This window comes from Streptomyces sp. NPDC049915, assembly GCF_040656475.1.
Taxonomy (GTDB): Bacteria; Actinomycetota; Actinomycetes; order Streptomycetales; family Streptomycetaceae; genus Streptomyces.
Genome location: NZ_JBFAMH010000005.1, coordinates 449,800 through 495,065, shown reverse-complemented (window position 1 = coordinate 495,065; position 45,266 = coordinate 449,800). Strand labels below are relative to the sequence as shown.

Here is a 45,266-nt window from a genome sequence, read left to right as displayed (position 1 = left end):
CCTCCCCCCGCGCTTGGTTAAACCCCCCACCCCCCCCCCCGCACCTGCTGCGGGCCCGCCCGCCCCCCCCCCCGCAGCGGCCGGCCGGCCCGGTCCCCCGTGCTTCCCCCCGGCAGGATCCCGGTGCTTCCCCCGTCCGGGATCCTGTGGTGCTTCCCCCGTTCCCCGGTATGGAGAGCACCGAGGCCGCCGTCTGATACACCCTCGCGGAAAAAAGTTCCCCCCGGCGCCGGAGGCCGGGGGGAACGCGGGGCGAGGGTGGGCTCAGCCGGTGAAACCGGCCGTGATGGAGGTGAACTGCCAGTTCGTCTGGCTGGTCCCGGAGCAGTTCTCGGCCACGCCGCCGCCCGGGCAGGGACGGTCACGGTTGACCGACCAGAAGGCCAGCCGGGCGATGTGGTGGGAGTTGGCCCAGTCGCGGATCTGGGTCCAGATCTGCGGCGTGGTGTTCTCCTGCTGGTCCGACAGCCCGTTCATGCCGGAGATGCCGATGTGGGAGTAGGCGGTGGCGTCGTCCCACCCGAAGGTGGACTTCAGCTTGGCCTTCAGACCCTCGGCCGCGTTCACGGTGTTGCCGTACATGTCCGAGCCGCCGCCGAAGTCGAACGGCATGATGGTGAAGACGTCGATGTCGGCGCCCAGCGACTTGGCCTGCTCGATGAGCCGGTTGCCGTAGTACGTCGGGCCGGTGGTCGAGGTCCCGAAGGTCACGATGGTCTTCAGACCGGGGTTGTTCGCCTTGACCGTCTTCAGCGCGGTGAGGATCTTCGCCTGGACGGCCTCGTTCTCGAACTCGTCGGTGTTCTCGATGTCCATGTCGATCGCCTTCAGGCCATAGGCGTCGATCACCTTCTGGATCGCCCCGGCGAGCGCGCTCGCGGAGGAGCAGTTGGCGCCGAGCTTGCTGCCCTGCCAGCCGCCGAACGACGGGACGATGTCACCGCCGGCCGAGCGGATCGCGTTGATGGCGGACTGGTCGGCCCCGCCGGTCAGCGCCCGCTGCCCGTCCCAGGCGGGGGTGCAGCCGCCCGAGTCCAGGACGAACGCCATCGTGAACCACTTCACGCCGGTCGCGCTCATCACCGTCGTCGGGCTCGGCGGGTCGCCCCAGCCCTCGTACAGGTACGGCGCGGCCTGCTTGAAGCCGCCGCCTCCGCTGCCGGTGCCGGCGTCGGTGGTGACCGTGACGGCGTTGGAGGCGCCGGAGACGTTCCCGGCCGCGTCGCGCGCCTTCACGGTGAAGGTGTAACCGGTGCTCGCGGAAAGGCCGCTGACCGTGGCGCTGGTCCCGGAGGCGCTCGCCACCTTGCTCGCGCCGCTGTAGACGTCGTAGCCGGTGACGCCGACGTTGTCGCTGGAGGCGTTCCACTTCAGCGACACGCTGGACGAGGTCTTGCCGGTGGAGGTGAGGCCGGAGGGCGCCGTCGGCGCCTGGGTGTCCGAGCCGCCTCCGCCGCCGCCCGGCCCGTCGAGGCTGATGTCGTCGGCGTAGTAGGTGCCCTGTGCGTACCACCCGTGGACGTAGATGGTGGCGCTGGTCTGGGAGGCACCGGTGGTGAAGGACACCGACAGCGGGGTGTACGCCGACGGCGACGACGTCCACGTCGAGGCGCCGCCGTCGACGCCCAGGTAGACGTAGGAGCCGCGCACCCAACTCTGCAGCGAGTACGTGGTGTTGGGCTGGACGGACACGGTCTGGCTGCACTTGGCGATGTCGCTCGACGTGACCGCGCCGGCGAGGGCCTTGCCGCCGCTGTGCACCGGGGAGGAGACGACCGAGCCGAGGTTGCCGGTGCAGGACCAGGGGGAGAGGGAGCCGGATTCGAAGCCGGCGTTGCCGAGGATGTTGGCCGCCTGCGCCGTACCGGGCAGGGCGATGGCCCCGGTCAGCGCGAGGGCGCCGGAGCCGAGCAGAGCGAGGAGGCGACGCACGGGGCGTCTGGGGGCTGTGGAGCGCACGCGATCTCCCTGAAGGAATGGGGGTGTTCGGGAGTGCACGGATGTGCGGGGGTGGTGCGCGCACCAATTTGGTATGGACCAATCCGCCCGTCAAGGTTCTGGACAGAATTGGTCCATACCGGTGAGGGAACGTGTCGCTCCGGCTGCCTCCGGTCTGTGCCGGGGCGGGCCTACAGAGGCACTGCCTCGCCCACCCGGGCGCCGACGGAGTCGACCCGTTGCGCCGGCAGCGTGACCGACCGCAGCGCCCGCAACCCGGCCACCACCGTGTAGTCCGGCCCCAGGAACGGCGGTTCGATCACCCCGAGGTCCTCGCCCAGCGCCAGCCTCACCGCCGCCCACGGCACGTTCACCCCGCACAGCGACAGCTGGTGCAGCCCTCCGGCGGGCCGCGTGTTGACATCCATCAGCACCGGCCGGTCACCGAACATACGGAACTGCACATTGGACAGGTGGTGCAGCCCGAAGCCCTCCGCGATACGCCGGGCGGGCTCCAGCCACTGCTCGTGCAGTGTGAAGCCCCGGCGGCGGCCGTTCTTGGTGCGGCCGACAGCGAGCCGGAGGCGGTTGTCGGGACCGGTGAGACAGTCCACCGACACCTCCGGCTGCTCCAGCCGCGGCATCACCAGCCAGTCCACCGGCTCCTCGGCCCGCCGCAGCGCGTCCACCACCAGGTCGAGGTTCACATACGGGCTCGGGAAGCCGCTGAGCTGGAAGAGCGAGAAGGGGGCGCGGCTGACCACCCGGAAGCCGACCCCGCCGGCCCCGGACGCCGGCTTGAAGCACGCCTGGTGCCCGGCCGCCTCCAGCTCCTCGACGGCGGTGACGAATTCGTCGGGGCCCTGCACCCGCCACCACGGCGGCACCGGCACCCCGATCGCCTGCACGGCCTCGTAGGCGACCACCTTGTCCTGGAAGACGGCGACGGCCTCCGGCGTCGGCGCGAGCAGCGCCGTGCCCGCCGCGGTGAACTCCGCGTGGTGCGCGGCGATCGCCGCCTGGTGCAGCCGGGGCACGAACACGTCGATGCCGCGCCGCCGGCACTGGTCGAGGGCGTACTCGACGTACGCCGCCGACGACAGACCCTCCGGCTCGAGTTCGGCGGTGTCCGCGGCGGCCAGCACCGGCGAGTCGGGGTCGCCGTGGGTGGCGTGGATCGCGACGGCCCGGTCGTCGGGATTTCGCCGCAGCTGATCCATGAAGAACACGTTCTCCGCGTACGTGCGGTTGAGCCAGACGCGTACGCAAGAGACCATGCAGGCCGCCTTCCGGGTCGAGCGGGCAGGGCTCGGCGGCCCGTGCCCGGGCAGGAGTGAGGGAGGGACACCGAACCGCCCTGCGTTCAGGGAGCCTCGGCGGTGGTGTCGGGGGGATCATACGGCTTTCCCGGGGCCCCGCGTGCAACGCGTGTGTTACGGCTTCCGGGGCAGGTCCGGCCGCGATCGGGCGACCGGCGGACAGCTGTCCGAGGTCGGCTTGTCCGCCGCGTACGGATGTGTTCTGGTGGTGGCGTTCGGCTGACGAAGGGGGAAGACGCGTGACATCGGGAGCCCGGGGCGACGGCCGGCTGCTCGCCATCAGCGACCTGCACATCGGCTACCCGGAGAACCGTGCGCTGGTGGAGGAGATGCGCCCGGAGACCGACGACGACTGGCTCCTGGTGGCCGGAGACGTCTCGGAGACCGTGGCCGACGTCCGCTGGGCCCTGAAGACCCTCGCGAGCCGCTTCAGCCAGGTGGTGTGGGCGCCGGGCAACCACGAGTTGTGGAGCCATCCGAGCGACCCGGTCGCGCTGCGCGGCGTCGCCCGCTACGAACACCTCGTCGGCGTCTGCCGCGACCTCGGCGTCCTCACCCCGGAGGACCCCTACGCCGTATGGGAGGGTCAGGGCGGCCCGGTGGCCGTCGCTCCGCTCTTCCTGCTGTACGACTACTCCTTCCTGCCGGCGGGCTGCGCCACCAAGGAGGAGGGCCTGGCCTACGCGCACCGGACCGGGGTCGTCTGCACCGACGAGAACCTGCTGCACCCCGACCCCTACCCGACCCGGGAGGACTGGTGCCGGGCCCGCGTGGCGGAGACCGAGCGGCGGCTGGCCGAGCTGCCCGACGGTCTGCCCATGGTGCTCGTCAACCACTACCCGTTGCACCGTCACCCGACCGAGGTGCTCTGGTACCCGGAGTTCGCCATGTGGTGCGGCACCGCGCTCACCACCGACTGGCACCGCCGCTTCGATGTCGCCGCCATGGTCTACGGCCACCTCCACATCCCGCGCACCACCCACCAGGACGGCGTCCGCTTCGAGGAGGTCTCGGTGGGCTACCCGCGCGAATGGCGCAAGCGGCCCCAGCCACCGGGACGACCGCGCCGCATCCTCCCCGCGCAGGCGGGCCGGCCGTGATCGAGGAACTCCTGCCGTCCTGCGTCGTCACCGTCGAGACCTACGACCTCGACGGCGCCGACGAGGCACTGCTGCACCCCGAGGAGGCGGCCGTCGTGGCGCGGGCGGTGCCCAAGCGGCGCCGCGAGTTCGCCGCCGTACGGGCGTGCGCCCGGCGCGCGATGGACAAGCTCGGCGTGGAGCCGCAGCCCCTTCTGCCCGGGGAACGCGGCGCGCCGCGCTGGCCCCGTGGGGTGACCGGCAGCATGACGCACTGCGAGGGCTATGCCGCAGCCGCGCTCGTCGCCGCGGCGGACCTGGCCTCGCTCGGCATCGACGCGGAACCGCACGGGCCGCTGCCCGACGGGGTGTTGCCCACCGTGTCGCTGCCCTCGGAGCGGCGGCGCCTGGCGGAGCTGGCCGTGGCGCTGCCCGGGCTGCACGCGGACCGGCTGCTGTTCAGCGCCAAGGAGTCCGTCTACAAGGCGTGGTTCCCGCTGACCCGCCGGTGGCTGGACTTCATGGAGGCGGACATCGACCTCCGTCCCGACCCCGGCGGCGGCCCGCACGGCACCCTGCGCGCCGAACTCCTCGTCCCCGGCCCGTCGGTGAGCGGCCGCGTCGTACAGCACTTCGAGGGCCGCTGGACGGCCGGCCGCGGCCTGCTCGCCACGGCCGTGACCGTGCCGCACGCGTGAGGCTCCGCCGCGCCGGAGGGGTGCGGCAGCGCGCCGGGACCGCCGGTCGGCACCCCCGCGGTGCGGTGTCACGGTGTGCGGCACCGCTGACGGCTGTGCCGCCCCTCGGCCGGGTCAGGGGTACCAGCCGCGCAGCAGGTGGAAGAACGCCTCCTCGTTGCCCGAAAGGCCCGCCTCGGCGAGCGCCTGTTCGGCCTCCGCCAGGACCGCGGGCGGGACCGGCGGCGGGCCGGGCACCCCGGCAGGGCCCGCGCCGTCGTCGTGGACGGCCCGGACGGTGTGCAGCAACCGCAGGTAGGCCTGAACGGCGGTGCGCTCGCGGTCGGTCAGTACGGTGGTCGGCATCGGCCCTCCCCGTGTCGGCGTGAGGGGACCCAGCTTGCCGTCCCCCACTGACAACCGGACTCAGCCGCTCCGATAACCCCGGGAGAGACGCCTCCTGGGTCCTGTCGTTCGGATCAGGCCGGCTGTGAGGTGCGGTGCGTTGCGGTCGACCCGAGCGGGGTCTGGTGCGTGCAGCTGCAAGGCGGAGGAGGGCGCCAACGCGGTGGGGGCCCCATCCCCCCTGCTCGAAGAGCTCGGGGGAGTGCGTGCCAGAGCCCGCGACGCCGGGATGATCCAAACGACAGGGCCTAGCCCTGCGGGCCCCGATAGCCGAGTGACGCCTCGATGCGGCCCGCCAGCCGGTCCCGCTGTACCGGGGCGCGCAGTGCCGAACCCGCCAGCCAGGTGCGGCACCGGCTGGCCAACAGCATGCCGAAGGCCTCCGCCTCCCGCTCGTCGGCCTCGTCGAAACGGGTGCGCGCGGCCACCGAACGGACCGTCGCCTGCAGATCGACGCCGTCGCCCAGCAGCCGTGCGCCGACCGACGCGCCGTCGACGGGGTGACCGCGGTGACCGGCCTGCATGTGCCACAGCTCGTGCCCGAGGATCACCAACTGGTGATCGGGCGCGGTGCGTTCCTCCAGCACGACCAGGTCCTGGTCGGCCATGTCGAGCCACAGCCCGCTGGCCGTCCCGGGCGGGAACGCGGCGGTGCGCAACCGCACGGGGCGGCCCCGGCGCCGGCCCATCGCGGCGCACAGCGCGGTGTACAGCTCGACCGGCGCGGCCGGTGCCGGCAGGTCGAGTTCGGTGACCAGCGCGCCGCACAGGCGGCGCATGTCCCTGGCGATGCCCACGGTCCTCCCCCGGTTCACGACTCGGGCCGCTTGACGCTCTCCAGAAGCATGTCCAGCCATTCGGCGACCTTGTCGCGGTGCTGGTCGGTGGGCAGTTGGGCGGCCCGCCAGGCGATGCCGCGCACACCGTGGTCCTGCAGCAGCCGTTCCAAGGGGTCCTCGGCGGCCGCGGCAGCCGCCCGCTCCCGGTCGGCGAGCCGCTGCAGCAGGTCCTGCTCGGTGCGCTGCAGCGCGCCCGCAAGCGCCTCCGGGTCCTCCGCGGTCAGAAAGCCGGCGTGCACCCGGAAGAAGCGCTGCAGGGCGTCGCAGTGCTCCATGGTGGGGCGCCGGTCGCCGTTGATCAGCGCGCCCGCCTGCTGCCGCGACATGCCCGCGCCGTCGGCGATCTCCTGCTGGGTGTAGCGGCGGCCGTTGGGCTTGAGCCGGGTGCGGCGCAGCAGGTCCAGGCGTTGCAGGAATCGCGCCTGGACGTCCGGCTCACCCGCCGGACGGCCGCTGAGCAGGGCCTTGACCACGGGCTCGGGGACACCGCAGGCCACGGAGAGGCGGGTGGTGTCGAACACCTCGGAATGCGGCACGCCGAGCCGGTCGGCGAGTGCGGTGACCCGGGTGACGACGGCGGACAGCACAGCGGACGGAGTGGCGTCCGGAACCTCGAAGCCATCCGTCACCGACAGGTCTCCCACGTCTCTCACAGCCCTCTCACAGGCGTGTCGTGCCGCACCGGCAGTCGTGAACTGCCCGGAGATTATCCGCTGGTTCGAACTTCCATCCAGGTCTCGCCACAACTGTGGCCAATTTCAGCCGTCAACGAGCGTGGAATGCCACGATAGTTGACACGGCAAGTGTCCGGGCACGAGGATCGAGGCGCCGCGTGAAAGGCCGCAGAGTCATAAGGGGTGACCTCCCGATGGCATATCAGGCAGGTGGGCAGCGGCCGGCGCCGCGGCCCGTCCCCGACTCTCCCGAGGCCCAGGCCTATCTCCAGGACTGCGCCACGCTGATGGCTGCGCTCTCGCTGCCGTCCCTGGTGGTGGACCATCGCTGGGACGTGGTGCTGGCCAACGCCGCTTATCAGTCACTTTTCCGGGCGGTCGCCCCGCATCCGACGGCGATGCCCGGCGACAACTTCCTGCGTTTCGTGCTCTTCCACCCGGACGCGGGTGCCGTCCTCGGTGACCACGAGACGAGCTGGTGCCTGCCGATGCTGGCGCAGTTCCGCAGCGCCCTGGAGCGGCACGCGCACGATCCGGTGCTGCAGGCGGTGCGTCGGGACATCGCCCAGGACCCGATCATGGAGGCCGCGTTCCGTCAGGGGCTACCGCACTGGATGCGCGCGGTGGGGGAGGAGGGCCTGCGGCAGGACGGCGCGGTGCGGCCCCTGCTGCACCCCGATCCGCGCCGGGGCGCCACCGAGTGCCGGCTGATCGACGAGACGACCCCGATGCTGCGCGAGATGGGCTGCACCCGGCTGACCCTGGTCCTGCGCGAGCCCCGCCGCACGGCCCCGCCCCCACGCGGCCGCCGCCGAGCCCGCTCGGCGGCCCACCTCACGGTGGTCCCCACCCTCGGCCCCTGACCGGACACCGCCGGCGTTCAGGTCGCCGACGGCGCCCGGCCCGCCGGGGGAGGGGACGGCCACGGGGGCCGTCCGGCGGTGGAACACGTGCACTCCGGCCGGGGTTCGACACGTACCCCCCGGCCGGGGCTCGTCCCTCGGCGCTGCCCTGTGCCGGACGGCACGGGGTGCCGTCCGGCGATGCAGCGGCCCGGGCCCGAGCCCGAGCCCGCACCGGCATCCCGCGCCGGGCGCGGTGCCGCACGCGCCGCCGCCCGGCTGCCCCCGCCGCGGGTCGCGCCACGGCCCAGCGCCGCGCGCCCCCGCCCGGCTCACCACGTCGCGCCAGGCGCCGTAAGCGTCAGTCGTCCGGCAGGGCCAGGGCCAGGGTCAGCAGTAGGGGTACCTCGCCGCAGGGCAGCAGGTGGAGGCCCGGTAGTGCGAGTTCGCGGCCGTGTTCCAGTGCGGCCGCGAAGTCCGGGCCCTTGGTGAGGGAGCCGGCCAGGTGGGTGGGGTCGGCGGAGGCGGCGACGCGGCCGCGGGCGTTGACCAGGCGGGCCGGTACCGGCAGGGCGCGCAGCAGGGGCAGGACCGCCGCCTCGAAGTGCCGCAGGTAGACGTCCGCCGCGGCCACGCCGACGAAGCGGCCCGCGACCGTGACCGGCGCGGACAGCGTGAGGCTGTACTCGTCCGAGCAGAGATAGTCGACGTACGGCCCGGCCGCCCCGCGGCGCCCGGTGTCGCGGGGCAGCGCGAACCAGTCCCAGTGCGTGTAGTCCGAGTACGCCGACTGCTCGGGGTCCAGGTCCGGCAGCAGCGGCCGTACGTCTCCCTCGGGCCCGCACTGCCACCATTCCAGCCATGCGGGTACGTCCGCCAGCAGCCCCGGCGCCGCGACGAAGCCGATGCCCGAGACCAACTCCTGCCGACGCAGCCGTAGATGGAGGGCGGGCCGCAGCGCGGCCAGGTCCGCGCTGGTGGGTCTGCGGCCGGCCGCGGCCACCGTGGTCAGCAGGGCCCCCGTCTCGTCGGCGGTCGCGGCGACCGCCGCGAACACCGCCTCCAGGGTGCCGCCCACGAGGTGTGCCACCCGCCGTGCGGCGCCGAGGTCCGGCGCGGGCGGAGCGGTCGCGACGAGGCCGGGGCTCGAGCTCATGACGCCCTCCAGCAGCCGGGGCCGTGACAGGCCTACAGGGCGAGCCGTACGGCGATCAGCCGTGCCGTCGACTCCCGTACGCACCGCTCGGCCAGTGCGCCGGCCGAGTCGTGGGCCCCATCTTGCACCGCCGAGATCACGGCGCGGTGTCGGTCCGCGACTTCTTCACGACATGTGCCCGCGTCGTCACCGAGCACCAGGCACAGCAGTGCCCCGATCTCCGTCTGCAGCGCGACCTGCTCGCGCGTGAGCCGCGCGGACTGCGCCGCGGCGGCCAGCTCCACATGGAAGCGGCCGTACATCCGGGCGCGGGCGGCCGCGTCCTCGGCGGCGGTGAACTCCTCCACCGTGCGCCGCAGCTGCGTCAGGTCCTCCGGCTCGGTGCGCTGCGCCGCGAGCCGCGCCGCCGCCCCCGACAGCGCCGCCCAGTGGTCGCCGAGATCGCGCAGCTCCTCGGTGCTCCAGCCGCGCAGCCGGGTCCGCAGGCGTTCCTCGGCGGGCACCGCCGGCAGGGAGACGAAGCTTCCGCCGCCCCGGCCGCGCCGGGTGGTGACCAGGCCCTGCTGGCGCAGTGCCATCAGCGCCTCCCGCAGGGTCACGGTGGACACACCGAGCTGCCCGGCCAGCTCGCTCTCGCCGGGCAGTTGCTCTCCGTCGGCGAGCAGGCCGAGCTCTATGGCGTCGCCGAGCCGGCGGACGACCGTCTCCACCCGTGCCCGGCTGTCGAGGGGCGCGAAGACGGCCGCGCGGGCGCCCCCGGCGATCTGCTGCTGATTCACGGCCACCACCTTGTGCGTTGACTCAAGCTTTACCCTAAGGGGGCCTTGAGATTTGAACTATGACTTCATATGTTTTCGCTCCATCGGTCAACGCTCGAAGGCGTCAGAAAGGTTCCCGCCCATGGAGGGGATTGCTGAAGGAAGGGCCGGCGGGACCCGGGGGGAGCCGGCCATCGGGACGGCCGTCCGGCTGCGGGACCTGCGGAAGTCGTTCGGTGACACGACCGCCGTGGCCGGGGTCGACCTGGACATCCGCGACGGCGAGTTCTTCTCGATGCTCGGCCCGTCCGGCTCGGGCAAGACGACGGTCCTGCGCATGATCGCCGGGTTCGAGACCCCCACCGCGGGCCGGATCGAACTCGCCGGACAGGAGGTGACGCGCCGCGCGCCCTTCGAACGCGATGTGCACACCGTCTTCCAGGACTACGCCCTCTTCCCGCACATGACGGTCGAACAGAACGTCGCCTACCCCCTGAGGATCCGCAAGGTCCCCAAGCCCGAGCGCCTGGTCCGCGCCCGCAAGGCCCTCGCCGAGGTCCGCCTGGAGGGCTACGGCAAGCGCCGCCCCGCCCAGCTCTCCGGCGGCCAGCGCCAGCGCGTCGCCCTCGCCCGCGCCCTCGTCGGCCGCCCCCGGGTGCTGCTGCTCGACGAGCCGCTCGGCGCCCTCGACCTGCGCCTGCGCGAGCAGATGCAGGTCGAGCTCAAGGCGCTCCAGCGCGAGGTCGGCATCACCTTCGTCTTCGTCACCCACGACCAGGAGGAGGCCCTGACGATGAGCGACCGCATCGCTGTCTTCCACCAGGGCCGCATCGAACAGGTCGGCACCCCCGCCGAGATCTACGAACGCCCCGCGACCCCGTTCGTCGCCTCCTTCGTCGGCACCTCCAACCTGCTGGACGGCGAGTCGGCCCACCGCATCGTCGGCGCCCCGGGCACCTACAGCATCCGCCCCGAGAAAATCCGCGTCCTGAAGGAGGCCGACGGCGCCGACGAGCCGGAGCACTCCTCGGCCACCGGCACCGTCGCAGAGGTCGTCTACCTCGGCGACGCCACCCGCTTCCTCGTCGACCTCGACGCCGGCGGCCGCCTCACCGCCCTCCAGCAGAACCTCGAGACCTCCTCCGAGGACGTCGCCGCCTACCGCGGCACCCGGGTCCGCCTCCAGTGGCACCGCCGCCACGCCGTCCACGTCCCCCACTGACCTCCCAGGAGTACGTCGTGCGCTTCACCCCCGCATGGAAGGCCGCGGCCGCCGCCGCGGTGCTGCTCGCCGCCACCGCCTGCGGCTCCTCCGACACCAAGGCAGGCGCGGGCGGCCTCAACCCGCCCGACCTCAAGGCCCCCGCCAAGCTCGGCGCGCCGGAGGGCCAGGTCAACCTGATCGCCTGGGCCGGCTATGTCGAGGACGGCTCCAACGACCCCAAGGTGAACTGGGTCGGCGACTTCGAGAAGCAGACCGGCTGCCAGGTCCACTCCAAGGTCGCCGCAAGCTCCGACGAGATGGTCAAGCTGATGAAGACCGGCGAGTACGACGCCGTCTCCGCCTCCGGCGACGCCTCGCTGCGCCTCATCGCCTCCGGCGACGCGGCCCCCGTCAACACCGCTCTCGTCCCGAACTACAAGGACATCTTCAGCGGTCTGAAGAACGGCGCCTGGAACTCCGTCGACGGGAAGATGTACGGCATCCCGCACGGCCGCGGCGCCAACCTGCTGATGTACAACACCCAGAAGGTCAGCCCCGCCCCCACCTCCTGGTCCGCCGTCTTCGACGACGCCGCGAAGTACAAGGGCCACGTCACCGCGTACGACTCGCCGATCTACATCGCCGACGCGGCTCTGTATCTGAAGGCCACCAAGCCGGAACTGAAGATCGAGAACCCGTACGCGCTGGACCAGAAGCAGTTCGACGCGGCCGTCGACCTGCTGAAGAAGCAGAACGCGAACGTGGGCGAGTACTGGAGCGACTACCTCAAGGAGGTCTCCGCCTTCAAGAGCGGTGACTCCGTCGTCGGCACCACCTGGCAGGTGATCGCCAACCTCACGGCCGACGAGGGCGCCAAGGTCAAGGCGTTCGTCCCCAAGGAGGGCTCCACCGGCTGGTCCGACACCTGGATGGTCTCCGCCAAGGCCAAGCACCCCACCTGCGCCTACAAGTGGCTCGACTGGATCGTCTCACCGAAGGTCAACGCCCAGGTCGCCGAGTACTTCGGCGAGGCCCCGGCCAACTCCAAGGCGTGCGCCGTCACCAGCGACAAGAACTTCTGCACGGTCTACCACGCCGCCGACGAGGGCTACTGGAAGAACATCGCCTTCTGGAACACCCCCATCGAGCAGTGCCTGGACGGCCGCACCGACGTGAAGTGCGTGCCGTACGCCAAGTGGGTCCAGGCCTGGACCGAGATCAAGGGCTGACGCCATGACCGCCGTCACCCCCGAGACCGCCGGACGCGACCGTGTCCGGCGGCTCGCCGGGGCGCTGCACCGGCGCCCCCGCCTGCGTCTGTCCCTGCTGCTGACCGCGCCGCTGCTGTGGCTGGCCGTGCTCTACCTCGGCTCGCTCACCGTGCTGTTCGTCTCCGCCTTCTGGACGACGGACTCCTTCACCTCCCAGGTCGTCAAGGTCTTCTCGACCGACAACTTCCAGGAACTGCTGACCACCCCGGTCTTCCGTCAGGTGATCGTGCGCAGCATCGGCGTCGCCCTCGCCGTCACCGTCTGCTGCGCGGTGATCGCCTTCCCGCTCGCCTTCTACACCGCCCGCGTCGCGCGGCCGAAGTGGCGGCCGCTGCTGGTGGTCGCGATCCTCACCCCGCTGTGGGCGAGCTACCTGGTCAAGGTGTACGCCTGGCGGCTGATCCTGTCCGAGGGCGGCCTCGCCGACTGGATGCTCAGGCCCTTCGGCCTGGCCGGACCCGGGTTCGGACTGCCGGCGACGGTACTGACTCTGACCTATCTCTGGCTGCCGTACATGATCCTGCCGGTCCACACCGCGCTGGAGCAGTTGCCCGGCGGGCTGCTGGACGCCTCCGCCGACCTCGGGGCCCGGCCCTGGCGGACCTTCCGGTCCGTGGTGCTGCCGATGGTGCTGCCGGGCGTGGCCGCCGGCTCCGTCTTCACCTTCTCGCTCAGCCTCGGCGACTACATCACCGTGCAGATCGTCGGCGGGAAGACCCAGCTGATCGGCAACCTCGTGTACTCCAACATCGAACTCAACCTGCCCATGGCCGCGGCCCTCGGCACGGTCCCGGTCGTCGTCATCGTGCTGTACCTGCTGGCCATGCGCCGCACGGGTGCGCTCAGCAGCCTGTAGAGGAGGTGCCCGACTCGTGCAACTGTCCCGTCCCGCGCGCATCGCGCTGCGCGTCGCCGCCGGGCTCGGCTTCGCGGTGATCTACGTGCCGCTGCTGCTGGTCCTGGTCAACTCCCTCAACCCCGACCGCAGCGCGAGCTGGCCGCCGCCCGGCCTGACCCTGCACTGGTGGTCGGTCGCCTGGGAGAACTCCGGGGCTCGCGCGGCCCTGTGGGTGTCGGTCAAGGCCGGCCTCGGGGCGACCGCGATCGCCCTGGTGCTGGGCACGCTGATCGCCTTCGCCGTCGCCCGGTACCGCTTCTTCGGCCGCGACGCGCTGTCCTTCGTGGTCGTCCTGCCGATCGCGCTGCCCGGCATCGTCACCGGCATCGCGCTCAACTCCGCCTTCGGCACGGTGCTTCAGCCGCTCGGCGTGGGCCTCGGCCTGTTCACCGTCGTCGTCGGGCACGCCACCTTCTGCATCGTCGTGGTGTTCAACAACGTGGTGGCGCGTCTGAGGCGCACCGCGCGGTCGTACGAGGAGGCCGCGGCCGACCTCGGCGCGCACACCTTCCGGGCCTTCGCCGACGTCACCTTCCCGCTGGTGCGCACCGCGCTGCTGGCGGGCGGGCTGCTGGCGTTCGCGCTGTCCTTCGACGAGATCGTGGTGACGACGTTCACCGCCGGGCCCGGCGTACAGACCCTGCCGCTGTGGATCTACGAGAACATGACCCGCCCGCAGCAGGCCCCGGTGGTGAACGTGGTGGCGGCGGTCCTGGTCCTGCTCTCCGTCGTCCCGATCTACGTCGCCCAGCGGCTGTCCGCGGACACGGCGACCGGCAGCCGGGTGTGACACCCCCCGTCAGCGGTCGAGTTCCCGGTGGGCGGTCTCCGGCAGCCGCAGGTACACCAGCGAGGACAGCAGGCACAGCACGGCGACGTACCAGGGGAAGAGGCCCGCCTGTCCCCACTGCTTGAACAGCGTGCCGACGTACGGCGCGGTGCCGCCGAAGAGGGCGACCGTGAGGGAGTAGGGGAAGCCGATGCCGGCCGCGCGCACCCGGGGCGGGAACACCTCGGCGTTGACCGCGGCGCTGATCGACGTGAAGCCGGTCAGCAGGACCATGCCCGCCAGCTGCACGAGCAGCAGCACCGTGAAGGAGTCGCGCAGCGCGTGCAGCAGCGGCACGCACGGCAGCGCGAAGCCCAGCCCGAAGAACAGCAGCAGCGGGCGGCGGCCCAGCCGGTCGGAGAGCAGCCCGCCGAGCGGCTGCAGCAGGGCGAAGAACGCCAGCGAGATCGTCCCGGCGAGCAGCGCGTCGGACTTCGTGACGCCCGTGTTGAGTTCGGCGTACGTGGGCAGGTACGACGTCCAGGTGTAGTAGGCGAGGGTGCCGCCGGCGGTGATGCCGGCGATGCGCAGTGACTCGCGCGGGTGGCGGCGCATCGCCTCGAACAGACCGGGCCGCGGGGCCCGTTGCAGTGCGGCGCTGCGGGTCTCCTCGGCGCCGCGCCGGATCCAGAACCCGACCAGGCTGAACAGACCGCCGAGCCAGAAGGGCACGCGCCAGCCCCAGCCGTCCATCGAGGGCTCGGCGAGTGTGTCCACGAGCAGCGTCGCGATCCCGGAGGCGACGAGCTGCCCCGCGGTGGTGGAGACGTACTGGAAGCTGGAGAACAGCCCGCGCCGGCCCGGCCCGGCCGACTCCACCAGGAAGGTGGTCGAGGCGGCGAACTCGCCGCCCACCGACAGCCCCTGCAGCAGCCGGGCCGCGACCAGCACCACCGGCGCCAGGAGTCCGGCCGAGGCATAGGTCGGGGTGAGGCCGACCAGCAGGCTGCTGCCGCCCATCAGCAGGATGGTGACCGTCAGCGCGGCCCGGCGTCCGCGCCGGTCGGCGATCGCGCCCATGACCAGGCCGCCCACGGGCCGCATGAAGAAGCCGACGGCGAACACGGCGAACGTCGACAGCAGTGGCACCAGTGAGTTCCCCGCGCCCTTGGGGAAGACCGCCCGCGCGAGGTAGGTCGCCAGAAACGTGTAGGCGTACCAGTCGTACCACTCGACGGCATTGCCCACTGATGCCGCAAGAAGCTGCCGTACGGGGCGTTTTGTCCTGGTCGGTACCGTCGTCTGCGTCCCTGTCATGATCGCGACCTCCCCGTGTGGCCGGTTCCGCACACCTGCCGTAGCGATGAGTTCACATGAGTGCCACCAGACCCTTCCCTGACGTTTGATGCTCTTGGAACACTCGCTCCGCGCACATTGCGTCATTCAGCGGCGAGTTGCCGTCGCCAGACGAGAGGTCTGTCCCCCCATGTCCGATGTGAACCGGCGTCGATTCCTCCAACTCGCGGGCGCCACCACGGCGTTCACCGCGCTGTCCGCCAGCATCCAGCGGGCCGCCGCCCTCCCGGCGAACCACCGCACGGCCTCCGTCGAGGACGTCGAGCACATCGTCGTCCTCATGCAGGAGAACCGGTCCTTCGACCACTACTTCGGCACCCTCAGAGGCGTCCGCGGCTTCGGCGACCCCCGCCCGGCCACCACCCGGCCCGGCGCCAAGTCCGTCTGGTACCAGTCCGACGGCACCAAGGACATCCTCCCCTTCCACCCCGACGCCTACGACCTGGGCATGGCGTTCCTCCAGGACCTCCCGCACGGCTGGAACGACGGGCACGCCGCCTTCAATGGAGGCAAGTACGACAAGTGGGTGCCCTCCAAGGGCTCCACGACGATGGCGTACCTGAACCGCGACGACATCCCGTTCCACTACGCGCTCGCCGACGCCTTCACGATCTGCGACGCGTACCACTGCTCCTTCATCGGCTCCACCGACCCCAACCGCTACTACATGTGGAGCGGCTACGTCGGCAACGACGGCTCCGGCGGCGGGCCCGTCCTCGGCAACGACGAGAAGGGGTACGGCTGGACGACGTACCCCGAACGCCTGGAGAAGGCCGGGGTGTCCTGGAAGATCTACCAGGACGTCGGCGACGGCCTCGACGCGAACGGCAGCTGGGGCTGGATCTCGGACGCCTACCGGGGCAACTACGGCGACAACTCGCTGCTGTACTTCAACCAGTACCGGGGCGCCGCGCCCGGCGACCCGCTGTACGACAAGGCCCGTACGGGCACCGACTACCGCAAGGGCGAGGGCTACTTCGACCGGCTGAAGGCCGACGTGGCGGCCGGGAAGCTGCCCCAGGTGTCGTGGATCGTCGCCCCCGAGGCGTTCACCGAGCACCCGAACTGGCCGGCCAACTACGGCGCCTGGTACGTCGCCCAGGTGCTGGACGCGCTCACCTCCAACCCGGAGGTGTGGGCGAAGACCGCGCTGTTCATCACCTACGACGAGAACGACGGCTTCTTCGACCACCTGATACCGCCGTTCCCGCCCGGCTCCGCCGCCCAGGGCAAGTCGACCGTCGACGCCTCCCTCGACGTGTTCAAGGGCGACGCGAGCCACGTCGCCGGCCCCTACGGGCTCGGCCAGCGGGTGCCCATGCTGGTGGTCTCGCCCTGGAGCAAGGGCGGCTACGTCTGCTCCGAGACGCTGGACCACACCTCCATCATCCGGTTCATCGAGAACCGCTTCGGCGTGCGCGAGCCGAACATCTCGCCCTGGCGGCGGGCCGTCTGCGGCGATCTGACCTCCGCCTTCGACTTCTCCCGCCCGGACACCCGGCCGGTCGCGCTGCCCGACACGGCCGGCTACGAGCCGCCGGACCGCCTGCGCCACCCTGACTACAAGCCCACGCCGCCGGCCACCGGGGCGCTGCCCAAGCAGGAGCGGGGCCTGCGGCCCGCCCGCCCCCTGCGGTACAACCCGGCCGTGGACGGGTCGGTCGACGCGGCGGCCGGGAAGTTCACCCTCACCTTCGCCTCCGGAGCCGCCGCCGGCGCGGCCTTCCTCGTCACCTCCGGCAACCGCACCGACGGCCCCTGGACCTACACCACCGAGGCCGGGAAGTCCGTTGCGGACACCTGGAACTCGGTGTACTCGAGCGGTTGCTACGACCTGGCCGTGCACGGCCCGAACGGCTTCCTGCGCGCCTTCAAGGGCCGCAACAAGGTCACCGGTCCCGAGGTCACGGCCCGGCCGAGCGGGGACAACCTGGAGCTGACCTTCACCAACTCCGGCTCCGGCACCGCACGTCTGACCGTGACCGACGGCTACGGCGGGGCCAAGCGGTCCGTGAGCGTGCGGCCGGGCGCCACCGTGAAGCAGCTCGTCGACCTCACGGCGAGCCGGCGCTGGTACGACCTGACCGTGACGGCCGACGGCGACGCGGCCTATCTGCGGCGGTTCGCCGGACATGTCGAGAACGGGCTTCCGGGGGTCAGCGACCCGGCCATCGCGACCGTCTGACGGACGCTCGGACGACGGGTGCCCGCCGCCTTCGAGCCCTGTGGCGGCGGGCGTCCGGACGCCGGTTGCTTTCCGGCCGGTGCGCGATAGTGTGCCCCGGTGACCACGCAATCGAACACACCTGCAGGGTGGTACCCCGACCCGCACGGGGCGCAGCAGACCCTGCGGTACTGGGACGGTACCCAGTGGACCGAGCACACCCACGCCGACCAGCAGGGCCGGCCCCAGGCTCAGGGCCACCACCCCCAGGCTCAGGTACAGGCCCCGGCCGTCCCGCAGGTGCCGGCGCAGCAGGCCGGCCCCGACCCGCGCGTCCAGCGTCAGGTCCAGCAGCAGGCCGGTGTCGCCGCGGGCGGCGCCGGTGGCGGGACCCTGTTCTCCGAGCCGGTCCTGGTGGTGAACCAGAAGGCCAAGCTGATCGAGCTGACCAACGAGTACAAGGTCATGGACCAGCACGGCCGGGAGATCGGTGCGGTCGTCCAGGTCGGTCAGAGCATCCTGCGCAAGATCGTGCGGTTCCTCTACAGCATCGACCAGTTCATGAAGGTCAAGCTGGAGATCCGCGACGCCTACGGCCAGCCGGTGCTGCTGCTGACCCGCCCGGGCAAGATCTTCAAGTCCCGGGTGATCGTCGAGCGCCCGGACGGCACGCCGGTCGGTGAGATCGTCCAGCAGAACGTCTTCGGGAAGATCAACTTCGCGATGATGGTGAACGGCCAGAAGGTCGGCGCCATCAAGGCGGAGAACTGGCGCGCGTGGAACTTCGCGATCGTCGACCACGCGGACAACGAGGTGGCCCGGATCACGAAGACCTGGGAAGGCCTCGCCAAGACGATGTTCACGACGGCGGACAACTACGTCCTGCAGATCCACTACCAGCTGCCGGACCCGCTGCTCACCCTCGTCGTCGCGACGGCCCTGACCGTCGACACGGCGCTGAAGCAGGACTCCCGCGGGCTCGGCTGAGGCCGGTCGTCACCGTCTCACCGCCACGTCCCCGCCGCGGTTTCCCTGCCGCGGTTTCCCTGACTCACAGCACGCTCAGGTGCCCCGGTTCGCTCGTCGGCCGGGGCACCGCCGCGTTCGGGTCCAGGGCGAGGACGGCCGCCACCGGGTGCTCGTCGTCGTGGACCGCCGGTGCCGGTGCCGGTGCCGGCACCGGTGAGGGCGCGGGTGCCGGGGTCCCGGCCGGTTGCGGGGTCGCCCGGGACAGCAGCAGCACACCCCACGCCGCGCACCCCGCGCCCGCGAGCGCGAGCAGGATGCCGAGCACCCCGCCCTGGAGCCGCTCGCCCAGCAGGGACACACCGATCACCGCGGCGGCCACCGGGTTCGCCAGCGTCACCACCGCCAGCGGAGCGCCGAGGCCGCCCCGGTAGGCGGTCTGCGACAGCAGCAGACCACCCGTCGCGAAGGCCGCGACCAGCACCGCCACCCCGATCACCTGCACGCTCAGCAGCGGGACCGAGCGGTCCGTCGCGGCCACCGTCACGGTCTGGGTGAGCGCGGAGGCGACACCCGAGGCCAGCCCGGACGCCGTCGCGTGCCTGAGGCCCGGCCGGGCGCCCGGCCGGGACAGCGCCCCGATCAGCGCCGCCGTCGCCCCCGCGACCGCCAGCGCCTCCGGAACGCTCAGCACGTCGTCCGGCGCGGGACCGGACGCGGTGACGAGGATCGCGCCGAGCCCGAGGAGTGTGAACCCGGTGCCCCGCCACTCGATCGCGCTGACCCGGCGCCCCGCCATCCGCGCCCCCAGCGGTACCGCCGCCACCAGGGTCAGCGCCCCGAGCGGCTGTACGACGGTGAGCGGACCGTACTTCAGCGCGACGACGTGCAGCAGCGCGGCGCCGGCGTTCAGTCCGACCGACGACCACCAGGCGCCGCTGCCCAGCATGCGCATCAGCCCGGCGCCGGAGGACCGGGACGCCAGCCGTTCCTGGGCGACGGCCGCGGTGGCGTAGGCGGCGGCGGAGAACAGCGAGAGCACCACGGCGATCAGGGCGGCGTTCATCGGGCCGCCCCCACGAGCTCGCGCTCCTCGGTGGGCAGCAACTGCTCGCGCCCCCGCCCGGCGGTCGTCGCCGTGCGGTGCGGCAGATGGATCACCGCGAGGGCGGCACCGAGCAGCGCCGTCGCGACGATCGCGTCCACCCAGTAGTGGTTGGCCGTGCCGACGATCACCAGCAGCGTCAGTGCCGGGTGCAGCAGCCACAGCCAGCGCCACCGGGAGCGGGTCGCGGCGATCAGGCCGATCGCGACCATCAGGGCCCAGCCGAAGTGCAGCGACGGCATCGCCGCGAACTGGTTCGACAGGTGGTCGGTCTGCGGCGGCCCGTACACCGAGGGGCCGTACACCCGCGCGGTGTCGATCAGCCCGGTCTCGGCGAGCATCCGCGGCGGGGCCAGCGGGAACGTGAGATGCAGCACCAGCGCGGCGGCGGTGAGCACGGCCAGCACCCGGCGGGCCCAGACGTAGTGGGCCGGGCGGCGCAGGTACAGCCAGATCAGGAAGGCCGCCGTGACGGGGAAGTGCACGGTCGCGTAGTAGGTGTTCGCGACGTGGATCAGCGTGTCGCCGTGCAGCAGCAGCGACTGCACCGCGCCCTCGCCCGGCAGCCGGAGGGTCCGCTCGAGGCCCCAGACGTGGTGGGCGTCGCGGAAGGCCTCCCCGGTGTGGCCGGTGGCCAACTGGCGGCCGAACTTGTAGACGAGGAAGAGACCGGCGACGAGCAGCAGCTCGCGCAGGAGCGGCGGCCGCGCCGTGCGCGCGGCTATGTCCCCCGGCTCGGCCTGCCCGGGCTCGGCTTCTTCCGGCTCTGCTTCTTCAGGCTCGGTGCGGGCGTTCATCCCCCGGCCCCTTCACTGACGGTGGTGCGGTGGTTCTCATCGATACGACAGCGTACCGATACGCCAGTGTACCGATACGGTGGAGTACCGGTACACTGGCGTATCGATTGAGGTGCGACACACTGGAAGTCAGCGCCCCACGGAACCAGCGAGGTGAAGCCCCGATGACGTCGCAGGCCGCGGACGGACCGGAGACGGCCGCCGCATCGCGCCGCTCCAAGCTCACGCCCGAGCGCGAGCAGGAGTTCTTCGACGCCGTCCTCGAGCAGATCCGCTCGTGCGGGTACGACGCCGTCACCATGGAGGGCATCGCCGCCAGCACCCGGTGCAGCAAGTCCACGCTGTACCGGCAGTGGAAGACCAAGCCGCAGTTCGTGGCGGCCGCGCTGCGCTCCAACCGGGCGTGCCGGTTCGCCGGCATCGACACCGGTTCGGTCGCCGGGGACCTGCGCGAGGCGGCCCGGCAGGCCGGCGCCTGGTCCGGGCCGGACACCAGCCTGCTCCAGGCCCTCGGACACGCGGTGATGCAGGACGAGGAGCTGCGCAAGGCCCTGCGCGAGGCGCTCGTCGAGCCGGAGATGGGGGCGCTGCGCGCGATCCTGCGCCGCGGCGTCGAACGCGGCGAGATCGCCGCGGACCACCCGGCGCTGGAGTTCGTCCCGGTCCAGCTCTACGGCGTCCTGCGGGTGCGGCCCGTCATCGACGGGCAGTACGCGGACTCCGACTACCTGGTCCGGTTCGTGGAGGCCGTGGTGCTGCCGGCACTCGGCCTCACCTGAAGACTCAGGCCGCCGTCCATGGGATGACTGGACGGTGACCTGACAGCGCCGCACCGTGGGGACGGGGGCGGCGCGCACCCCCCGGCCGGGTGGGACCCTTCTTGAGCGGAGGGGGTCCCACCCGGCCGTCGTCCGTCCTGGGCCGACGGGTCAGACGCTCTGCCCGCTGCCTCCGCCGGCGGCCTGCTTGATCCCCTGGGTGATCCGGTCGATGACCGACACCTGCTGGTCGGCGTCCACGCCGAACCGGACCAGGAGGATCATCCGGGGGTTGGCCGGGGAGGGGAACGCCAGGGACTCGACGTAACCGTCGGCGCCCTTGCTGGTGACCGCCTTCCAGCGGACCAGATAGCCCTTCTGCCCGGCCACGGTGACCGCCCGGGAGGCGAGCACCTGGTGGGAGGTGATCGCGCCGTAGGTGTCACCGCCGTAGGACTTCTTCGCGTTCTTCGCGATGTCCGCCTTGGCCACCTCCTCCGGGGTGGTGCCCCGGACCCCCAGCATCGCCGCCGGTGCCGCGTACGCGCCGCCCTTGGTGCAGGTCTGCGAGGTGTGACCGGGGCACGGGTAGGAGGAGTCGGAGGTCACCGCGGCACCGGTGCCGTACTCCTGGCCGTACCAGCCGTCCGGGATGGGCAGGCTGATGCCGCCGGCCGCGTCGGTCACCGAACCGCTGTCGATCTTCGGCGGCTCGCTCTGCCCCGGGGACGGCGCCTGCCCGCCGTCACCGCCCTCACCGCGCGCGCCCGGGCCGCCGTTACGGCCGTCGGGCCCCGGCGCCTGCTGCGCGTCGGTGCGACGGCTGCTGCCGCCACCGCCGTCGGTCAGGGCGTAGACCCCGACACCGATGCTCGCCAGTACGGCGACGGCCGCGGCGACGGCGATACCGATCCGCAGCCCACGCCGCCCACGCCGGGCGGGCGGCTGCCCGGGGTATCCGTGGCACGCCGGATACCCCGGATACCCGGGGTGGGCCGGCGTCGCCGGTCCGTCGGCCGGGGGACCCCAGGCGGCGGCCGTCCCCGGGCGCGTCCGGTCCGTCCACGCCCCGCCGTCCCACCAGCGCTCGGTGGCGGGACCGTCACTGCTTTGCCCGGGGTCGGGATACCACCCGGGAGGAGTCACCTGCGTCATGCCCCCACCGTATGAGCCCACCCTGAAAGCAGGATGAGAACCCCCACCGCGGACTCCCCGTCGCAGCCGCCGGCCGAGTCGTCCGCGGCTCCCGCACCCGGGGAGTCGCCCCGTCGCCCGCTGCCACCGCGGTCGGCCCATCCGTCAGGGCGTTCGCGGACTGCCCCCGCCATCCCTCCCGTCAAACTCCGGCCGACCCCGCGTCAATTCAAGGCCCGCGGCCCTCCGTTGACGGTGTCGTCGCACCCCGCAGGCCCGGCCGTCGTCTCCCATACCCCCTTTCACTCTCCACGGCAACACCTGCGGTCGCGGAGCACCGTCCGGTGGCCGAGGGGGCTAGGCTCGACGTCGGTACGTCGTTCGGGCGACTTGGGGAGGTAGCGGGATGACGGAGGTACGGCCCACGACGGCCGCCTCGGCCCCCCTGTGGGAGCGCGATCAGGAACTCGCCGTCGTCGCACGGGCGGTGGACGACCTGTGCGCGGACCGGATGACCTCCGGCACCCTGCTGGTGTTCCGGGGCGAGGCCGGCCTGGGCAAGACCGCGCTGCTGGCCGAGACCCGCCGGATCGCCGAGGCCCGCGGCTGCACGGTCTGGTCGGCCCGCGGCGGCGAAACCCTGCGTTCCGTCCCCTTCAACGTCGTACGGCAGTTGCTGCAGCCCGCCCTGGTCCCGATGCTGCCGGAGGAGGCCCGCGAGTACCTCGGCGACTGGTACGGCATAGCAGGCCCCGCCCTCGGCATAGCGGAACCCGGGGAGGGCCACGCCGACCCGCAGGGCGTGTGCGACGGCCTCGTGGCCGCCGTACGACGCCTCGCCACCCGGGACTGGCCGCTGGTGCTGCTCATCGACGACGCCCACTGGGCCGACCAGGAGACGCTGCGCTGGCTCGCCGCGTTCACCGAGCGCCTCGACGACCTGCCCGTCCTCGTGGTCGTCGCCCGCCGGCCCGGCGAGATCGCGGGCGAGAGCGCCCGCCTGCTGGAGGCCGTCGCCGCTGCCGGACGGCCCGCCACCGTCCTCAGCGCCCTCACCCCCGACGCCGTCGCCGGCCTCACCCGCGCCGCGCTCGGCGCGCACGCCGACGCCCCCTTCTGCCGCGAGGTGTGGGCCGTCACCGGCGGCAACCCGTACGAGACCGTCGAGCTCCTCGCCAAGGTCCGCGACAGCGAACTTCTGCCGGCCGAGTCCTCCGCCGCCGAACTGCGCGACCTCAACCGCTCCGCCCGCGGCGGCGGTCTCGTCGCCCGCCTCGAACAACTCGGCATAGACGCCACCCGGTTCGCCTGGGCCGCCGCCATCCTCGGCGACGCCATCACCGTCGACCTGGTCTCCCGCCTCGCCACCATGCAGCGCGAGGACGCCGTCCGCTGCGCCGAACTCCTCAAGAACGCGCGCATCCTCACCGCACCCGACCCGGCCGCCGGCCCCGCGCGGGACGGCGCCCTGGAGTTCGTCCACCCGCTGATCGCGACCGCCGTCTACAACTCCATCCCCGACGCCCTGCGCCGCGCCATGCACGGCATCGCCGCCGAGTTCGTCACCGACCTCGGCCTCGGCGCCGCGGCCGCCTCCCGCCATCTGCTCCAGGTCCACCCGGACGACGACGAGGAACTCGTCGACCAACTGCGCGAGGCCGCCCGCGAACACCTCGCCGTCGGTGCCCCCGACGCCGCCCGGCGCTGCCTGGAACGCGCCCTGGAGGAGCCGCCGCTGCCCGAGGTGCGGGCGCGCGTGCTGTTCGAACTCGGCTGCGCCACCCTGCTCACCGCCCCCGCGAAGACCATCGGCCACCTGCGCCAGGCCCTCGCCCTGCCGGGCCTCGGCGAGGACGTCCGCGTGGATGCCGTCGTGCGCCTCTCGCAGGCCCTGCTCCACAACGACCAACTGGAGGAGGCCGTCCGCACCGTCGAGACCGAAGCCGCCCGGCTGCCGCACGGACCGGCGAGGCTGCGCCTTCAGGCCGTGCAGTTCATGTGGGAGGGCATCCACGCCGGTGAGGCGCCGACCCCGGGCCGCTCCGAACGGCTCGCCCAGCTCGCGCGCACCTGCACCGGTCGCGACAACTCCGAGCGGGCCCTGCTCATCCTGCGCGGTTTCGACGCCATGAGCCGCGGCGAGAACGCCGAGGAGGTCGTCGAGGTGTGCGACCGCGCCCTCGTCAACGGCCGCCTCGCCCCCGGCCTCGGCTGGACAGACACCCAGTGGGGCCTCGAACTGCCGATGATGCTGGCGAGCGCCTACGCCTACACCGACCGCCTCGACCGCGCCGAGGCCCTCTTCACCGGAGCCCTCCGCGCCTACGAGTCCGCCGGCTGGAGCGGCGGCCACCTCGCCCTCGCCCACGCCTACGTCGGCTTGGGGCACCGCAGGCGCGGCCGGCTGCGGGAGGCCGAGGAGTCCCTGCGCGAGGCGCTGCGGCTCGCCGAACGCGTCGGCCGCGGCCTGCCCCTGTACTGGTCGGCGACCTGCAACCTGGTCGACACCCTCCTCGCCCGCGGCCATGTCGAGGAGGCCTGGTCGATCGCCGAGCAGTACGGCTTCGCGCCGCCGTATCCGTCCACCATCGTGCTGCCCGACCCGCGCTCCCTGCGCGGCCGGCTCCTGCTGGCCGTCGGCCGCACCAAGGACGGCATCAACGAACTGGAGGCCGCGGAGAAGGCGGCCGGCGCGCGCGGCCACCACAACCCGGTGATGGTTCCCTGGGCCGCCGACCTGGCCCGCGCGCTGGCCACCGAGGACCCCGCCCGTGCCGCCCGGCTCGCCGCGGACGCCCGCACGCGCGCCGAGCGCTTCGGTACCGACACCGCCATCGGGGAGGCGCTGCGCTGCGCGGCCGCCCTGGAGACCGGCCGTCGCGCGGTCGACCTGGCCGCGCAGGCGGTGACGTATCTGGCGGCCTCGCCCGCGCAGTACGAGCACGCCGCCGCGCGGATCGAGTACGGCATCCTGGCCCGCTCCTGCGGCGCGGACGGGCTGGCCGCGCGGGCGACACAGGCACTGGAGACGGTCCGCGGGCTGAGCGGTGTCAGCTGATGAGCGGTGCGCCGCCGCATGACACCCGCAGCCTGCCCCTCACGCCGTGAGCCACTCCTCCGTCACATCGTGAGCAGCTGCTCCGTCACCGCGGCCAGCCGCTCCCGCACCCGCGGGTCGTACGCCGCCTCGTGCGCCCGTGCCGGACGCGTCCCGTCGAAGTAGCCGCCCGTGCCCGCCGCCCCGCTCTCCAGGTCCCCGGTCGCCAGGGCGAGCACGCCGGGCGCGCCGTCCGCGACGGAGTTCCACGGCGAGACGCCCGCTTCGCGGACCATCGCGGTGTCCATGTAGGTGGCGGGGTGCAGCACGTTCACCGCCACGCCCGTGCCGGCCAGCTCCTCGGCGAGGGCGAAGGTGTGCGCGGCCAGCGCGAACTTGCTGCGGCAGTACGCCGACATCCCGTCGTAGCGGCGCGTCATCTCGGGGTCGTCGGGGTCGAGGGGTTCCTGCCCGCCCGAGCCGACGTTGACGATCCGGGCGGGGGTGTTCTGCCGCAGCACCGGCAGCAGGGCGCGGGTCAGCGCGACCGGCGCCAGATAGTTGACCGCGAGGCGCAGCTCGTGGCCGTCGGTGCTCACCTCCCGTCCGCCGCCCGGCGATCCGGCACCCACGCCCGCGTTGTTGATCAGCACGTCGAGGTCCGGACGGGCGGCGGCGACCCGCGCGCCCAGCTCCCGCACCTGCGCCAGCGAGGCCAGATCGGCGACGAAGCCGTCGGCGTCGCCCTCCGTGCGCAGCTCCTCGACCAGCCGCTCGGTGCGGCCCGCATCACGCCCGTGCGCGAGGACGCGGTGCCCGGCGCGCACCAGCTCGAAGGCGACGTACCGCCCGAGACCCGAGGTCGCCCCGGTGATCAGAACAGTGGACATGCCCCCACTGTAGGCCCACCGCGCACCCCCCTGGGAGATGCGGCGGAGCCTACGACCGGCAGGGACACCCTCAGCCGGCCCGCGCGCGGCGCCCTCAGTCCTCCTCCTGCGCGAGCACGCGCTGGGCCGCCGCGAACGCCGAGTTCGCCGCCGGCACCCCGCAGTACACGGCCGTCTGCAACAGCGCCGCGCCGATCTCCTCAGCGGTGAGCCCGTTGCGCCGCGCCGCCCGTACGTGCATCGCCAGCTCGTCGTAGTGGCCGTGCGCCACCAGCGCGGTCATGGTGATCAGGCTGCGCTCGCGACGGGACAGCGTCGGGTCGGTCCAGATCTCGCCCCACGCGTAGCGGGAGATGAAGTCCTGGAACCGCGCCGTGAACGGCGTCTGCCGCTCCTGCGCCCGGTCCACGTGCGCGTCGCCGAGCACCTCACGCCGTACGGCCATGCCGAGCCGGGCCCCGCCGCCGAGGTGTGCGCGCAGCGCGGTGAGCACCGCCCGCGGGCACTGTGCGGGCGCCAGGTGCGAGGCGCCGGGCAGCTCCACCAGCGTGGAGCCCGGCACCGCGTCCGCGATCTGACGCAGATGCGCGGGCGGCGTCGCCGGGTCCTCCCGGCCGGCGACCAGCAGCGTCGGTACAAGGATCCCGCCGAGCCGGTCGGTGAGGTCGAAGGCGGCGAGCGCGTCGCAGCAGGCGGCGTAGGCCTGCGGGTCGGCCTCCCGGTGGTCGCGCACCAGGCGCGGGACGGTGAATCCCTGGGTGAACCAGCGGGCGTCCGCGCTCTCCACCAGCCAGTCGAGCCCCTCGCGCCGCACCCGCTCGGCCCGCTCCTGCCAGGGGCTCGCCCCGTTGAAGTGCGCGGAGGAGCAGATCACGGCCAGGGAGGAGAGCCGCTCCGGGTGGTGCACGGCGAGGTGCAGCCCGACCGCGCCGCCCAGCGACACCCCGGCGTACGCGAACCGGTCGACGCCTAGGGAGTCGGCCAGCGCCAGTACCAGGCCGGCCAGGTCGCCGACGGTGGCGCCCGGACCGATCAGATCGGCCGCCGACCCGCCGTGCCCCGGCAGGTCCCAGCGCACCACGCGGTGCCCGATCGACAACTCGGGCGCGATGGCGTCCCACAGGGCGTACGACGTGCCGAGCGAGGGTCCCAGCAGCAGCGGGGGAGCGGTGGCGGGCCCTTCGATGAGGTGGTTGAGGAGTGTGTCGGTCAACGTCGCTCCAGCGCACGGTCGGTGAGGGCTCCGGCGGAGCCGGTGTAACGGGCGGGGGCGGTCAGCTCGTCCAGGTCGACGTCCTTCAACCGCGGCTCGTGGGCGAGGAGTTCGCCGAGCGGGCGGCCCTCTTCGGCGGCTCTCCGGGCGAGCGCGGTGAGCAGCTCTGTGGCGCGGGCGCGGCCGAGCAGCGGGGCCAGTTCCGCCGACAGCCGTTCGGAGACGATCAGACCGTGGGTGAGGTCCAGATGGGCGCGCATGGCATCCGGGGCGACCCGCAGGTTCTCGGCCAGTTCGGCCGCGTCCCGGGCCGCGCCGCCCACCAGGCGCAGCAGGTCCCGCAGCGGCTCCCACTCCGCGTGCCAGGCCCCGGCCGGCCGCTCGTCCTCGGCGGCCAACGCCCCGTACAGGGTGGCCGCGAGCTGCGGGGCACGCCGGGCGGCGGACGCGATCAGCGTGGCGCGCACCGGGTTCGCCTTGTGCGGCATGGCCGACGAGCCGCCCCCGCTGCCCTCCGCCACCTCGGCGATCTCGGTGCGGGACAGGGTGAGCACGTCCGCGGCCGCCTTGCCCAGCGCCCCGGCCGTGAAGGCCAGGCACCCGGCGAGATCGGCGACCGGCGTGCGCAGGGTGTGCCACGGCAGCAGCGGCGCACACAGGCCCAGTTCGCGCGCGTACTGCACGGGCAGCGCGGTCGCGTCCTCGGCGCCGTATGCCGTGAAGGCGGCCAACGTACCCGCCGCCCCGCCGAGTTGGGCGGGCAGCGCGTCCCGTACGGCCGTCACGCGGTCCCGCGCGTCGAGCACCAGCGACCGCCAGCCGGCCGCCTTCAGCCCGAACGTCGTCGGTACGGCGTGCTGGGTGAGCGTCCGCCCCGGCATCGGCGTGTCGCGGTGCTCCGCCGCGAGCCGGGCCAGCGCCCGCTCGGTGCGGGTCAGGTCGGCGAGGACGAGGCCGAGGGTGCGAGCGGCGACCAGCATCGCCGCGGTGTCCATGATGTCCTGGCTGGTCGCGCCCCGGTGGACATAGGGGCCGTACTCCTCGCCGACCGCCTTCGTCAGGTCCGCGACCAGCGGGATCACCGGATTGCCGCCGCCGCGGGCCCGCGCGGCCAGCGAGGCGATGTCGAAGGCGCCCTGGTCGGCGGCCGCGTCGGTCACCGCGGCCGCGGCCTCGCGCGGGGCGAGCCCGAGGGTGGCCTGGGCGCGGGTCAGAGCGGCCTCGGCGTCGAGCAGGGCGCGCAGGAAGGCGGCGTCGTTCGCCGCCGCGGCCGCCGGGGAGCCGGCCCAGCCGGGGGCGAGCAGGCCGGTGTCCGTTGCCTCGGATGTCACTGGAACTCCAGGAAGACCGTCTCGCCTTCGCCCTGAAGGCGGATGTCGAAACGGTACGTCCCGTTGCCCTCGTCCTCGGCGATCAGCGTGTCGCGCCGGTCGCCCACCTGGGCGAGCAGCGGGTCGGCGGCGAGCGCCGCGTCGTCGCCGGGCAGGTAGATCCGCGTGAACAGATGCACCAGCAGACCCCGGGCGAACACGCACGCACTCAGACAGGACGCGCTGCGCCCGCGCGCGCCGGGACGCAGTGTGCGCGCGTACCAGTGGCCGTTCGCGTCCGTCTGCATCCGGCCCCAGCCGGTGAACTCCACGCCGTTGCGGCCGAGATGGCCGCCGGTCGCCGGATCGCGCCGGAGAGAGCCGTCCACCTGCGGGATGTTCCCGTCCGGGTCCGCACCCCACAGCTCCACGAAGGCGTCCGGCAGCGGCTTGCCCTCGCCGTCGAGGACGTATCCGTGCACGGTGACGGTGTCCGGGTGGCCGAGCGGGGCGATCTCCTCGCCGCCGCGGAAGGGCAGCGCGTAGCCGTAGAAGGGGCCGACCGTGTGCGACGGCGTGGGCAGCACGGTCTCCGGCCGGCTCGTGTCGATCTTCGTCATGTCGCCTCAGCGTCCTTCTTCGATCCAGGTGGCGGTCGGGCCGTCCAGCACGATGTCCCAGCGGTAGCCGAGGGAGAATTCCGGCACCGACAGCGCGTGGTCGTAGGTCGCGACCAGCCGCTGCCGGGCGGCGTCGTCCGTCACGGACTGCAGGATCGGGTCGTACGGGAAGAGCGGGTCGTTGGGGAAGTACATCTGCGTGACGAGCCGTTGGGTGAACGCCGTGCCGAAGAGCGAGAAGTGGATGTGCGCCGGACGCCAGGCGTTGACGTGGTTGCGCCACGGGTAGGGGCCGGGCTGGATCGTCGTGAAGTGGTAGCTGCCCTCGTCGTCGGTGAGGGTGCGGCCCACGCCGGTGAAGTTCGGGTCGAGCGGCGCGTCGTGCTGTTCGCGCTGGTGGGCGTAGCGGCCGGCCGAGTTGGCCTGCCAGATCTCGATCAGCTGGCCGCGCAGCGGGCGTCCGCCGCGGTCGAGCAGCCGCCCGGAGACGGTGATGCGCTCGCCGACCGGCTCACCGGTGTGCTGCCGGGTGAGGTCGTTGTCGGTCTCCGTGATGTCGCGCTCGCCGAAGGCGGGGGAGGACAGCTCCACCAGCTCGGGGTCCTTGGTGACGTCGATGGTGACCGGCGGCTGCTTCGGGTGACGCAGGACGGAGGACCGGTAGGGGGCGTAGTCGCGCCGCGGGTGGTGCTCCACGGGTGCGCCGTCGGCGAGCCGCTTCTCGTACGCGGCGTGCTCGGCCGCGATCTCCTGGTCGATGTCGTGCTGGGTGAGAGTCATGTCAGTCCCCGGGATGGTGGGATCTTCTGGCGTTCGAGGAGGAGGGCGAGGCCCTGGCCGACACCGATGCAGAGGGTGGCGACGCCGACTCCGCTGCCCTTGCGGGCGAGTCGGTGGGCGAGGGTGCCGGCGAGGCGTGCGCCGGAGGCGCCGAGCGGGTGGCCCAGGGCGATGGCGCCGCCCTGCGGGTTGAGCACGGCCGGGTCGAACTCCGGCCATTCGGCGAGACAGCCGAGGACCTGCGCGGCGAAGGCCTCGTCGAGTTCGAGGACGTCCAGGTCGGCATGGGTTCTGCCGGCTCTGTCCAGGGCCCGGTTGACCGCTTCGACGGGAGCGAGGCCGGAGTACTGGGGATCGATGCCGCAGACGCCGGTGGCGGAGATCCGGGCCGGCGGCTCCCGGCCGGTGGCTTTCAGGCCTTCCCCGTCGGTGAGGAGGAGGGCGGCGGCGCCGTCGTTGAGCGGGGAGGCGTTGCCGGCCGTCACCGTGCCGTCGTCCCGGAACGACGGCTTCAGCTTGGCCATCGCCTCCAGGGAGGCGGTGGGGCGTACGCATTCGTCGGCGGCGAAGGGAACCGGGTCGCCCTTGCGCTGCGGGACGGGGACGGGGGTGATCTCGGCGTCGAAGAGACCCGCCGCCCGGGCTTCGGCGGCCTTGTGGTGGCTGTGCAGGGCGTACTCGTCCTGCTGCTCACGGGTGATCTTGTGCTTGTCGGCGATGAGTTCGGCCGACTCACCCAGGGGAACGGTCCACTGCGGGTCCATCCTCGGGTTGACCATCCGCCAGCCGAGCGTGGTCGAGTACAGCTCGGTGTGCGCGGCCGGGAAGGGCTTGTCGCTCTTGGGCAGGACGTAGGGGGCGCGGGTCATGGACTCCACGCCGCGGGCCACGGCGATGCGGGCGTCACCGACGGCGGTGGCGCGGGCGGCCTGGACGACGGCCTCGAGGCCGGAGGCGCACAGGCGGTTGACGGTGACGCCGGGGACGGTGGTGGGCAGTCCGGCGAGCAGTGCGGCCATGCGGGCGACGTCGCGGTTCTCCTCGCCGGCGCCGTTGGCGTTGCCGAGGTAGACGTCGTCGATGCGGGTCGGGTCCAGCTGCGGGGTGCGGGCCAGGAGTTCGCGCAGGGCGTGCGCGGCCAGGTCGTCCGGGCGGACACCGGCCAGGGCGCCGTTGTACTTGCCGAACGGGGTGCGTACGGCGTCGACGATGTAAACCGGCTTCACAGCGCATTCTCCGGAACGGTGAGCGGGGCGTCGGTGTTGGCGGTGATCTCGTCGACACTCACGCCGGGCGCGGTCTCGACGAGGACGAGTCCGTCGACGGTGACGTCCAGGACGCCGAGATCGGTGATGACGCGGTTCACGCACGCCCTGCCCGTGAGCGGAAGCGTGCACTGCTCGAGGATCTTCGTGCTGCCGTCCTTGGCGGTGTGGCTCATGACCACGATCACCGTGCGCGCCCCGTGCACCAGGTCCATCGCGCCGCCGATCCCGGTGACGAGCTTGCCCGGGACGGCCCAGTTGGCCAGGTCGCCGCCGGCGGAGACCTGCATGGCGCCGAGCACGGCGACATCGATGTGGCCGCCGCGGATCATCGCGAACGACAGCGCGGAGTCGAAGAAGGAGGCTCCGGGCAGGACGGTCACGGTCTCCTTGCCCGCGTTGATCAGGTCCGGGTCGACCTGGTCCTCGGCGGGGTAGGGGCCGGTGCCCAGGATGCCGTTCTCGGATTCGAGGACGACCTCCACACCCGGCGGGAGGTGGTTCGGGATCAGGGTGGGCAGGCCGATGCCGAGATTCACGTACTGCCCGTCCTTCAGCTCCCGCGCCGCGCGGGCGGCCATCTCCTGACGCGTCCAGGCCATCAGCTGCTCACCGTCCGCTGCTCGATCTTCTTGTCCGCCACCTGCTGTGCGGTCAGCGCCACGACCCGCTGCACGAAGATGCCGGGCAGGTGCACCGCGTCGGGGTCGAGAGCGCCGGGTTCGACGAGTTCCTCGACCTCGGCGACGGTGATCCGTCCCGCCATGGCGGCCAGCGGGTTGAAGTTCCGGGTGGACTTGTTGAACACCAGGTTCCCGTGCCGGTCGCCCTTCGCCGCCCGTACCAGCGCGAAGTCGGTGCGGATGCCGCGCTCCAGCACGTACGCGGTGCCGTCGAACTCGCGGACCTCCTTCGGCGGCGAGGCCAGCGCGACCGCGCCGGAGCCGTCGTAGCGCCAGGGCAGGCCACCCTCGGCGACCTGCGTGCCCACGCCGGCCGGCGTGTAGAAGGCGGGGATGCCGGCCCCGCCCGCGCGCAGCCGCTCCGCGAGCGTGCCCTGCGGGATCAGCTCCACCTCCAGCTCGCCCGCCAGATACTGCCGGGCGAACTCCCTGTTCCCGCCGATGTAGGAGCCGGTCACCCGGGCGATCCGTCCCGCGGCCAGCAGCACCGCGAGACCCGTCTCCATGGCACCGCAGTTGTTCGACACCACGCTCAGGCCGCTGACCCCGCGCTCGTACAGCGCCTGGATCAGCACGTTCGGCACACCGCTCAGTCCGAACCCGCCGACCGCGAGCGACGCACCGTCCGGCACGTCACCCACCGCCTCCAGGGCCGAGGCGACCACCTTGTCCATCCGGGTAGCCCTCCCATTTAGTCAGCGTACTGAGTAATTCAGCGAGGTGATCCACACGCTGCCACCGGACGATTGAACCGTCAAGACCTGCTCTTCCTCGGACGGGCCGCCGAAGACAGGAGGAGTGTGTCCGGGTATCGTTCAGTGCACCAACGAAAACGACCACGGGAGCGCACATGGCCGCGGTGGACCTCTCGACGCACCCCGGGCACCTCGCCCGGCGGCTCCAGCAGGCCCACTACCTGCTCTGGAACACCATGGTCTCGGAGGAGATCACCTCACCGCAGTTCGCGGTGCTCAACGCGCTCGTCGGCGAGCCGGGGCTCGACCAGCGCACGGTGGGGGAGCGGGTGGGCCTCGACCGCTCCACGATCGCCGAGGTGATCAGCCGGCTCGGCCGCCGCGGTCTGATCGACAAGGTGCGCGACCCGCAGGACGGCCGCCGCTCCCTGCTCCGTCCGACCGACGAGGGCCTGCGCACCCACCGCAAGCTGACCGTCCGCACGGCGCGGATGAACCAGGTCTTCCTCGCGCCCCTGTCCGCCGAGGAGCAGACCCGGTTCCTGGACCTGATCCGCCGCGTCGCCGACGCGGCGGAGGGGCTGCGCAACCCCGCGGAGCCGATCGCCGCCTCGCGGAGCTGACCGGCGCGGGGTGCAGGGCTGGCGGGCGAGGCGTCGCGGAGCTGACCGGTGAGGCCTCGCAGAGCCGGCCGGCGAGGGGAGGTGCCGGGGCGTACCGGTCAGGCGGCCTTGGCGAGGACCACCCAGACCTGGCCCTGGGCGAAGGTCATCGGCTTCCCGTCGTTCGTCTCGAAGCGCGTGCCCTCCGTGGCCGTGGGGCGCTTCCAGGTGGCCCGGTAGGCCCGCCCGTCCCGCATCACCGTCGCCGCCCCCGCGCCGACCGTCTCCGTGTACGGCGTGGCGTGGCCGAGGAAGTCGTGGAATCGGGACGGGTGCACCTTGACGTACTGCACGACGACCGTCGCCGGTGCCATCGGTCCCGCGTCGGTCGTCACGGCGGGCGTGCCGTCCATGGCGACCAGGTAGCGGTGCCGGCCCGGGGACCAGGTGAACGTGAAACTGGCGAGCGGGTAGCGCACGGTGCGCGACGCCGACGGGTGCCCGCCCTCGGGCGCCGCGCCGAAGCGGAAGCCGGTGGTCAGCGCCGCCGCGCCGGGCTCGCGGCTCAGCAGGGCGCGCGGGCGCAGGAAGAGGTTGTGCGGGGCGGGGCGGTCGGCGCCACGTTCGAAGGCGCCCCTCGTGTGGCCCGGGGTCTCCGCCCGCAGCGGGGCCCGGTCGATCAGCGGCAGCAGTTTGCTCTGGGCGCCGGAGAAGGCGAGGGTGGGCCGGTCGAACTGGCGCAGCAGCTCAAGGTCCGACTCGCGGGCGCTGCGCACCGGGCCCACCACGGACGGGACCGCGGTCGCGTACACCGCCATCAGCCGGCTCAGCCCGCCCTCGACCTGCTCGACGTAGACGATGTCCGCGGCGTTGAGGCCGGTCTGCGGCCGGGCCGCCTGCGAGTTGTCGATCTTCACCGCGATCACGGAACCCGGGGCGGTCCGCTGACCGCTCGGCGAGGGTCCCGAGATCTGGCCGCTGGGCGTGGGTCCGGTCCCGTGGCTCGGTGTGGGTCTTGTTTCCTGCCCGGTCGGCGAGGGTGCCGTCGCCGTCCCGCGGCCGTGATCGCGCCCGTCGTCGACCGCATCGCGCCCCGTGGTGCAGCCCGCGGCCGACGCGATCGTCAGCGTGACGGCCAGGAACGCCGTCGTCGTCACCGCGCGCCGTGCGCGCGCCCCACGTCCTCTGCCCACCGTCGCCACCCGCCCAGCTCGGTCATTGATGGTCCGCTTATCGGATCATCACTGGACATACCCGGTTGTCCTCCCTCGGTCGGTCCGGCTCGGCCGATCGGCTCAGCGGAACCGCCCCCAACGGTTCGCCGGGGGCCGTCCGGGTACCCGGACGCAGTTCCGGATGCGCACACACGGCGGAGGGAGCCGGCGCGATGAAGGCAGTGACGTGGCAGGGCAAGCGGGACGTGCGGGTGGAGACGGTGCCCGATCCGACGATCCAGGAACCCACCGACGCCGTCATCCGCGTCACCTCCTCCGGGCTGTGCGGCTCCGACCTGCATCTGTACGAGGTGCTGACCGCGTTCATGACGCCCGGCGACATCCTCGGCCACGAACCGATCGGCATCGTCGAGGAGGTCGGCGCCGGAGTGCCGGACCTGATGGCCGGCGACCGGGTCGTGGTGCCGTTCCAGATCGCCTGCGGCGACTGCTGGATGTGCCTGAACGGGCTGCCCACCCAGTGCGAGACCACCCAGGTCTCCGCCGAGGGCATGGGCGCCGCCCTCTTCGGATACACCCGCCTGTACGGCTCGGTACCCGGCGCGCAGGCCGAGTATCTGCGCGTCCCGCAGGCCCAGTTCGGTCCCATCAAGATCCCCGAGGGGCCGCCCGACGACCGCTTCGTCTACCTCTCCGACGTGCTGCCCACGGCGTGGCAGGCCGTCGCCTACGCCGACATCCCGCAGGGCGGGAGCGTCGCCGTGCTCGGGCTCGGCCCGATCGGCGACATGGCCTGCCGTGTCGCCCAGGTGCGCGGCGCCGGACGGGTGTTCGGGGTGGACCGGGTCCCGGAGCGGCTGCGCCGGGCGAAGGACCGCGGGGTGGAGACCTTCGACGTGAGCAGCTTCGACAACGAGAAGGAGCTGGTCACCGCCATCCGCGACCAGACCGACGGGCGCGGACCCGACGCCGTGATCGATGCGGTGGGCACCGAGGCGCACGGCAACGCGCTCGCCAAGCTGGCCCAGCAGGCCACCTCGTCGATGCCGCGCAAGCTGGTCAGCCCGCTCATGGAGCGCTTCAGCATCGACCGGCTCGCGGCCCTGCACACGGCCATCGAACTGGTCCGCCGCGGCGGCACGCTCTCCCTGGTCGGCGTCTACGGCGGCATGGCCGACCCGATGCCGATGCTGACCCTGTTCGACAAGCAGATCCAGGTCCGCATGGGTCAGGCCAATGTGCGCCGCTGGAGCGACGAGATCCTGCCGTATCTCACCGACGAGGACCCCCTCGGCGTCGACGACTTCGCCACCCACCGGCTGCCGCTGGACGAGGCGCCGCACGCCTACGAGATGTTCCAGAAGAAGCAGGACGGCGCGGTGAAGATCCTGATGCAGCCGTGAGCGCGCGGGCGTTCTCCTGCGCGGGCGGTGGGTGAGGGTGTGCGCACCCCTACGCGCGCGGGCGGTCACTCGCCGAGGACCTCCGCGAGGTCGTAGCGCACCGGCTCCTGCAACTGCGCGTAAGTGCAGCTCTCCGGGGTCCGGTCCGGGCGCCAGCGGCGGAAACGGGCGGTGTGCCGAAAGCGCGCCCCGTGCTCCATGTGGTCGTACGCCACCTCCACCACCCGTTCCGGCCGCAGCGGGACCCAGGACAGGTCCTTCTTGCCCGACCAGCGGCTCGGCGCCCCCGGCAGCTGCGCCGTCTCGTGGGCGGCCTCCTCGGACCAGGCGGCCCACGGATGGCCCGCGACGTCGTCCATGCGCAGCGGCTCCAGCTCCTCCACCAGCTCGGCGCGCTTCTTCATCGAGAACGCCGCCGACACGCCCACGTGCTGCAGCGCGCCCTTGTCGTCGTAGAGGCCGAGCAGCAGGGAGCCCACGACCGGCCCCGACTTGTGGAAGCGGTAACCGGCGACCACGACGTCCGCCGTCCGCTCGTGCTTGATCTTGAACATGGCGCGCTCGTCCTGGAGATACCGCAGAGAGAGCGGCTTCGCGATCACTCCGTCCAGGCCCGCCCCCTCGAACTCCTCGAACCACCGCTCGGCCACCTCGATGTCCGTCGTCGCCGGAGCCACGTGCACCGGGGGCGTCGCACCGGCCAGCGCCCCGGTCAGCAGCGCCCGCCGGTCGGTCAGCGGCACGCCGGTCACCGACTCGTCGTCCAGCGCCAGTACGTCGAACGCCACGAAGGAGGACGGGGTCCTCTCCGCCAGCATCCGCACCCGTGAGTCGGCGGGGTGGATGCGCTCGGTGAGCGCGTCGAAGTCCAGCCGGCCCTCCAGGGCGATCACGATCTCCCCGTCCAGCACGCACCGCTCGGGCACCCGCTCCTTCAGTGCCGCAACCAGCTCGGGGAAGTACCTGGTCAGCGGTTTGCCGGTCCGGCTGCCCAGCTCGACCTCGTCCCCGTCGCGGAACACGATCGCGCGGAACCCGTCCCACTTCGCCTCGTACTGCATACCGGGCGGGATCTTCGCGACGGACTTGGCGAGCATCGGCTTCACGGGCGGCATGACGGGCAGGTCCATGCATCGACTGTACGATTCGTCGCCAATGTCCGCCCGGTGCATGCTGGATGGCATGGCCGGTCGCGACGACTTCCTGAGGCGGGTCACGACAGCGCTGTACGAGGCGGAACTCGCGCTGCACCACGGCGACGCAAGGCCCCGTCGGGGGCTCTGGTCGCGGGGGGCGTGAGCGTCCTCGGGGCGTGGCGCGACGCCCACGGCCGGGACGAGAACGACCGCCTCTTCGCCGCCCTCGCCCGGTCCTTCTCCGACTGCACGTCGTACACCTTCGAACTGCAGGCCTGCGACGTCACGGGCGACATGGCGTACACGGCGGCCCTCGAGCAGGCCTGGCGTCCACGTCGACGGGCAGCCGCGCACGTACACCCTGCGGGTCACCCAGGTGTACCGCCGCGAGGGCGGCGAGTGGAGGGTCGCTCACCGGCACGGCGACACGGTGACCGAGTGACACCCCGGGTGCACCATCCGGCCAGGTGATTCATCCGGTATGCGAAGTTTGCGTGCTGCGCCTACCGTGGCCGCATGGGTGACGCGGTGGAACTCGAAGCGGGCGGCAGGACCGTACGGCTGTCCAACCCCGGCAAGGTCTTCTTCCCGGAGCGCGGCTTCACCAAGCTGGACCTCGCCCGCTACTACCAGGCCGTCGGCCCCGGCATCCTGCGCGCCCTGCGCAACCGGCCCACCACGCTCGAGCGCTACCCGGACGGCGTGACCGGCGAGTGGTTCTACCAGAAACGCGCCCCCAAGAACATGCCGGACTGGATCCCCACCGCCCACATCACCTTCCCCAGCGGCCGCAGCGCCGACGAGATGTGCCCCACGGAGGAGGCCGCCGTGCTGTGGGCCGCCCAGTACGGCACGCTCACCTTCCACCCCTGGCCGGTACGCCGCGACGACGTCGACCGCCCCGACGAACTGCGCATCGACCTCGATCCGCAGCCCGGCACCGACTACGACGACGCCGCCCGCGCCGCCCACGAACTGCGCGCCGTCCTCGACGAGTTCGGCGGACTGCGCGGCTTCCCGAAGACCTCCGGCGGCCGCGGCCTGCACGTCTTCGTGCCCATCGAACCGCGCTGGACCTTCACCCAGGTGCGCCGCGCCGCGATCGCCGTGGGCCGGGAGATGGAGCGCCGGATGCCCGAGCAGGTCACCATCAAGTGGTGGAAGGAGGAGCGCGGCGAGCGCATCTTCATCGACTACAACCAGACCGCCCGCGACCGCACCATCGCCTCCGCCTACTCCGTACGGCCCCGCCCGCACGCCCCCGTCTCGGCGCCCCTGCGCTGGGAGGAGGTCGGTGTCGCCCACCCGCGCGACTTCGACCTCGTGACGATGCCGGCCCGCTTCGCCGAACTCGGCGACGTACACGCCGACATGGACGACCACCGCTACTCCCTCCAGGCGCTGCTCGACCTGGCGACGAAGGACGAACACGACCACGGCCTCGGCGACCTGCCCTACCCGCCGGAGTACCCGAAGATGCCGGGCGAGCCCAAGCGGGTCCAGCCGAGCCGCGCCCGCCGCGTCCAGCCCACGGACGAGGCGGACACACCGTCCTAGGCGGCCCCACGGCCGGCCCCCCACCTCGGTCGCCCGGTCCGCGGACGCACACGGGACGCGCCCTGCGCCGGCGCCGTTCACCGGGGCTATCCTGGGCCGCACCCCGCCGCCGAGGAGCCCGACGTGACCCAGACAGCTCCGCGCCCCACGCTGGAGGCCGTCGCCGCCCGGGCCGGTGTGTCCCGGGCGACGGTGTCCCGGGTGGTCAACGGCGGCGACGGGGTCAGACCGCACCTCGTGGAGCGCGTCCGGCGCGCCGTCGACGAGCTCGGCTACGTCCCCAATCAGGCCGCCCGCAGCCTGGTGACCCGGCGGCACGACGCCGTCGCCGTCGTCATCGCCGAACCCGAGACCCGCGTCTTCGCCGACCCCTTCTTCGCGCTGCAACTGCGCGGCATCAGCCGGGAGCTGACCGCCCACGACAACCAGCTCGTCCTGCTGCTCACCGAGGGACGGGACGACCACGCGCGCGTCGCCCGGTACCTCGCCGGCGGCCATGTCGACGGGGCGCTCGTCTTCTCGCTGCACCTCGACGATCCGCTGCCCGGCCTGATCCACGACGCCGGCGTCCCCACGGTGTTCGGCGGCCGCCCGGGCTGGCGCGACGGCGACCGCAGCGCCTCCTACGTCGACAGCGACAACCGGGGCGGCGCCCGCGAGGCCGTCCGCCATCTCCTCGCCCTCGGCCGCGGCCGCGTCGCGCACATCACCGGACCCCTCGACCAGACGTCGGCGGCGGACCGGCTCGACGGCTACCGGGACGCCCTGGGCGACCCCGAACCGTCCCTGGTCGCCGAGGGAGACTTCACCGCGGCCGGCGGCGAGCGCGCCATGCGCACGCTGCTGCACCGCCGCCCCGACCTGGACGCCGTCTTCGCCGGCAATGACCTCAGCGCCGCCGGCGCGCTGCGCGTCCTGCGCGAGCACGGACGGCGCGTCCCCGACGACGTCGCCGTCATCGGCTTCGACGACATGGTCACCGTCGCCGAGCAGACCGACCCGCCGCTGACCACGGTCCGTCAGGACATCGAGGAGATGGGCCGGCTCATGGCCCGCCTGCTGCTGGGCGGCCTGGACGGCGACGGTGCCGCGGCGCAGCACGGCGCGGTGGGCGGGCCGCCCGGCGTCGTGCTGCCCACGACCCTGGTGCGCCGCGCGTCGGCGTAGGCAGGCCCGGCGTTCGCGGGAGCGCGGCGCGGGCCGTCACTCCTGCCGCGGGGCGCTCTTGATCACCGCGAACCGGGCCCCGTACGGATCGGCGAGCCGGGCCATCCGGCCGACGCCCTCCACATCCATGGCCGGCACCCGGACCGTGCCGCCCAGCTGCTCCGCCGTGGCGACGACCGTGTCCACGTCGGGCACCTCGAAGTAGGGCAGCCAGTGCGCCTCCGTCTCCGCCGGGTCGTCCGCCAGGGCCACGATCCCGCCGAACATGGCGTCCTCGCCGCCCTCGGCCGGATTGACGCAGGTGTACGTGCCGCCGGGGAAGGGCACCGCCGAGGTCTCCAGGCCCAGCACCGAGTGGTAGAAGGCGGCCGCCGCGGCGATGTCCGCCGTGTACAGCTCGACCCAGGTCAGTGAACGGCTGTCACCGGCCACGTCGACGCCTTTCGTACGGCCCGGCTGCCAGATGCCGAACCGGGCCCCGGCCGGGTCGGCGAGGACGGCCATGGTGCCCTCGCCCATCACGTCCATGGGCCGGAACGGCACGCTGCCGTGCGCCTGCTCGGCGGCCTTCGCGGTGTCCTCGGCGTTCCCGCTGCGGAAATACACCGTCCAGGCCGGCGGGCCCTGCTCCGGTGTGACCTGCATACCGCCGGCCACGGTCTGCCCGTCCAGCTGGAAGAAGCCGTAGCCGCCGGCGTCGGGGCCCGCCGACTGGAACCGCCAGCCGAAGAGGGCGCCGTAGAAGCGCGTGGCGCCCTCGATGTCGGCCGTGCCGACGTCGAGCCAGTTCGGAGCGCCGTTGACGAAACGGGTGGTGAGCATCGTCACCCTCCTTCGAAGGTCCCGTTGTCTGCTCTGCCGAGTCTTGCACCGGCCACTGACAATCGCCGCCGCAACACGGTCCCGCGCGCCGCCGTGCGCGCCACCGGTGGCGGGGGCATCATCGGGTGGCCGGAGGCCCGGGGGAGGCGTTGATCCGGCGTTGATCGAACGTTTTGCGCCGCCCGGCACGCTCTCGGCCATGTACATCGAGACGATCGACATGCCCGACCTCGCCTGGCAGGAGGAGGCGCTGTGCGCGCAGACCGGAGGCGACTTCTTCTTCCCCGAGCCCGGCAGCTCCGTCCGCGAGGCCAAGCAGATCTGTGCCCTGTGCCCGATCCGCTCCGCCTGCCTGGACCACGCCCTGGACAACGACGAGCGCTTCGGCGTCTGGGGCGGCCTGTCCGAGAAGGAACGCCAGGCCCTGCGCCGCACCGCCCCGTGACCGCCCCAGCCGGTCACCACCCTGCACGCCCCCGTCGCGGGAATCGAAAACCGGTACGGCTCGCGGGGGGCCGTACCGCTAAGATCCACGGGCGCGCCCGGACGTAGCGCAGAGGCAGTCGCACGCCATGCACCGGCGCACACGCCGGTTCGAATCCGGTCGTCCGGACGCGTGCGCGGTCCCGTGGAGCAGAGGCAGACTCGCCGCCTTTGCAAGGCGGATACGCCGGTTCGAATCCGGTCGGGACCACTGCCGGGCACGGACACGGGGCGGGGACATGAACGAGGCGGCCGAGACGGTCACCCAGGCGGAGCTGGCGGCCTTCCACCAGGTGGTGGGCAAGCTGCGCGCCCTGCCCGCCGACGATCCCGTCCGGCTGCGGGCCGAGCAGGTCGCCGCCTCCTTCGCCCGCGACGGCCGGCTGCGGCGCCGCAAGGCACGCGGCGAGCGCCCGCCGGCGCCGGACCGCCGCTCCGCACGGGGCACCGGCGACCGGCGACCCGGCGCCCGCCGGCTCGCCGGTCGCGCCGAGCGTCAGGCGCTCGCGCGCGCCGCCAACCGCGCCCGGCGCGCCGCCAGCTTCTCGTCGAACTTCGTCGCCTCGTCGTTCAGGCCGCCCATGTAGAGGCCGAGTTCCTCCTGGGCCTGCAGGCCCTCGGGGCCGAGGCCGTCGATCTCCAGTACCTTCAGGTGGCGCAGCACGGGCTGGAGCACGTCGTCGTGGTGGATGCGCAGGTTGTACACGCCGCCGATCGCCATCTGCGCCGCGGCCCGCTCGAAGCCGGGGATGCTGTGGCCGGGCATGCGGAAGTTGACCACCACGTCCCGCACCGCCTGCATGGTGAGGTCCGGCGCTATCTCGAAGGCCGCCTTGAGCAGGTTGCGGTAGAAGATCATGTGCAGGTTCTCGTCGGTCGCGATGCGCGCCAGCATGCGGTCGCACACCGGGTCACCGGACTGGTGGCCGGTGTTGCGGTGCGAGATGCGGGTGGCCAGCTCCTGGAAGGCGACGTAGGCGACCGAGTGCAGCATCGAGTGCCGGTTGTCGGACTCGAAGCCCTCGCTCATGTGCGCCATGCGGAACTGCTCCAGCTTGTCCGGGTCCACCGCGCGCGAGGCGAGCAGGTAGTCCCGCATCACGATGCCGTGCCGGCCCTCCTCGGCGGTCCAGCGGTGCACCCAGGTGCCCCAGGCGCCGTCCCGGCCGAAGAGCGTGGCGATCTCGTGGTGGTAGCTCGGCAGGTTGTCCTCGGTCAGGAGGTTCACCACGAGCGCGATGCGGCCGATCTCGGTGACCTTGGACTGCTCCTTGTCCCAGGCCTCGCCGTCCTCGAAGAAGCCGGGGAAGTTGCGGCCGTCGCTCCACGGCACGTACTCGTGGGGCATCCAGTCCTTGGCGACCTGCAGATGCCGGTTCAGTTCCTTCTCGACCACTTCCTCGAGTGCGTACAGCAGCCGGGCGTCGGTCCAGGCGGCGGAACTGCCGAGGTGGGACGAGATAACAGTCACGGGTACTCCAGGGGGACGTAACGGAGCGGAAGCCTCCGGCGGTGCGGCGCCGGAACTTACGGAATCGTAGGCTACGAGTCCGTAGGTTACGTAACCGTAGGTTAAGGACGTCGTAAACACTGCTGATCAGCCCAGCCGGCCCCGGCCCGCCGGAGAGACGTCACGGCCCCGGAATCCGCAGATCCCGGGGCCGAACGGGTGAGGATGCCGCCCGTCAGGCGTACAGCTCCCGCAGCCGTACCGAGAGGCACGTCACACAGCCCTCGAGCTTCTCGAACTCGCTGATGTCCACCGCGACCACCTCGAAGCCGAGGTCGGTGAGCAGGTCCGCGGTCCGCGGCGCGCTCGCCGCCATCAGAAGCTTCGCGCCGCCGAGCAGCACCACGTGCGCCCCGGACTCCTCCGGCACCGACAGGAACCGCGGGAACAGCGCCGGCCGGTCCACCTTCGGAATGTGCCCGATCACTGTGCCGTCCGGCAGCGCGGTCACCGCCGACTTCAGATGCAGCACCTTGCTCACCGGTACGGCGACCACGCGCGCGCCCAGCGGCTCGAAGGCGGCCCTCAGCTGCTGCACCCCGGCCGCGTTGGTACGCCCGCCCCGGCCCACGTAGATCGTGTCGTCGATCTTGAGCACGTCGCCGCCGTCCAACGTGCCCGGCTCCCAGATCCAGTTCACCGAGCAGCCGAGCCGCGCCACGGCCTCCTCGACGCCGACGGTCTCCGGCCGGCGGGACTCGGCGCCGGGGCGGGTGATGAGCGCGACGTTCTTGTACATGACCACCGTGTCCTCGACGAACACCGAGTCGGGGCAGTCGTCGGCCGGGTCGACCTCGATCGCGTCCCAGCCGTGCGCGCGCAGGGCGGCGACGTACGCCTCCCACTGCTCGACCGCCAGCTCGGCGTCGACCTTCTCCCGCGCGATGTGCGTCACCAGACCTTCGGCGAGGCGGGGGCTGGGGCGGCGGACGAGGGCCTTCTTGCTGGGCACGAGCGTGGTCTCCGTATCGGCGGGTGGTTCCTGGGGTCATCATGCGGCACCGGTCCGCCATGATGCAGGGCGAGGCGTACTCGGCGAAACCCCGGGTGGGGAGGGGTTACCAGGGCGTAACCCCGGAGGCGCACAGAGCGCGCCGCGCCCCGCCGCCACGGCTGGCCGAGGAGCAGGGCCGCCCCGGCAGTCCCCGGACCGCCCCACGACCGCCCCCGAGCCGTCTCCCCCCGCCGCGGCCTCCCGGGCGGCCCTGGGCCGCCTCTGCCGCCGTGGCCCGCCTGAGCCGACCCTCGGCCGTCTCTGGCCGCACACGGGCCGTCTCCGGCCGTCCGAACCGCCCCCGGCCCGGGGCGCGCGGTTCCGACGGAGACGCGGTCAGCCCGCACCGACGTCACCCCCGCCATTCAGCCCGCACCGACGTCGCCCCCGCCGTTCAGCCCGCGCCCATGATGTCCCCGCCGTCAGCCCACACCCATGGCGCCGCCCTCAGCCCGTCGCCCGGCGCAGGTACTCCGCCGTGACCGAGGTCCGGTCGGTGAGCAGTTGCCGTGGGGTGCCCTCGAAGAGGACCCGGCCGCCGTCCCGGCCCCCGTCCGGGCCCAGGTCGATCACCCAGTCGGCGTGGGCCACCACGTCCATGTCGTGCTCCACCACCACGACCGTGTTGCCGCCGTCCACCAGCCGGTCCAGCAGCGCGAGCAGCCCGTCCACGTCCGCCATGTGCAGGCCGGTCGTCGGCTCGTCCAGCACGTACACCGCGCCGGTGCGGTGCAGCCGGGTCGCGAGCTTCAGCCGCTGCCGTTCGCCGCCGGACAGCGTGGACAGCGGCTGTCCGAGCGCCAGGTAGGTCAGGCCGACGTCGTGCAGGGCGCGCAGCCGTCGCCGCACCGCGCTGTCGCCGAAGAAGCCGAGCGCCTGCTCGGCCGTCATCGCCAGCACGTCGGCGATCGAACGGCCGTCCACCGTCAGCCGCAGCACCTCCTCCCGGAAGCGCCGGCCCCGGCAGTCCGGGCAGGTGGTCGTCACCGGGTCCATGAACGCGAGGTCCGTGTACAGCACCCCGCGCCCCTCGCACGCCGGGCATGCGCCCGTGGAGTTGAAGCTGAACAGCCCCGGCTCACTGTCCGTCGCGCGCGCGAAGATCCGCCGTACCGTGTCCATGATCCCCAGATACGTCGCCGGCGTGGAGCGTGCGGAGATCCCGATCGACGACTGGTCGACCACCACGGCGTTCGGATGCGCGGCGGTGAACTCCCCGACCAGGGTAGACTTTCCCGACCCGGCGACGCCGGTGACCGCGGTCAGCACCCCGGTCGGGAACTCCACCGTCACCTCCCGCAGGTTGTGCCGGCTCGCGCCCTTCACCCACAGCCCGCCGCCCGGCCGCCGCACCCGCGCTTTGAGCGCCGTACGACGGCGCAGACGGCGTCCGGTCGCCGTCGGTGACCCGGCCAGCGCGCGCGGAGGGCCTTCGAACACCACGTGCCCGCCCTCGGTACCGGCTCCGGGACCCATGTCGACGACATGGTCGGCCAGCGCGATGACGTCCCGGTCGTGCTCGACGACGAGCACGGTGTTGCCCTTGTCGCGCAGCCGCAGCAACAGGTCGCCGAGGCGGTGGACGTCGCGCGGGTGCAGCCCGACGCTGGGCTCGTCGAAGATGTACGTCATCCCGGTCAGGCTGGAGCCCAGGTGCCGTACGGTCTTCAGCCGCTGTCCTTCGCCCCCGGACAGCGTCGCCGTCTCCCGGTCGAGGCTGAGGTAGCCGAGGCCGATCGCCTCGATCCGCTCCAGCGCCGTGACGGCGGCCCGGGCGATCGGCGCGGCGAGCGGGTCGTCGTCGAGTTCCCTGAG

Annotated in this window: 42 protein-coding genes and 2 tRNA genes (1 of these 44 running past the window's edge); 19 read left to right on the top strand and 25 right to left on the bottom strand. The window is 72.7% G+C overall.

What is annotated here, in order from left to right; translation table 11 throughout:
- Positions 1–264 precede the first annotated feature (264 nt).
- Both AB0J12_RS12105 and AB0J12_RS12100 read right to left on the bottom strand, forming a co-directional pair.
- Entirely contained in the window at positions 265–1,959 is a 1,695-nt protein-coding gene (locus tag AB0J12_RS12105) for a carbohydrate binding domain-containing protein (RefSeq protein ID WP_363264157.1), read from the bottom strand.
- Positions 1,960–2,129: 170 nt separating this feature from the next.
- On the bottom strand, positions 2,130–3,215 hold the full coding sequence (locus AB0J12_RS12100; RefSeq protein ID WP_363264156.1) for an ATP-grasp domain-containing protein: 1,086 nt from the start codon (positions 3,213–3,215) through the stop codon (positions 2,130–2,132).
- A gap of 281 nt (positions 3,216–3,496) precedes the next feature.
- Between AB0J12_RS12100 and AB0J12_RS12095 the strand changes: the two genes are divergently transcribed.
- Positions 3,497–4,357, top strand: coding sequence for a metallophosphoesterase (locus AB0J12_RS12095; RefSeq protein WP_363264155.1), 861 nt, complete (start codon positions 3,497–3,499; stop codon positions 4,355–4,357).
- Entirely contained in the window at positions 4,354–5,034 is a 681-nt protein-coding gene (locus AB0J12_RS12090) for a 4'-phosphopantetheinyl transferase superfamily protein (protein ID WP_363264153.1), read from the top strand. Before AB0J12_RS12095 ends, AB0J12_RS12090 begins: the two co-directional genes overlap by 4 nt.
- Positions 5,035–5,148: 114 nt before the next feature.
- Here the strand turns inward: AB0J12_RS12090 and AB0J12_RS12085 are convergent, their stop codons facing one another.
- From AB0J12_RS12085 to AB0J12_RS12075, 3 genes are all read right to left on the bottom strand, one after another.
- On the bottom strand, positions 5,149–5,379 hold the full coding sequence (locus AB0J12_RS12085) for a hypothetical protein (protein WP_363264152.1): 231 nt from the start codon (positions 5,377–5,379) through the stop codon (positions 5,149–5,151).
- A 287-nt stretch (positions 5,380–5,666) separates the two neighbouring features.
- Entirely contained in the window at positions 5,667–6,197 is a 531-nt protein-coding gene (locus AB0J12_RS12080) for a toxin-antitoxin system, toxin component (RefSeq protein ID WP_363264182.1), read from the bottom strand.
- A gap of 32 nt (positions 6,198–6,229) precedes the next feature.
- Complete coding sequence (locus AB0J12_RS12075; RefSeq protein WP_363264181.1) at positions 6,230–6,886, bottom strand: helix-turn-helix transcriptional regulator; 657 nt, start codon at positions 6,884–6,886, stop codon at positions 6,230–6,232.
- Positions 6,887–7,125: 239 nt separating this feature from the next.
- Here AB0J12_RS12075 and AB0J12_RS12070 point away from each other — a divergent pair, with 239 nt between their 5' ends.
- Complete coding sequence (locus tag AB0J12_RS12070; RefSeq protein ID WP_363264151.1) at positions 7,126–7,794, top strand: hypothetical protein; 669 nt, start codon at positions 7,126–7,128, stop codon at positions 7,792–7,794.
- Positions 7,795–8,134: 340 nt separating this feature from the next.
- Here AB0J12_RS12070 and AB0J12_RS12065 read toward each other — a convergent pair whose 3' ends face one another.
- On the bottom strand, positions 8,135–8,929 hold the full coding sequence (locus AB0J12_RS12065) for a cache domain-containing protein (RefSeq protein WP_363264150.1): 795 nt from the start codon (positions 8,927–8,929) through the stop codon (positions 8,135–8,137).
- A gap of 32 nt (positions 8,930–8,961) precedes the next feature.
- Positions 8,962–9,708: a GntR family transcriptional regulator gene (locus AB0J12_RS12060; protein ID WP_363264149.1), complete on the bottom strand. Its 747-nt coding sequence runs from the start codon at positions 9,706–9,708 to the stop codon at positions 8,962–8,964.
- A 121-nt stretch (positions 9,709–9,829) separates the two neighbouring features.
- On the opposite strand from AB0J12_RS12060, the gene AB0J12_RS12055 reads away from it, so the two are divergent.
- From AB0J12_RS12055 to AB0J12_RS12040, 4 genes are read left to right on the top strand one after another with little or no spacing between them, the layout of a single operon-like run.
- Positions 9,830–10,909 (top strand): ABC transporter ATP-binding protein, encoded by a 1,080-nt coding sequence (locus tag AB0J12_RS12055; RefSeq protein WP_363264148.1) that lies wholly within the window; start codon positions 9,830–9,832, stop codon positions 10,907–10,909.
- Between the two features lie 17 nt (positions 10,910–10,926).
- Positions 10,927–12,120, top strand: a complete 1,194-nt coding sequence (locus AB0J12_RS12050; protein ID WP_363264147.1) for an ABC transporter substrate-binding protein — start codon at positions 10,927–10,929, stop codon at positions 12,118–12,120.
- A gap of 4 nt (positions 12,121–12,124) precedes the next feature.
- Complete coding sequence (locus AB0J12_RS12045; RefSeq protein ID WP_363264146.1) at positions 12,125–13,018, top strand: ABC transporter permease; 894 nt, start codon at positions 12,125–12,127, stop codon at positions 13,016–13,018.
- Positions 13,019–13,034: 16 nt separating this feature from the next.
- Positions 13,035–13,850: an ABC transporter permease gene (locus AB0J12_RS12040; RefSeq protein ID WP_363264145.1), complete on the top strand. Its 816-nt coding sequence runs from the start codon at positions 13,035–13,037 to the stop codon at positions 13,848–13,850.
- Positions 13,851–13,859: 9 nt separating this feature from the next.
- On the opposite strand, the gene AB0J12_RS12035 is transcribed toward AB0J12_RS12040, so the two are convergent.
- Positions 13,860–15,146 (bottom strand): MFS transporter, encoded by a 1,287-nt coding sequence (locus AB0J12_RS12035; RefSeq protein WP_363264144.1) that lies wholly within the window; start codon positions 15,144–15,146, stop codon positions 13,860–13,862.
- A 169-nt stretch (positions 15,147–15,315) separates the two neighbouring features.
- Between AB0J12_RS12035 and AB0J12_RS12030 the strand changes: the two genes are divergently transcribed.
- Positions 15,316–17,370: a phosphocholine-specific phospholipase C gene (locus AB0J12_RS12030; protein ID WP_363264143.1), complete on the top strand. Its 2,055-nt coding sequence runs from the start codon at positions 15,316–15,318 to the stop codon at positions 17,368–17,370.
- Between the two features lie 99 nt (positions 17,371–17,469).
- Entirely contained in the window at positions 17,470–18,336 is an 867-nt protein-coding gene (locus AB0J12_RS12025; protein WP_363264142.1) for a phospholipid scramblase-related protein, read from the top strand.
- 64 nt (positions 18,337–18,400) lie between these two features.
- On the opposite strand, the gene AB0J12_RS12020 is transcribed toward AB0J12_RS12025, so the two are convergent.
- Together AB0J12_RS12020 and AB0J12_RS12015 are read right to left on the bottom strand one after the other, a co-directional pair.
- The gene (locus AB0J12_RS12020) at positions 18,401–19,381 is read right to left on the bottom strand and encodes a hypothetical protein (RefSeq protein ID WP_363264141.1); all 981 of its coding nucleotides are present in this window, start codon (positions 19,379–19,381) and stop codon (positions 18,401–18,403) included.
- Positions 19,378–20,217 (bottom strand): phosphatase PAP2 family protein, encoded by an 840-nt coding sequence (locus AB0J12_RS12015; RefSeq protein ID WP_363264140.1) that lies wholly within the window; start codon positions 20,215–20,217, stop codon positions 19,378–19,380. The genes AB0J12_RS12020 and AB0J12_RS12015 overlap by 4 nt, the downstream gene beginning before the upstream one ends.
- 164 nt (positions 20,218–20,381) lie before the next feature.
- Here AB0J12_RS12015 and AB0J12_RS12010 point away from each other — a divergent pair, with 164 nt between their 5' ends.
- Positions 20,382–20,996: a TetR/AcrR family transcriptional regulator gene (locus AB0J12_RS12010; RefSeq protein WP_363264139.1), complete on the top strand. Its 615-nt coding sequence runs from the start codon at positions 20,382–20,384 to the stop codon at positions 20,994–20,996.
- A gap of 150 nt (positions 20,997–21,146) precedes the next feature.
- On the opposite strand, the gene AB0J12_RS12005 is transcribed toward AB0J12_RS12010, so the two are convergent.
- Positions 21,147–22,130, bottom strand: coding sequence for a DUF2510 domain-containing protein (locus AB0J12_RS12005; RefSeq protein WP_363264138.1), 984 nt, complete (start codon positions 22,128–22,130; stop codon positions 21,147–21,149).
- 385 nt (positions 22,131–22,515) lie between these two features.
- On the opposite strand from AB0J12_RS12005, the gene AB0J12_RS12000 reads away from it, so the two are divergent.
- Complete coding sequence (locus AB0J12_RS12000) at positions 22,516–25,167, top strand: AAA family ATPase (RefSeq protein WP_363264137.1); 2,652 nt, start codon at positions 22,516–22,518, stop codon at positions 25,165–25,167.
- Positions 25,168–25,229: 62 nt separating this feature from the next.
- Here the strand turns inward: AB0J12_RS12000 and AB0J12_RS11995 are convergent, their stop codons facing one another.
- From AB0J12_RS11995 to AB0J12_RS11960, 8 genes are all read right to left on the bottom strand, one after another.
- The gene (locus AB0J12_RS11995; protein WP_363264136.1) at positions 25,230–26,036 is read right to left on the bottom strand and encodes an SDR family NAD(P)-dependent oxidoreductase; all 807 of its coding nucleotides are present in this window, start codon (positions 26,034–26,036) and stop codon (positions 25,230–25,232) included.
- 94 nt (positions 26,037–26,130) lie between these two features.
- The gene (gene pcaD, locus AB0J12_RS11990; RefSeq protein WP_363264135.1) at positions 26,131–27,249 is read right to left on the bottom strand and encodes a 3-oxoadipate enol-lactonase; all 1,119 of its coding nucleotides are present in this window, start codon (positions 27,247–27,249) and stop codon (positions 26,131–26,133) included.
- A complete protein-coding gene (gene pcaB, locus AB0J12_RS11985) occupies positions 27,246–28,580 on the bottom strand; it encodes a 3-carboxy-cis,cis-muconate cycloisomerase (protein ID WP_363264134.1) in 1,335 nt (444 codons plus the stop codon). Before pcaB ends, pcaD begins: the two co-directional genes overlap by 4 nt.
- The gene (gene pcaG / locus AB0J12_RS11980; protein WP_363264133.1) at positions 28,577–29,179 is read right to left on the bottom strand and encodes a protocatechuate 3,4-dioxygenase subunit alpha; all 603 of its coding nucleotides are present in this window, start codon (positions 29,177–29,179) and stop codon (positions 28,577–28,579) included. Before pcaG ends, pcaB begins: the two co-directional genes overlap by 4 nt.
- 6 nt (positions 29,180–29,185) lie before the next feature.
- Positions 29,186–29,959 carry a protocatechuate 3,4-dioxygenase subunit beta gene (gene pcaH / locus AB0J12_RS11975; RefSeq protein ID WP_363264132.1) on the bottom strand — a complete coding sequence of 258 codons (774 nt, stop codon included), beginning with the start codon at positions 29,957–29,959 and terminating at the stop codon, positions 29,186–29,188.
- On the bottom strand, positions 29,956–31,185 hold the full coding sequence (locus AB0J12_RS11970) for a thiolase family protein (RefSeq protein ID WP_363264131.1): 1,230 nt from the start codon (positions 31,183–31,185) through the stop codon (positions 29,956–29,958). Before AB0J12_RS11970 ends, pcaH begins: the two co-directional genes overlap by 4 nt.
- Positions 31,182–31,826 carry a CoA transferase subunit B gene (locus AB0J12_RS11965; RefSeq protein ID WP_363264130.1) on the bottom strand — a complete coding sequence of 215 codons (645 nt, stop codon included), beginning with the start codon at positions 31,824–31,826 and terminating at the stop codon, positions 31,182–31,184. Before AB0J12_RS11965 ends, AB0J12_RS11970 begins: the two co-directional genes overlap by 4 nt.
- Positions 31,826–32,581 (bottom strand): CoA transferase subunit A, encoded by a 756-nt coding sequence (locus AB0J12_RS11960; protein WP_363264129.1) that lies wholly within the window; start codon positions 32,579–32,581, stop codon positions 31,826–31,828. Before AB0J12_RS11960 ends, AB0J12_RS11965 begins: the two co-directional genes overlap by 1 nt.
- 176 nt (positions 32,582–32,757) lie before the next feature.
- Between AB0J12_RS11960 and AB0J12_RS11955 the strand changes: the two genes are divergently transcribed.
- Positions 32,758–33,225 (top strand): MarR family transcriptional regulator, encoded by a 468-nt coding sequence (locus AB0J12_RS11955; RefSeq protein ID WP_363264128.1) that lies wholly within the window; start codon positions 32,758–32,760, stop codon positions 33,223–33,225.
- A gap of 98 nt (positions 33,226–33,323) precedes the next feature.
- Here the strand turns inward: AB0J12_RS11955 and AB0J12_RS11950 are convergent, their stop codons facing one another.
- Positions 33,324–34,406 carry a DUF3048 domain-containing protein gene (locus AB0J12_RS11950; protein ID WP_363264127.1) on the bottom strand — a complete coding sequence of 361 codons (1,083 nt, stop codon included), beginning with the start codon at positions 34,404–34,406 and terminating at the stop codon, positions 33,324–33,326.
- Between the two features lie 185 nt (positions 34,407–34,591).
- Here AB0J12_RS11950 and AB0J12_RS11945 point away from each other — a divergent pair, with 185 nt between their 5' ends.
- Positions 34,592–35,782 carry a zinc-dependent alcohol dehydrogenase gene (locus AB0J12_RS11945; RefSeq protein ID WP_363264126.1) on the top strand — a complete coding sequence of 397 codons (1,191 nt, stop codon included), beginning with the start codon at positions 34,592–34,594 and terminating at the stop codon, positions 35,780–35,782.
- Between the two features lie 65 nt (positions 35,783–35,847).
- Here AB0J12_RS11945 and AB0J12_RS11940 read toward each other — a convergent pair whose 3' ends face one another.
- Entirely contained in the window at positions 35,848–36,912 is a 1,065-nt protein-coding gene (locus AB0J12_RS11940; protein ID WP_363264125.1) for an ATP-dependent DNA ligase, read from the bottom strand.
- A 522-nt stretch (positions 36,913–37,434) separates the two neighbouring features.
- Between AB0J12_RS11940 and ligD the strand changes: the two genes are divergently transcribed.
- Both ligD and AB0J12_RS11930 read left to right on the top strand, forming a co-directional pair.
- The gene (ligD, locus tag AB0J12_RS11935) at positions 37,435–38,475 is read left to right on the top strand and encodes a non-homologous end-joining DNA ligase (protein ID WP_363264124.1); all 1,041 of its coding nucleotides are present in this window, start codon (positions 37,435–37,437) and stop codon (positions 38,473–38,475) included.
- Between the two features lie 123 nt (positions 38,476–38,598).
- Positions 38,599–39,642 carry a LacI family DNA-binding transcriptional regulator gene (locus AB0J12_RS11930; protein WP_363264123.1) on the top strand — a complete coding sequence of 348 codons (1,044 nt, stop codon included), beginning with the start codon at positions 38,599–38,601 and terminating at the stop codon, positions 39,640–39,642.
- 36 nt (positions 39,643–39,678) lie between these two features.
- Here AB0J12_RS11930 and AB0J12_RS11925 read toward each other — a convergent pair whose 3' ends face one another.
- Positions 39,679–40,464 (bottom strand): VOC family protein, encoded by a 786-nt coding sequence (locus tag AB0J12_RS11925; RefSeq protein ID WP_363264122.1) that lies wholly within the window; start codon positions 40,462–40,464, stop codon positions 39,679–39,681.
- 199 nt (positions 40,465–40,663) lie between these two features.
- Here AB0J12_RS11925 and AB0J12_RS11920 point away from each other — a divergent pair, with 199 nt between their 5' ends.
- The 4 genes from AB0J12_RS11920 (at position 40,664) to AB0J12_RS11905 (ending at position 41,534) form a co-directional block, all read left to right on the top strand.
- A complete protein-coding gene (locus AB0J12_RS11920) occupies positions 40,664–40,909 on the top strand; it encodes a WhiB family transcriptional regulator (RefSeq protein ID WP_363264121.1) in 246 nt (81 codons plus the stop codon).
- Positions 40,910–41,006: 97 nt separating this feature from the next.
- A tRNA-Cys gene (locus AB0J12_RS11915) sits at positions 41,007–41,077 on the top strand.
- A 9-nt stretch (positions 41,078–41,086) separates the two neighbouring features.
- Positions 41,087–41,158 (top strand) — tRNA-Ala (locus AB0J12_RS11910).
- Between the two features lie 28 nt (positions 41,159–41,186).
- The gene (locus AB0J12_RS11905; RefSeq protein ID WP_363264120.1) at positions 41,187–41,534 is read left to right on the top strand and encodes a hypothetical protein; all 348 of its coding nucleotides are present in this window, start codon (positions 41,187–41,189) and stop codon (positions 41,532–41,534) included.
- Here the strand turns inward: AB0J12_RS11905 and AB0J12_RS11900 are convergent.
- The 3 genes from AB0J12_RS11900 to AB0J12_RS11890 all read right to left on the bottom strand — a co-directional run.
- On the bottom strand, positions 41,444–42,418 hold the full coding sequence (locus AB0J12_RS11900; protein WP_363264119.1) for an acyl-ACP desaturase: 975 nt from the start codon (positions 42,416–42,418) through the stop codon (positions 41,444–41,446). The two genes, AB0J12_RS11905 and AB0J12_RS11900, sit on opposite strands and share 91 nt — an antisense overlap.
- Before the next feature lie 214 nt (positions 42,419–42,632).
- Entirely contained in the window at positions 42,633–43,409 is a 777-nt protein-coding gene (gene ddaH / locus AB0J12_RS11895) for a dimethylargininase (RefSeq protein ID WP_363264118.1), read from the bottom strand.
- A 489-nt stretch (positions 43,410–43,898) separates the two neighbouring features.
- A protein-coding gene (locus AB0J12_RS11890) for an excinuclease ABC subunit UvrA (protein ID WP_363264117.1) crosses the window boundary here: on the bottom strand, positions 43,899–45,266 show its 3' portion. It continues 888 nt past the right edge of the window; 1,368 of the gene's 2,256 nt are visible here — the last part of the coding sequence; its start codon lies off the right edge, out of view; the stop codon is at positions 43,899–43,901.

Coding starts and splice junctions, on each gene's coding strand:
- AB0J12_RS12080 (WP_363264182.1), bottom strand. CDS start 6,197: ATGCGCCGCCTGTGCGGCGCGCTGGTCACCGAACTCGACCTGCCGGCA.
- AB0J12_RS12085 (WP_363264152.1), bottom strand. CDS start 5,379: ATGCCGACCACCGTACTGACCGACCGCGAGCGCACCGCCGTTCAGGCC.
- AB0J12_RS12035 (WP_363264144.1), bottom strand. CDS start 15,146: ATGACAGGGACGCAGACGACGGTACCGACCAGGACAAAACGCCCCGTA.
- AB0J12_RS12100 (WP_363264156.1), bottom strand. CDS start 3,215: ATGGTCTCTTGCGTACGCGTCTGGCTCAACCGCACGTACGCGGAGAAC.
- ligD (WP_363264124.1), top strand. CDS start 37,435: ATGGGTGACGCGGTGGAACTCGAAGCGGGCGGCAGGACCGTACGGCTG.
- AB0J12_RS12010 (WP_363264139.1), top strand. CDS start 20,382: ATGACGTCGCAGGCCGCGGACGGACCGGAGACGGCCGCCGCATCGCGC.
- AB0J12_RS12045 (WP_363264146.1), top strand. CDS start 12,125: ATGACCGCCGTCACCCCCGAGACCGCCGGACGCGACCGTGTCCGGCGG.
- AB0J12_RS11940 (WP_363264125.1), bottom strand. CDS start 36,912: ATGGACCTGCCCGTCATGCCGCCCGTGAAGCCGATGCTCGCCAAGTCC.
- AB0J12_RS12030 (WP_363264143.1), top strand. CDS start 15,316: ATGTCCGATGTGAACCGGCGTCGATTCCTCCAACTCGCGGGCGCCACC.
- AB0J12_RS12065 (WP_363264150.1), bottom strand. CDS start 8,929: ATGAGCTCGAGCCCCGGCCTCGTCGCGACCGCTCCGCCCGCGCCGGAC.
- AB0J12_RS12020 (WP_363264141.1), bottom strand. CDS start 19,381: ATGAACGCCGCCCTGATCGCCGTGGTGCTCTCGCTGTTCTCCGCCGCC.
- AB0J12_RS12055 (WP_363264148.1), top strand. CDS start 9,830: ATGGAGGGGATTGCTGAAGGAAGGGCCGGCGGGACCCGGGGGGAGCCG.
- AB0J12_RS12005 (WP_363264138.1), bottom strand. CDS start 22,130: ATGACGCAGGTGACTCCTCCCGGGTGGTATCCCGACCCCGGGCAAAGC.
- pcaH (WP_363264132.1), bottom strand. CDS start 29,959: ATGACTCTCACCCAGCACGACATCGACCAGGAGATCGCGGCCGAGCAC.
- AB0J12_RS11920 (WP_363264121.1), top strand. CDS start 40,664: ATGTACATCGAGACGATCGACATGCCCGACCTCGCCTGGCAGGAGGAG.
- AB0J12_RS11945 (WP_363264126.1), top strand. CDS start 34,592: ATGAAGGCAGTGACGTGGCAGGGCAAGCGGGACGTGCGGGTGGAGACG.
- pcaG (WP_363264133.1), bottom strand. CDS start 29,179: ATGACGAAGATCGACACGAGCCGGCCGGAGACCGTGCTGCCCACGCCG.
- AB0J12_RS12000 (WP_363264137.1), top strand. CDS start 22,516: ATGACGGAGGTACGGCCCACGACGGCCGCCTCGGCCCCCCTGTGGGAG.
- AB0J12_RS12070 (WP_363264151.1), top strand. CDS start 7,126: ATGGCATATCAGGCAGGTGGGCAGCGGCCGGCGCCGCGGCCCGTCCCC.
- AB0J12_RS11995 (WP_363264136.1), bottom strand. CDS start 26,036: ATGTCCACTGTTCTGATCACCGGGGCGACCTCGGGTCTCGGGCGGTAC.
- AB0J12_RS11965 (WP_363264130.1), bottom strand. CDS start 31,826: ATGGCCTGGACGCGTCAGGAGATGGCCGCCCGCGCGGCGCGGGAGCTG.
- AB0J12_RS11905 (WP_363264120.1), top strand. CDS start 41,187: ATGAACGAGGCGGCCGAGACGGTCACCCAGGCGGAGCTGGCGGCCTTC.
- AB0J12_RS11925 (WP_363264122.1), bottom strand. CDS start 40,464: ATGCTCACCACCCGTTTCGTCAACGGCGCTCCGAACTGGCTCGACGTC.
- AB0J12_RS12015 (WP_363264140.1), bottom strand. CDS start 20,217: ATGAACGCCCGCACCGAGCCTGAAGAAGCAGAGCCGGAAGAAGCCGAG.
- AB0J12_RS11960 (WP_363264129.1), bottom strand. CDS start 32,581: ATGGACAAGGTGGTCGCCTCGGCCCTGGAGGCGGTGGGTGACGTGCCG.
- AB0J12_RS11955 (WP_363264128.1), top strand. CDS start 32,758: ATGGCCGCGGTGGACCTCTCGACGCACCCCGGGCACCTCGCCCGGCGG.